This window comes from Lentzea sp. NPDC003310, from assembly GCF_040610935.1.
Lineage (GTDB): Bacteria > Actinomycetota > Actinomycetes > Mycobacteriales > Pseudonocardiaceae > Lentzea.
Genome location: NZ_JBEXNC010000023.1, coordinates 1 through 57671 on the forward strand (window position 1 = coordinate 1; position 57671 = coordinate 57671).

The following is a 57671-nucleotide window of genomic DNA, read 5'->3' on the forward strand; positions in this document are numbered from 1 at the left end:
GCGCCCGGCGGCAGGCGCCCGGCGGCACGCGGGCGCCGCGGGGAAGGGTGCGCGGGGGTCGAGTGCTGCCGAGGGGGTGACAGCCCGCAGACGGGGTCGTGGCGGCGACAGGGGGCCTCGCAGGCGGGGCCACCCGTCGGCTCGCCAGGAGTCCTCACCACCGCCGACGTCGACCCCACGAACTCGTGCCCCAGCGCGCCGGACCACCACCAACAGGTGCGTGCCCGTCGCGCGACACGCACCTCTCCCCCGGCGGCGTCTACCGGGGCGGCGGCGCCACGCTCTCGCGGCGCACCAAAGTCGGCGCCACCGTGCGGCGTGGTCGCGCTGTCTCACCGTCGCTGATCTGCTCCAGCAGCAGGCCGAGGGTCTCGTGTGCCACGGCGGCGAAGTCCGGGCGCACGGTCGTGAGCGGCGGGATGAAGTACGCGGCCTCGGGCACGTCGTCGAAGCCCACCACGCTCACCTCGTGCGGGACCTTCCTGCCACGCTCGCTCATCGCGCGCAGCACGCCGAGGGCCAGGTGGTCGTTCGAGCAGAACACGGCCGTGACCTCGGGCATCCTCGCCAGCATCTGGCCCGCCCGGTAGCCGGAGGCGGCGCTCCAGTCCGCCGACACGAGTGGCGGGACCTCGGCGCTGACCGAGTCCAGGGCCGCCCGCCAGCCCTGCACGCGGCCTGCCGCGTCGAACCAGTCTGCGGGGCCCGCCACGTGCCAGACCGTCTCGTGGCCCGCGTCGATCAGGAGTTTCGTGGCCTCGAACGCGCCCGCGGCCTGGTCCACGGTGACGAGCGGGGTCGCGCGGTCCGGGTCGCCGTCGACCGTGACCAGGGGGACGCCCGCCGGGACGTCGGCCAGGGCGTCGGCCGCCGAGGAGTTGGGGGCTATCACCACGATGCCCGCCACTCGCTGGTCGCGGTGGCGTTCCACGGCGGCGGCGATCGAGTCGCGGTCGAGGACCTTGACCCTGCCAACGCTGACCGCGAAGCCGGCCTCGCCCGCCGCCTCCTCGAAGGCGGACAGCAGCGAGGCCGGGCCGTACAGGGTCGAGTTCTGCGCCACTACGCCGATGAGCTGCGTCTTGCCGGTGACCAGGGCCCTGGCGGCGCGGTTGGGGCGGTAGTCGAGCTCCTTGATGGCCGCCTGGACGCGCAGCCTGGTCTGCTCGCGGACGTTCGGGTGGTTGTTGAGCACACGCGAGACCGTCTGGTGCGACACCCCGGCGAGTCGAGCGACATCGGTCATCGCGGGGTCACGCGAGGTCTTCTCCACTGGCGGTCTCCGATCCTTGATCTGCGCCGGTGATGTTAGCGATAACACCAGGCCGGCATCGATGCAGTGCTCATTGTCCACTCAATCCAGCCGGAATGTGGCACGTCGGCGCGCGTCGCGGTCGCCACCTGGTCTGGACAACTCCACGCGGCCGTCCCGGTGGGCGAGGTACGTGTCCGTTCCGGCGCGCAACGACACCGCGCCGCCGTCCGCCAGTCCCGGCACGCGGGCGAAACTCGCCGCGCGGCCGTAGGAATCCGTGTCCTCGAACGGGTCCACGCGGACCACGTCACCGTCCACCCGGACGTAGCGGTCCGGGAAGTTCACCGACTGCAGCGCGACCGTGCCCGCGCCCAGGAAGCCCGGCACGAAGCGGAACTGGCTGTCCGCCACGTCGCGGACGTTGCCGTCGACCCGCAGCCGGTACTCGTAGTGCCGGACGACGAGCGACGGAGCGTCCAAAGGCGACAAACGCACCACCGGCCCGCCCCGGCCCACCGGGACGCCGAACGACGGCGTGCCGTCCGCGTTCCAGTACACCTGCTGCACGCGCGTGTGCCGGTTCGGGTCGAACAACGGGTCGCCGGTGATGTCGCGGTAGTCCCGCGCGTGGTAGACGAGCACGTCCGTCGAGCCGGCCGTGGTGAACGAGTTGTGCCCCGGCCCGTACTGCGAGGTCGCCGCGGACGTCGCGAACACCGGCGAGGGCGACTTCGTCCACGACCGCGCGTCGAGCAGGTTCGCGTTCTCGTCGGCCGTCAGCAGGCCCATGCAGTACCGGGCGTCGGTCGCGCTCGCGGAGTACGTCACGAACACGCGCCCGTTGCGGATCAGCACGGCCGGGCCCTCGTTCACCTTGAACCCCTGCACCTCCCACGACAGCGTCGGCGTCGCGATGCGCACCGGCGCGGTCTTCAGCGCGAGCGGCGAGGCCATCTCGGCGATGTAGAGGTTCGAGTTCGTCGCGATGCCCGGTTCGCTCTGCGCCCACAGGAAGTAGCGCTTGCCGCGGTGCGCGAACGTGGTCGCGTCGAGTGTGAACGTGTCCCACGCCGTCGTCATCTGCCCGCGCAGCACCCAGCCGCCCTCGCGCGGGTCGGCGTTCGGCGACTCGAGCACGTAGGTGCGGATGCGGAACGGTTCGTCGGAGTCCCCGGCGGCGAAGTACACGTACCACTTGCCGTCGATGCGGTGCAGTTCCGGCGCCCAGATGTAGCCGCCCATCCTCCCGGACGACGGACGCCGCCAGATGGTGCGCTCGCGGGCGGCCGCCAGACCGTCCAGAGTGGACGCCCCGCGGATCACGACGCGGTCGTACTCGGGCACGGACCCGGTCAGGTAGTACATGCCGTCGGTCGGCGGCGTGACGAACGGGTCGGCGCGCTGCTCGACGAGAGGGTTGCGCGTCGGCAACCCCGGATCGTCCGAAGGGGCGGCGGCGACGGGAGCGGCGGAGGTGAGCGCCCCGGTCGCGGCGAGCACGCCGCCCGTGGCCAGCAGGGAACGTCGGGTGATCACGAGCGGCTCCTGATCCGGAGGAACGTGACGGAGTGGGGCGGGAACGTGTGGGTGAAGCTGCTCGCCACCCTGACCTGCTCGGCACGCGAGCGGATCGGCTGGGCGAACTCGGTGTTCACGTCGTCGGGACGGCCCTGCAGCACGGTCGCGCGCGCCGTCGACGACACGGGGACGCCGAGGTCGATGCGCGTGCGGGCGGCGTCGGCCTGCGCGTTGACCACCTTGACGATCAGCTCACCGGTCCTGAGGTCGCGGGTGACGACCTGGCGGAACGGCTCGGCGACCTTGTCGTCGGTGAACTCGCCCCACTTCTGGCCGTCGAGGTAGAGCGCGACGTGGCGTCCGCGCACCTCCACCCGGACGTCGTAGGTGCGGCCGGTGTCGATGCGGGTGCCGTTGGTGATCAGCGTGTTCTTCCCGCCGCCCACGGCCTTCTCCACCGCGGACTGGGTGTTGTTCCAGCCGCCGAGGTTCCACCAGTAGTAGTTGCCGGTGTCCTGCACGCCGAACGCGACCAGGAAGCCTTCACGTCCGGACTGCTTCGTCGCCTTGACGTTCAGCGTGTAGTCGCGCCAGCTCTTGTCCCCCGCCGTGACGAGCGTGTCCTCGGCGGCGGCATCGGACTGCACGTACGCGCCGTTGACGACGTTCCACGCGCCACGCCCGGACTTGGTCCACCGCGCGTCACCACCGGAGAAGTCGTCGCTGAACAGCGTCTGACCGGCCGCGCTGGTCACGTTCACATCGTCGTAGGTCGCGGCGGTGGCCCAGGTCGAGAGCCCGATCGCACCGGTGATCGGGGCCTGCGTGGACGGCGTGGCGGACGCGGTGCTCGGCACGACGTGGTCGCCCACGTTGTTCATGAAGAGCTTCTGCACCTCGTAGCTGGCCGAGCCCCACGACGCGTGGTTGTTGAACCAGATCATGTCCGGCCGCCACTGGACGTAGTCCTCGTTGGCCAGCAACGGCGCGTACGAGGCGAGCTTCACGACGTCGGCGTTGCGTTCGAGTCCGGTCATGAACGCCGCTTCGCTCAACGCGTTGAAGTACTTGTTGTCCTGCGAGGCGTACTCACCGAGGAACACCTTGGGACCGTTGCGGTCGTAGGAGTCGTAGCGGTTGTTGTTCTCCAGGAACCAGCTCGGGCTGTTGTAGTAGTGCTCGTCGACCATCTTCACGCCGGCCTGCCTGTTCAGCTGCCACAGGCGGTCGAACGTGCCCCCGGTGTCGTCGGGACCGGAGTTGCTCACGACTGTGATGTCCGGGTACTTCGCGGCGATGGCGTCGCGGAACCGCACGAACCGCGCCATGAACTCGTCGGGCAGGTTCTCCTCGTTGCCGACCGCGAGGTGGGTGAGCCCGAACGGCGCGGGGTGCCCCATCTCGGCGCGCTTGCGGCCCCAGACCGAGTCGGCGGGCCCGTTCGCGAACTCGATCAGGTCGAGCGTGTCCTGGACGTGCCGCTGCAGCAGCGCGGGGTCGTCGGTGGCGCGGTTCTGCCCGCACCCGGTGACCAGCGCGGGCACGACGGGCAGCGGCATGGCGCCGATGTCCTCGGAGAACTGGAAGTACTCGTAGTAGCCGAGGCCGTAGGACTGGTTGTAGCCCCAGAAGTTCCAGTTCGTGGCGCGCTGCTCGACCGGCCCGATCGTGTCCTTCCACTGGAACGAGCGGCGCCGCTCGTAGTTCGGCGCCTCGTAGCCGTAGTGGCTGCCGGTGTTGACCAGGCACCCGCCGGGGAACCGGACGAAGCCCGGCTTCAGCGCGGCGACCTTCTCGGCGAGGTCGCGGCGCAGGCCGTGGCCCTTGTAGGTGTCCTGCGGCAGCAACGAGATCATGTCCAGGCGCAGCGTTCCCGTGCCGGCGCCGGTCACCAGGAGCCGGCCCGTGGTGGTGGACTTCTGCGCGCGGATCGTCCCGGTGTAGCGCGCCCAGCCGTCGCCGCGGACCTGGACCCGCACGGGGTCGCCCAGCGCCGTTCCGGCGGGGTCGGTGACCGCGGCGGTGAGCTGCGCACCCTGGTCGGCGCGTGCCCAGACGGAGAAGTCGTAGCGCTGACCGGCCTGGACGGCGATCCCGCTGTTGTAGCCGGAGTTGATGACCCCGGCGGGCAGGCCAAGCCGCAGGTAGCGGCGGTTGCGCTCGTTCAGCCGGCCGGCGTCGTCGACGACGTCCACGCTGCCGCTGTGCGGCGCCCACGAGGTCAGGCCGTGGTAGCTCGCGTTGTCCGCCGGGTCGTACTCGAACGAGCGGTTCTGCACCAGCTCGGCGTACAGGCCTCCGTCGGCCGCGCGGTTGATGTCCTCGAAGAAGACGCCGTACATCGAGTCGTCGATCGACGCGCCCTTCTTCGTCGCGTCGATCTTGAGCGTGTAATCGGTTTCGGCGGCCGCCCCGGACCCGGGAACGGCGACCAGGAGGCTTGCCGCGAGAGCGGCGCTCACCATGACGTGCTTGCGGACCACAGGGCTCCTCCAAGCTCGGAAGTGAGCGTTAACATAGGGCTGCCAACTCGTTACGGGCAACCCCTTGACGCCAAAGTTGTGAGCGTTCACTCTTGTCCACCTGACAACCGCGGACACGCGGTCGAGCTCCGCGACACCGTCGTCACACCGGAGGAATCCCAGTGCTGAAGAAGATCACGACAGTCGCCAGCGTGGTCCTGCTGAGCGCGCTCACCGCGTGCGGGTCGGGAGGCGGTGGCGGGAACACCGGCTCGTCCGGTGGTGACACCATCACGATGGGCTTCGCCCAGGTGGGTGCGGAAAGCGGCTGGCGCACCGCCAACACCAAGTCGATCCAGGACGAGGCCAAGGCCGCCGGGATCGACCTGAAGTTCTCCGACGCGCAGCAGAAGCAGGAGAACCAGATCAAGGCGATCCGCTCCTACATCCAGCAGAAGGTCTCGGTGATCGCGTTCAGCCCCGTCGTCGAGACGGGCTGGGACACGGTGCTGCTGGAGGCCAAGCGCGCCAACATCCCGGTGATCCTCACCGACCGCTCCATCGACTCCGACGACACGTCGCTCTACAAGACGTTCCTCGGCTCGGACTTCGTCGAGGAGGGCCGCAGGGCGGGCGACTGGCTGGTGGCCAACGCCTCCGGCGCGACGAACGTGGTGGAACTGCAGGGCACCACGGGCGCGGCGCCCGCGATCGACCGCAAGAAGGGCTTCGAGGAGAAGATCGCCGCCAAGCCCGACATCAAGGTCGTCGCGTCGCAGACGGGTGACTTCACCCGGTCCGGCGGCAAGCAGGTCATGGAGGCGTTCCTCAAGTCGCAGCCGAAGATCGACGTGGTCTACGCGCACAACGACGACATGGGCCTGGGCGCCATCGAGGCGATCAAGGCGGCGGGCAAGGTGCCCGGCAAGGACATCAAGATCATCACCGTGGACGCGGTGAAGGACGGCATGCAGGCGCTGGCCAACGGCGAGATCAACTTCATCGTCGAGTGCAACCCGTTGCTGGGCAAGCAGCTGATGGACCTCGCGAAGAAGGTCGTGGCCGGTGAGCAGGTGCCGGAGCGGGTCGTGACCGAGGAGGGCACGTTCACGCAGGAGCAGGCGAAGGCCGCGCTCCCGCAGCGCCAGTACTGATCCACCGCCCCAAGAACCCGCGGGACCCGTTATGGACGCGCATCCGGGTAACGGGTCCCGCGGCCCCAGCGACGAAGGCGCAGAGCCCATGACCGAATCGCCGCCACCTGTCGTCGAGATGCGGGGCATCAGCCTCGCGTTTCCCGGCGTGAAGGCGTTGCAGGACGTCGACTTCCGGCTGTTCCCCGGCGAGGTGCACGCTCTCATGGGCGAGAACGGCGCCGGGAAGTCCACGCTGATCAAGACGCTGACCGGCGTGCACCGCCCCGACGGGGGCCAGGTCGTGCTGGCGGGCGACGAGGTGGCGTTCTCCTCCCCCGGCGAGGCGCAGCACGCCGGGATCAGCACGGTGTACCAGGAGGTCAACCTCTGCGCGAACCTCACGGTCGCGGAGAACATCATGCTGGGCCGCGAACCGCGCAGGTTCGGCGGCATCGACTTCCCGGCGACGCGGCGCCGTGCCGCCGAGGTGCTCGCGCGCATCGGCGTGCACGTCGACCCGGCGTCGAGCCTCGGTGAGCACCCGATCGCGGTGCAGCAGCTCGTCGCCATCGCACGGGCGATCGCCGTCGACTGCCGGGTGCTCGTGCTCGACGAACCGACGTCCAGCCTGGACGCGGGCGAGGTCGCGGAGCTGTTCCGGATCATGCGGGTGCTGCGCGACGAGGGCGTGGCGATCCTGTTCGTGTCGCACTTCCTCGACCAGGTCTACGAGATCTCGGACCGGATGACGGTGCTGCGCAACGGAACTCTCGTCGGCGAGCACCTCACCGCGGACGTCGACCGGCGCACGCTCATCGCGCAGATGATCGGCCGCGACCTCGGCGCGCTGGAGGCCATCGAGGACGCCGCCGAGAAGCGCAGCGCGCAGGGTCCCGTGCTGGTCGAGGCCGACGGACTGGGGCGGCGCGGCGCGATCGAGCCGTTCGACCTGGAGATCCGCGCGGGCCAGGTGATCGGGCTCGCCGGCCTGCTCGGGTCGGGCCGCACGGAACTCGCCCGGCTGCTCTTCGGCGCCGACAAGGCGGACAGCGGCAGACTGCTCGTCGACGGCGCACCGGTGAAGCTGCGCGGTCCCCGCTCCGCCATCGCGGCGGGCATCGCGTTCAGCTCCGAGGACCGCAAGGGCGAGGGCCTAGTCGCGGACCTCTCCATCCGCGACAACCTCGTGCTCGCGATGCAGGCCGCGCGCGGCTGGACGCGTCCGCTGCCGCGCCGCACCAAGGACCAGCTGGTCGACAAGTACCTGAATGCGCTGGACATCCGTCCCGCCAACCCCGACGCGCTGGTGCGCACGCTGTCCGGCGGCAACCAGCAGAAGGTCCTGCTGGCGCGGTGGCTCGTCACCGAGCCGCGGCTGCTGATCCTGGACGAGCCGACCAGGGGCATCGACATCGGCGCGAAGGCGCAGATCCAGCAGCTCGTCACCACCCTCGCCGCCGAGGGCACCGCGGTCCTGTTCATCTCCGCGGAACTGGAGGAGGTCGTGCGCATCTCGGACCGCATCGTCGTGCTGCGGGACCGGCGCAAGATCGCCGAGCTGGACGGCTCGGCGACCGGGGTGGACGAGGTCGTGGAACTGATCGCGGGCGGCGCGGCGCCGGAGAAGGTGGTCTCATGAAGAACCGGCTGCTGTGGCCGTTGCTCGCACTGGCCGCGCTCCTGCTGCTCAACCTCGCCGTGACGCCGTCGTTCTTCGCGCTGCGGTTCCAGGACGGGCACCTCTACGGCGGTCTGGTCGACGTGCTGAAGAACGGCGCGCCGACGTTGCTGATCGCCCTGGGCATGACGCTCGTGATCGCGACCCGCGGCATCGACCTCTCCGTCGGTGCGGTGGCGGCCATCGCGGGCGCGGTGACGTGTGTCCACATCGGAACGTCCGGCGACGCCGGCACCGCGATCGCGGGCATGGCCATCGCGCTGGTGCTGTGCGCGGTACTGGGGCTGTGGAACGGGTTCCTGGTGGCGGGCCTGGGCATCCAGCCGATCATCGCGACGCTGGTGCTGATGACGGCGGGCCGCGGTGTCGCGATGCTCGTGACCGAGGGCCAGATCGTCACCGTCAACAACACGGCCTACAAGCAGGTCGGCGCCGGGTTCCTGGTGCTGCCGATCTCGATCCTGATCGCCCTGCTGGTGCTGGGACTGGTGGCGTTCGTGACGCGGAAGACCGCGCTCGGCATGCTCATCGAGGCCGTCGGCGTGAACCCGGAGGCGTCCCGGCTCGCGGGGGTGCGGGCCCGCACGATCATCTGGACCGTCTACGTGTTCGCCGCCGTCTGCGCGGGCATCGCCGGGCTGATGATCAGCTCCAACGTGAGTGCGGCCGACGCCAACAACGCCGGGCTGTGGATCGAGATGGACGCGATCCTCGCCGTCGTCATCGGTGGCACCTCGCTCGCCGGCGGGCGCTACTCGCTCACCGGCACGCTGCTCGGCGCGCTGATCATCCAGACCCTCACCACCACCGTCTACACGATCGGCGTCGCACCCGAGGTGACGCTGGTGTTCAAGGCCGTCGTCGTCATCGCCGTGTGCCTGGTCCAGGCGCCGAAGGCCCGCGCCGCACTGAGCTTCCGGAAGGTGGCCGTCTCATCATGACCACTCTCGCCCCTCGGGTGCCGTCGCGGTTCCTGCCCGCGTTCGCGACCGTCGCGCTGTTCGTGCTCGCGTTCGGCATCGGCTCGGCGCGCTACGACGGCTTCGCGTCCGGCCAGGTCGTCGCGAACCTGTTCATCGACAACGCCTTCCTGATCGTGCTGGCCGTCGGGATGACGTTCGTGATCCTCAGCGGCGGCATCGACCTGTCCGTCGGCTCGGTCGTCGCGCTCTCCACCATGGTCACGGCCTCGGGGCTGCGCGCGGGGTGGCCCGTGCCGCTCGTGATCGTCGCCGTGCTGCTGATCGGCGCGACGCTCGGCCTGCTGATGGGCCTCGTGATCCACAAGTTCGACATCCAGCCGTTCATCGTCACGCTCGCCGGCATGTTCCTCGCGCGCGGCCTGTGCTTCCTGATCAGCGTGGAGTCGGTGTCCATCAAGGACAGGACGTTCCGCGACGTGGCCACCGCCGCGATCGAGCTTCCCGGCGGCGTCACCATCACCTACAACGTGGTGATCGCGCTCGTCGTCGTCGCCGCGGCCATGTACGTGCTGCACCGCACGCGTTTCGGCCGCACGGTCTACGCGGTCGGCGGCAACGAGTCGTCCGCGCTGCTGATGGGCCTGCCGACGACCCGCGTCAAGGTCGGCGTCTACGTGATCAGCGGTCTCTGCTCGGCGCTCGCGGGCCTGCTGTTCAGCCTCTACATGCTGTCGGGCTACGGCCTGCACGCGGTCGGCATGGAGCTCGACGCCATCGCGGCGGTCGTGATCGGCGGAACGCTGCTGGCGGGCGGCGTCGGGTACGTGCTCGGCGGGCTCGCCGGGGTGCTGGTGCTCGGCACGATCCAGACGCTGATCTCGTTCCAGGGCACGCTCAGCTCCTGGTGGACGAAGATCGTGATCGGCGTGCTGCTGCTGGTGTTCATCGCCGTGCAGCGGTCTATTGTGCGGCGGTGAGCCGACGCCTGCTGCTGTCCGTCCTGGTGGCCGTGCTGGTCGCGGCCACCGGCGTGGTCCTGCTGCGCGACCGGGAGGGCGTGGCGGGAACGCCGGTGGCCGGTACGACCAGCGCGGCCGCGACGACCACGACGACGGTCGCGCCGCCACCCCCGACGACGACCACGACGACCACCACCGTCACGTCCGCGCCCGCGGCCACGCCGTTGGCGGGCCGGATCAAGCCCGGGGTGCCGCGGACCGGCGTCGCGACGTTCTACGACTCCGACGGCGGCGGCGCCTGCTCGTACGACCCCGGTCCCGACCCGCTGACCACCGCGATGAACCGGACCGACTACGAGGACTCGGCCGCGTGCGGCGCGTTCCTGCTGGTCCAGTCGGGCGGCAAGAGCCTGACGGTGAAGGTCACGAACCTCTGCCCGGAGTGCCCGCCGGGCAACCTGGACCTGAGCGCGGAGGCCTTCGCCCAGCTCGCGCCGCCGGTCAAGGGCCAGATCCCGATCACCTGGACGCTCGTCAGCCCGGACACGTCCAAAACCGTCGCGCTCCGCTACAAGTCCGGTTCCAGCCAGTACTGGTGCGGCATCCAGGTGCTCGACCACCGCAACCCCGTGGCGCGCCTCGAAGTGCAGGCGGGCGGCAAGTGGCGGGCGCTGAAACGCGCCGAGTACAACTACTTCCTCGCCGAGGACGGCGCCGGCTGCGGCGGAGCGGTCGCGGTCACCGACGTGCACGGCGAACGCCTGGTCACCGCCGCGCTCCCGGTCCGGCCGGACGTCGTGCAGGCCACCGGCCTGCAGTTCCGTCGTGCGGGGGAATGAGCGGCCGACCAGAATCGTTGATCGTGGACATGGCGAACGCGGAACTCAGCCCGACCGAGTGGGTGCAGAACCAGACCAAGACGATCCTGGAGACCGGGACGACCGAGGGCGTCAAGGTCCTGGGCAGGCCGATCGTGCTCCTCACGGTGCGCGGCGCGAAGAGCGGCAAGCTGCGCTACACCCCGGTCATGCGCGTCGAGCACGACGGCAGCTACGCCGTCGTGGCCTCCAAGTGCGGCGCGCCGGAACACCCGACCTGGTACCACAACATCAAGGCGTACCCGGAGATCGTGCTGCAGGACGGCGCGGAGGCGAAGGACTTCACCGCCCGCGAGGTCGGCGGCGAGGAACGGGCGCGGTGGTGGGAGCGGGCCGTCGCGGCCTTCCCGAACTACGCCGAGTACCAGGAGAAGACCGACCGGGAGATCCCGGTGTTCGTGCTCGACCCCCGCTGACCGGTGGAGGTGGCTCGGCCCCAGGGCCACCGCCGCTGACCGGGGAAGGGTGGCCCGCACCCGAGACGCCGCCCGCCGACGGGTGGGGTGGCCCGCACTCAGGCCCCCGGCGACCGGCGGAGAAGGCACTCACCCGAAGTGTCCCCGCTGACCGGAAAAGGTGGCCCGCTCCCAGGGCCACCCCCGCTGACCGGTGGAGGTGGCCCCGCGCCCGAGGCCACCTCCCGTCAGGTGGTCAGCTCCCGGTAGGTGAAGCCACCGAAGTCGGCCCACGACGTGCTCGGGGCGCCATCACTGGTCGCGTACAGTCCGATGTGGACACCCGTGAAGCCGCCCGCGGCCTGGGTGCTGAGCATCCGCCCGTCGAACGGCTCGCCCAGCGGCTGCCACTCCCCCGCGCCGGCCGCGACCAGCGCGCGGTGCTCCTGGCCGCGCGCCTCGAAGCACAGGCGCACCACACCGTCCTCCACCTCGGCGGAGGCCAGCACCTCCTCCCGTCCGGCGGCCCGGGACACGAGCGTCACCACCCGGCCGGCGCCGAGCAGCAGGCGCACGTGGTGCTGGTCGTTCTGCAGCAGCACCAGGCCCGCCGCCTCCGCCGGTCCCGCCGGGGTGAAGTCGAGCTCGCAGGAGGCGTGGAAGTCCCGGTGCTGCTGCCGGCGCAGCACCAGGCTCGGCGTGACCGGTCCGGTGATCGACTCCGGCCGCACCCGCAGCCTCAGGTGACCGGGTCGGTCCGTCACCGACCAGAACACCTCGTCCGGCGTGCGCAGGAACATCCAGGCCGGGTCGAACGAGGCGAAGTCGTCGGTCGGCCCTGCCTGCGGCCACGGGTACGGGGCCAGGTCGGGCAGGTCGTAGGCGGCCTCGACGCGCCCGGTGCCGGGGCTGAAGACCGGACCGCCCGCCTCCCACGTCACCGGCACGAGGAACGTCTCGCGGCCGAGGTTGTAGACGTAGCCGCCGTAGGGCCGGGTCGCGAGCAGCACGGCGTACCACTGGCCGTGCTGCGTGCGCACGAGGTCCGCGTGCCCGGCCGCCGCGATCGGGTGGTCGCGGCCCAGGTGCCGGTGGGTCAGCACCGGGTTGAGCGGCGACCCGCGGTACGGGCCGGTGACGGTGTCCGCGGTCGCCACGACCACCGAGTGCTCGAAGTCGGTGCCGCCCTCGGCGCACACCAGCACGAAGCGACCGTCCACTTCGTACAGGTGTGGCGCCTCGAGCCACGTGGAGTCGCGCATCGCCCCGGTCCACAGCACGTGCTCGTCGCCGACGAGCTCGAGGTCCACCGGGTCGAACTCGCGCATCCAGATCTCGGTCTGGCCCGGAGTGCCGCCCGCGACCTCGCGGGTCGCCGTCCACCAGGCGCGGCCGGTGCCGTCGAAGAAGAGCGACGGGTCGAACCCGTCCGCCTCGGGCAGCCAGATCGGCTCCGACCAGTCGCCGGCCGGGTCCGTCGTGATCACGAGGAAGTTGCCGCTCTTCTCCTTGCCGTCCACCAGCGTGCACACCACGAAGAAGATGCCGTCGTGGTGGCGGATCGTGGGCGCGTAGAGGCCTCCGGACGCCCGCACGCCCCGCAGCGGCAGCTGCGACGGCCGGTCCAGCACGTGACCGAGCAGCCGCCAGTGCACGAGGTCTCGGCTGTGGTAGACCGGCAGTCCGGGGAAGTACTCGAACGTCGAGGTCACCAGGTAGTAGTCCGATCCCACCCGGCACACCGACGGATCGGGGTGCGAGCCGGGCAGGATCGGGTTCTCGAACTGTCCCAAGTGGACTCCCGGGTTACGGGTTGAGCCGGGTGTACGCGGGTTTGCGCACGAGGTTCTCGTCGAACAGGCACGCCGCGCCCTCGCCGGGGAAGACGTCCGGCACCCACGAGTGCCGGTCGGTGAAGCCCCAGGTGGTGAACTCGACGCACCTCTTCACGGCGTGGCACGCGTCCCAGACCTGCTCGAAGTAGTCCGCCTGGACCTCGAGCTTCTCCGGCGTGACCGGCAACGGGATCCGCACGTCCGCCTCGGTGATCGCGACGTCCAGGCCGAGGGCCGCGAACCGCGCGATGTTCTCCCGCATGCCGGCCGGGAAGCCGTACAGGGTCGAGAGGTGTGCCTGGATGCCGACGCCGTGGATCGGCACGCCCTGCCTCTTCAGCGAGCGCACCAGCTCGTAGGTGGCGTCGCTCTTGGGGTTGAGACCCTCGATGTTGTAGTCGTTGATGTAGAGCTTGGCCTTCGGGTCGGCCTTGTGCGCCCAGCGGAACGCGTCGGCGATGTAGCCGTCGCCGAGCTTCTCCTGGAACACGGTCGGCCGGCGCGTGCCGTCCTCGTTGAACGCCTCGTTGACGACGTCCCACGCGCGGATCTTGCCGCGGTACCGGCCCGCCTCCACGGCGATGTGGTCCTTCACCACACCGCGCAGCTCGGCCGCCTCCAGCCCGCCGACCCAGTCGGGCAGCTGGCTGTGCCACACCAGGGTGTGACCGCGCACGGACTTGCCGGTCCTGCGGGCGTAGTCGACGATCGCGTCCGCGCCGGACCAGTCGTACTGGCCGCGCACCGCCTCGACGGTGCCCCACTTCATCTCGTTCTCGGGCGTCACGCTGTCGAACTCGCGCGTGAGCACCTTCTTGTAGTCCGCCTCCGCACTCAGGTGCTGGGCGGCCACCGCACTGCCGACGTACCTCTTCGTGACACTCTTCAGCGGTCCGGAGGCGGACGCGGGGGCCACCTGGACGAGCAACAGCAAGGCGGCGATGCCCGCCGTCAATCGAGTTCGCACGATCATCCCTTCACGGAGCCGGTCAGGCCGCCGACCATGCGGCGTTCGGCGAGGACGAAGAACGCGAGAGCCGGGATCATGGACAGCGCGGTGAAGGCGAGCACCTTCGCGGTGTCCTGGGTGTGCTCGGACTGGAACATCGCCACGCCGAGCGGGAGCGTGAAATTGGTGGAGTCGTTGAACACCAGCAACGGCAACAGGTAGAAGTTCCAGCTGGTGACGAACGCGAGCACGGACACGGTGATCAGCGCCGGCCGCGAGAGCGGCAGCAGGATGCGCCAGAAGAACCCGAGCTTCGCCGCGCCGTCGAGCAGCGCGGCGTCCTCGAGCTCGCCGGGGATCGCGTTCATGAACGGCCGCAGGATCACGACCGTCACCGGCAGCGAGAACGCCGCCTCCGGGATCGCGACGCCGAGCGGGTTCTCCAGCATCCCCAGCTGACGCAGCCACAGGTACAGCGGCAGCGTCGCCACGCCGAGCGGGAACAGCAGGCCGAGCGTGAACAACGTGTAGAAGCCCTCGCGGCCGCGGAACCGGTAGCGGGACAACGCGAACGCCGCCATCGCCCCCAGCCCGACCGCGAGCGTCGTCGCGATCACCGCGATCAGCGCGCTGTTGCCGAGCAGGCGCCAGAACACCGGCGAGGTCGCCACCTCCGCGTAGTTGTCCCACACGAACGGACCGGGCAGGCCGGCCGGTGCCGAGTTGATCTGCGCCGTGGTGCGGAAACCGCCCAGCACCACGAACAGCAGCGGCACCACCGTCATGCCGATGACGGCGAACGCGGCGAGGTAGCCGATCGTGTTGCGTCGTGCCATGTCAGCGCACCCCCGTCAAAGCGCCTTCGGTGTCCCGGCGCAGGGCGAAGCGCTGGTAGAACAACGCGAACACGAAGCAGATGATGAACAGGATCACCGCGACGGCACTGCCGAAGCCGAACTCGTAGCGCTTGAAACCGTGGTCGACGAGGTAGGTCGCCATGGTCGTGGACGCGTTGGCGGGACCGCCGAGCGTCATGATCCAGACCAGGTCGAACAGCTGCAGCGACCCGATCACCGAGAGGAAGATCCACACCCGGATCGTCGGTCCCAGCAACGGGAGCACGACGTGCCGCGTGGTCTGCCAGGCGCTCGCGCCGTCGAGCGCGGCGGCCTCCCGCAGTTCGGCCGGCACACCCTGCAGACCGGCCAGGAGCAGGATCACGCCGAACCCGATGTACTTCCACGTGATCACCACGAAGAGCGTGTAGAGCACGATCGACTGGTCCGCGAGCCACAGCTGCACGAGCCCGCCGAGGCCCACCGAACGCAGGATCTCGTCGATGAAGCCGCCCGGCTGCAACATGAGCAGCCAGATCACCGCGGTGACGGCTTCGGACAGCACGTACGGCGCGAAGACCACCATGCGCAGGAACGTCCTGCCGCGCAGCTTGCGGTTGAGCAGCATGGCCAGGCCGATGCTGAGCGGCAGCTGCACGACGATCGACAGCACCGCGATGATCATGTTGTGCCCGATGGCGCTCTGGAAGACGTCACCGGAGAAGGCGTCGACGTAGTTGTCCAGCCCCACGAAGTCCGTGAGCGGGCCGAAGCCGTTCCACGAGTAGAGGCTGTAGTAGCCGGCGACGCCGATAGGGATCAGGACGAACCCGATGAACAGCACCAGTGCCGGGGTCAGCAGCAGGGCGAGCTCGAGACGGGTGCGGAGTCGGGACCGCCGCCGGGTGCCCCCGGCCGCTGGCGCGTGCGGCACGGGGGCGGTCGGCGGCCGCGTGGTGATCGCGGCACTCATCACTTGTTCCCGGCAGCTGCTTCACTCACCGATTTCACGATGGTGTCCGGTGTTCCCTGCCCCGCGAAGAAGTTCGCGATGGCGTCGTTCAGCGCCTGACCGACCTTGGTCGGGAACGCGGTGTCGAAGTAGAACTGCAGGTACGAAGCCTTGTTCATGGCCTCGGCGATCGTCTTGTGCGGCTCGCTCTTCAGCGCGGCCACACCGGCCGGGGTCACCGGCAGACCGGAGTTCGTCTCGGCGAGGATCTTCTGCACGTCGTCGCCGACGAGGTGCCCGAGGAACTCCGAGCAGGCCTTGGCCGCACGGGTGGTGCAGGAGAACCCGTCACCGCCGCCGAGCAGCACGCTCGGGTCGCCCTGACCACCGGGGACGCTCGGGAACGGGAACCAGCCGATCTTCGAGCTGAGCTCCTTGTCCTCCGTGAGCGCCTGCATCACGTCCGGGTTCCAGTCACCCTGCAGCTCCATGGCGGCCTTGCCGTTGGCCACCAGGCCCGCCGAGCTGCCCGCCCCCTGCTGAGCGGGCGTCCCGACGAACCCGTCCTGGAACGGTTTCGTGTCCAGGAAGCTCTTCAGGTTCTCGCCCGCCTTGGTGAAGCACGGGTCGGCGAGCTCGGTCTTCTCGACCGCCTTCTTCAGCGTGTCGACCGAGCACTGGCGCACCGCGAAGTACGCCCAGTAGAACGCGTCGGGCCAGCGGTCCTTGCCGCCCAGCGCGATCGGCACGACGCCCGCGGTCTTCAGCTTCGCGACGGCCGCGTTCAGCTCGTCCATCGTGGTCGGGGTCGAGGTGACGCCGGCACTCGCGAAGACGTCCTTGCGGTACCAGAACCCGACCGCGTGCATCAGGTACGGCGTGCCGAACTGCTTGCCGTTGTTCTTCCAGCCGTCGGCGTACTTGCCCAGCGGGCCGATCCAGCTCTTCGACGACTCGGTGATGTCGGCGAGCTTGCCGGACTTGATCTGGTCGACGAGCTGGCCCGCTCCCCACTGCTGGAAGATGTCCGGCGGGGTGTTGCCCTGCAACGCGAGCGGCACCTTCGTCTGGAACTGCTCGTTCTGCAGCGGTTCGATCGTGAACGAAGTGTTCGGGTGGGTCTTGTGGAAGTCGTCGGCGATCTGCTGCCACTTCGACTTCATCGGTTCGGTGGTCCTGTTGTGCCACCAGGTGAGCGTGACGGGTCCTTCGGTGGAGGCGTCTCCGCCACCACCACCGCACCCGGCCAGCACGAACGCCGCGGCGGCGAAAAGCGCAAGGGGCTTCTTGGAACGCATTGGGGGTCCACTCCTGACGACGTCGGCCGGTTGGACTGCCTGTGTTGGGGCCAGAGACTCTCGGATGAACCGGTCTCGTGTCAATCGTTGTCGATAACGTTTTACACCGCTAGCCTGACGCCGTGCCTCCTCGCTCTCGCGTCACGATCCGGGATGTCGCCGCTCAGGCCGGCGTCTCGGTCGCCACCGTGTCCAAGGTCCTCAACAACCGCTACGGCGTCTCCGCCGACACGTTCGCGCGGGTCACGGCGGTGATCAAGGAACTGGGGTACGAGGCGAGCCTCGTCGCGCAGAGCCTGCGCAACCACCGCACCAACGTCATCGGGATCCTGGTCGCCGACATAGAGCCGTTCAGCACCGAACTGCTCAAGGGCGCGGCGGACGCCATCCGCGGCACCGGGTTCGAACTGGTCGTGTACTCGGCGGGTGGTCGCGTCGGCGACCCGCAGGGCTGGGAGCAGCGCTACCTCACCCGGCTGAGCGGCACGCTCGTCGACGGCGCCGTGCTGGTCACGCCCGCCGTCGACCTCGAGGGCATCCCCGGTACGCCGGTCGTCGCGGTCGACCCGCACACCGGCCGCGCCGCGCTGCCGACCATCGACTCCGACAACCTGCACGGCGGCCGGCTCGCGACCGAGCACCTGCTCTCGCTGGGCCACCGCCGCATCGCGATGCTCACCGGCCGCGAGGACCTGAAGTCCGCCCAGCAGCGCGAGACCGGCTACCGCGGAGCGCTCGCCAGCGCGGGCGTCGGGGTGGACGAGTCCCTGGTCCGCCGCGGTGACTACGACGCGGACGTGGCCGCGGCCTCCGCGCGAGAGCTGCTCGCCGGGCCGGACCGGCCCACCGCGATCTTCGCCGCCAACGACATCACCGCCATCGCGGCGATCGAGGCGGCGATCGGCCTCGGGCTGCGCGTGCCGGAGGACCTCTCGGTGGTCGGCTTCGACAACCTCCCCGAGTCCGCGCTGTGCTCACCGCCGCTCACGACGGTGCAGCAGCCGATCCGCGAGATGGGCCACCGCGCCCTCGAACTGCTGGTGCGGCTCATCAACGGCGACGAGCCCGCCGACACCCACATCACCCTGGGCACCGACCTGGTCGTCCGGCAGTCGACCCGTCCACTGACCTCGTGAGGTTGTTCTAGTGACGACAGAAGCCACCGCGCCGGGGGAACTCTGGCGCGACCCGCACGCTCCCGCGGCCGACCGCGTCCGCGACCTCGTCGCGCGCATGACGCCGCAGGAGAAGATCGCGCAGCTGCAGGGAATCTGGGCGGGCATCGACGCCGGTGGCGAGATGGCGCCGCACCAGCACGAGTTCGCCGTGGCACCGCAGGACTTCGACGAGCTGACCCGCCACGGCATCGGCCAGCTCACCCGCGTGTTCGGCACCCGCCCGATCGCGCCGGAGGTCGGCGCCCGCACGCTCGCGCGCACCCAGCGGCAGATCATCGAGGCGAGCCGGTTCGGGATTCCCGCGCTGGCGCACGAGGAGTGCCTCACCGGGCTCGCGGCCTGGCAGGCGACGGTGTTCCCGTCGCCGCTGTGCTGGGGCGCGACGTTCGAGCCGGACCTGGTGCGCCGCATGGCCGCGAAGATCGGCGAGTCGATGCGGCGCCTCGGCATCCACCAGGGCCTCGCACCGGTCCTCGACGTCACGCGCGACCTGCGCTGGGGCCGGGTCGAGGAGACCATCGGCGAGGACCCGCACCTCGTGGGCACCATCGGCGCCGCCTACGTCGCGGGTCTCGAGTCGGCGGGGATCGTGTCGACGCTGAAGCACTTCGCCGGGTACTCGGCCTCCCGCGCGGGACGCAACCACGCTCCGGTGTCGATCGGGCCGCGCGAGATGGCGGACGTGGTGCTGCCGCCGTTCGAGATGGCCCTGCGCGCCGGTGCCCGCTCGGTGATGAACTCCTACGCGGACAACGACGGCGTCCCCGCCGCGGCGGACGGCACGCTGCTCACCGACCTGCTCCGCGACGTCTACGGCTTCACCGGCACGCTGGTCTCCGACTACTTCTCGGTGGCGTTCCTGCACAAGCTGCACGGCATCGCCTCCGGACGCGAGGACGCGGCCGCGCAGGCCCTGGCCGCGGGCATCGACGTCGAACTGCCCACTGTGGACTGCTTCGGCGAGCCGCTGCTGGAAGGCCTTCACTTCGACCGCGTCGACATGGGTCTCATCGACCGGGCGCTGACCCGCGTGCTGACGCAGAAGGTCGAGCTGGGACTGCTCGACCCGGACTACTCCCCCGCGCCCGGCACGAACTTCGACGTGGACGACGCGGAGTCCCGCGCGCTGGCCCGCGAGGTGGCGGAGCGGTCGGTCGTGCTGCTGCAGAACGACGGCGTCCTGCCGTTGAGCGGCAAGCGCCTGGCGGTCGTGGGCCCGCGCGCCGACGAGCCGGGCGCGATGATGGGCTGCTACTCGTTCCCGCTGCACGTCGGCGTGCACCACCCCGACGCGGAGATGGGCATCGAGGTCGCGACCGTGCTGGAGGCGTTGCGCGAGGACCACGACGTGGTGTTCGCGCGCGGCTGCCCGGTGCTCGGCGGCACCGACGAGGAGATCGCCGAGGCCGTCGAGGCCGCGCGGCAGGCGGAGGTCTGCGTCGTCGTCCTCGGCGACCAGGCGGGGCTGTTCGGCAACGGCACGTCCGGCGAGGGCTGCGACGCCGCCGACCTGACCCTGCCCGGCCGGCAGGAGGAACTGCTGGAGGCGGTGCTCGGCACCGGCATGCCCGTCGTGCTCGTGCTGCTCTCGGGCAGGCCCTACGACCTGTCCCGGCAGGCCGACCGCCTCGCCGCCGTGGTCTGCGGCTTCTACCCCGGCGAGGAGGGCGCGGCGGCGCTCGCGGATGTCCTCAGTGGACGGATCAACCCGTCCGGGCGGCTCCCGGTCAGCTTCCCCGGCGCGGGGTCGAGCCAGCCGTCCACCTACCTGAGCGCGCAGCTCGGCGCCCGCAGCGAGGTCAGCAACGTCGACCCGACGCCGCTGTACCCGTTCGGGCACGGGCTCTCCTACGCGCCGGTGACCTGGCTGACCGCGGGCTGCGAGGAACGGGAGTGGCCCACGGACGGCGTCTGCCGGGTGCACGTGGTGCTGCGCAACGACCTGGAGGTCCCCGCCACCGACGTCGTCCAGATCTACCTGCACGACCCGGTCGCGGAGGTGGCCCGGCCCGTCCGGCAGCTGGTCGGCGCGCTGAAGGTGGACCTCGCGCCCGGCGAGACCCGCACGGTCACCGCCGAGCTGCACGCGGACCTCACCTCCTACACCGGCCGCGCGGGACACCGCCAGGTCGACGCGGGTGACGTCGAGCTGCACGTCGGCACGTCGAGCGCGGACGTCCACGCCGCGCTCAAGCTCACGATGACCGGGCCCGCGCGCCGGGTCGGTTTCGACCGCGTCGCGACACCCGAGTTCACGACGAGTCCCTGATCGGCCGTCCCCCCGGCCGCCCGGTAACGTCCACTGCGGACGGGCGGGGCGGCCGGAGGGATGTTGTGGTGCTGGAGATCAGCGGACTGACGTGGGCGGCGACGATCGGTCTGATCGTCGTGCTGCTGGCGGTCGACCTCGTGCTCGCCGCCTGGCGGCCGCACCGGATCGGCTTCCGCGAGGCCAGCCTGTGGTCGGTGTTCTACATCCTCGTCGCCGTCGGCTTCGGCGTGTGGTTCGCGACCGCGCACGGAGGCGGGTTCGGCGCCGAGTACTTCGCGGGCTACATCGTCGAGAAGAGCCTGTCGGTCGACAACCTCTTCGTGTTCGTGATCATCATGACCACGTTCCTCGTGCCGGAGGAGCACCAGCACAAGGTGCTGACGTTCGGCATCGTGCTCGCGCTGATCATGCGCGGCATCTTCATCGCGGTCGGCGCGACGCTGCTGTCGTTGTTCTCGTTCATGTTCCTGCTGTTCGGGCTGCTGCTGATCTTCACGGCCGTGCAGCTGTTCCGGCACCGCGACGAGGACCCGGACGTCGAGAACAACGTCGTGGTGAAGACCGCGCGCAAGCTGCTGCCCGTCACGGACGACTACGTCGGCGGCAAGATCTTCACCCGCGTCGGGGACAAGCGGTTCGCCACGCCCCTGTTCGTCGTGCTGGTCGCGATCGGCGGCGTCGACCTGCTGTTCGCGCTCGACTCGATCCCCGCGGTGTTCGGCGTGACCGAGGAGCCCTACATCGTCTTCACCGCCAACGCGTTCGCGCTGCTCGGCCTGCGCGCGTTGTTCTTCCTGGTGAAGGGCCTGCTCGACCGGCTCGTGTACCTGTCGGCCGGTCTCGCGATCATCCTCGCGTTCATCGGCGTCAAGCTGATCCTGCACTGGGCGCACGTGGACATCTCCGCGAGCGTGCCTGAGGTGCCGACCCCGCTGTCCCTCGGCGTGATCATCGCGATCCTGGTGGTCGTCACCGTCGCGAGCCTCATCAAGACGCGCAACGACCCGTCGGCCAAGGCCCACCCCGGTTCCCTACGCGGTCACCGCGAGGAGGAGCGCTGATCAGGGGCCGGGCTTTCCCTTGCCGGGCTTGGACTTCTCCCCGGCGGGCGGCTTGGGCGCCTTCGGGGCAGGTCCCTTCCCACCTGCGGGCGTGCCCTGGTCCACGACCTGGACCGGTGCCTGCGTGGTGGTGACCGGGGCGTTCTGCAGCACGGCCGGGACGACGTCCGCCGTGCCCGCGGTGCCCACCGACGTGGTCGCGGGGACGTTCGCGGCCGGGGGTTCGGAACTCGTCGAGGTGACGCTGTTCCACGTGCTGATCCCGGTGCCGATGGCCGAGAGCAGCACCACGGCGGACGCGGCCGTCATCAGCACGCGGGACCGGCGCGCTGGTGCCACGACCAGCGTCGGGGCGTCCGCCGCCGGGGTGCGCAGGGCTTCGGCGCACTCGCGGGCGGTGGGACGGCGGGCCGCGCTCAGCGACGTCATCCGGGACAGCAGCCGCACGAGGTCGAACGGCAGGTCGTCGGGCACCACCGGGGGCCGGTGCAGCCGGGCCACCGCCGCCTCGACCTCCGCGCCTTCGTACTCGCGCCGCCCGCTCAGGCACTCCAGCAGCACCAGACCCAGCGCGTAGACGTCGGCGGCGCTGGTGATCTCCTCACCGCGGACCTGCTCCGGCGCCAGGTAGGCCGCCGTGCCGACGACCTGGCCGGTCCTGGTGAGACCGGCGCTGCCGACCATGCTGACCAGGCCGAAGTCGGCCAGGCGCGGGATCTCGTCGTCGTCGAGCAGCACGTTGGAGGGCTTCACGTCGCGGTGGACGAACCCCCGTTCGTGCACGTGCGCCAGCGCGTCGGCCAGCGCCGCGCCCACCTTGCGCACCTTCTCCACGTCCAACGGCCCGTCCGCGACGCGCTCGCGCAACGTCCGGCCCTCGATGAGCTCCAGCACGACGTAGGGCGTCTCGCCGCCGGGGTCCGCGTCGTAGACCGTGACCAGGCCGGGGTGCGACAGTCCCGCGAGCGCGCAGATCTCGTTGTCGATCCGGCGCGCGTCCGCGAGGTCGTCACCCAGCCGGAACAGCTTGATCGCGACGTCCCGCGCCAGGAGCGTGTCCGTGGCACGGCGCACCTCGGCGACCCCGCCCGTGCCGAGCACCTCGCCCAATCGGTACCGGTCAGCGAGAAGACTCGTGTGCGGTGCCATGGGCCAGACCTTTCCGTTCGGGCGGGACGGATCAGGGGTGCCCACCCCGCCGGTGATCCAATCGTGGAGCAGGCTCCACCCCGGAAACTCCAGCAGCCCGCATCGATTCCCGCGCGCCGCGCGACCAGTCTGAGCAGGACAGTTTCCGGTGACCGAAAGAAGATCATGCTCAGACTGCAGCTCGCCGTCCTGACCGGAGTCCTGTGCGCGGCGGCCGCGACCGGGACCGCCGGCGCCGTCGTGAACGGCAGCGACTCCACGGAGCGCTACGAGTTCATAGCGTCCATCCCGGAGACCGTGCCGGCCGCGGGTGGCCTGAAGGGCGTGTGCGGCGCCTCGCTGATCCACCCCCGGTGGGTCGTGACGGCCGCGCACTGCGTCGATCCCGAGGGGACGGGCGCGGTGCCCGACGGAACGGTCCGCGTCGGCAGCGACCGCCGCACGTCCGGTGGCACCGTGCGCGCCATCGACCGCGTCGTGCGGCATCCCGGCTACCGGCTCGGCGCGCCCAACCAGCACGACATCGCGCTGGTCCGGCTCGACCGCCCGGTGCGCGAACGGCCCGTCCGCATCGCCGCGCGGCCCGGCCCCGCCGGCACGCCTACGCGCCTGCTCGGCTTCGGCACCACCGTGGACACTTCCGACATCACCCAGATCGCGTTCCCCGAGCGGTTGCAGCAACTCGACACCCGCCGTGGCGCGGTGTCCGAGTGCTCGCCCGGTTTCGCCGACGAGAACCGGCTGTGCACGATCAGCCGCAAGCCGGGCGCCATGGCGTGCATCGGCGACTCCGGCGGACCTCAGGTCCAGCGCGGCAGGCACGGCCGGTGGGAGCTGATCGGCACGACGTCGGGACCGGGTGACACGGGTCCGCTGTGCGCTGATGGTCCAGGCCTTTACGCGAACGTGCCCGCTTACGCGAAATGGATCCGCGCGACGATCAATGGCCCCTCGCACCGCTGAACGCGCCCTCGTTAATGTCGTGGTGCGGCCGCATTCCGCTCATTCCACGAGAACGAGGTGAAAAATCGTGCGTGCAATTTCGGCGTTCGTGCTGGCGGCGGCCGCGACAATGGCGGTGGCGGTGCCGGCCTCGGCGGCGACCGTGGACGCGTCGATGGCGCTCCAGTCGCACGCCAGGCTGGGGGCGAAGGGTGTCGCCGTCGTCGTCCCGGTGCGGGTGATGTGCGCGAACGGCGCCACCGGGTCGTTGTGGGTGCAGGTCACGCAGAACGTGCGCGGCGAGCTCGCGACCGGTGACAAGTACACGCCGAGCGTGCCGTGCACCGGCGCGGACCACAAGGTGGACGTGACCGTGGTGGCCCGCACGAAGGCATTCCGGCCGGGGGTCGCATTCACGTCCGCGACGTTGAACGTCTTCCTCGCGCCGGACGCGTCGAACGTCGTCGAAAGCGAGCGGGAAATGACGCTCGTGCGATAGTCACGAACGTCGTCTGACCGCCGTCGAGGCGCGGACCACGAGCTCCGGCTGGAACTTCACGTGCCGGTGCTCGTGGTCCGGTTCGTTCTCCGCGAGCAGCAGCTGGGCGGCGGTGCGGCCCAGCTGCTCGCGCGGCTGGCGCACCGACGTCAGCGGCACGGCGGCCGCCGCGGCGAACTCGATGTCGTCGTAGCCGACCACCGCCAGGTCGTCCGGCACGCTCAGGCCCTGCTGGGTCATCGACTGCAGCAGGCCGAGCGCGAGCAGGTCGTTCGCGCAGAACGCGGCCGTGGGGCGCCGGGAGGCGGGCAGGCCGACCAGCCGCTCCCCCGCCTCGCGGCCCTCGGCCACCTGCAGGCTCCTCGTCTCGAGGAACGTGAGCGCGTCGGCGGGCAGGCCCGCGTTCGCCAGCGCCCGCGCCGCGCCCTCGCGCCGGTCGCGGACCTGCTGGATGGACAGCGGGCCGCCGACCATCGCGATGCGGGTGTGGCCGGTCTCGATCAGGTGGGTGACCGCGAGCTCGCCGCCGAGCACGTCGTCGACGGCGACCGAGCAGCGCGAGCCGTCCGCCGCCTCGCGGTCGACCAGCACGACGGGCGTGCCGCGTTCGGCGAACCGCGCGCTCTCCGCGTCGACCGGGGTGATCAGGATGCCCTCGACGCGCTGCTCGTGCAGCAGTTCCAGGTACTCGCGCTCCCGGCCGCCGTCCGAGGCGCTGTTGCAGAGGAACAGGGCGAGGCCCGCCTCCCGTGCCGCGTCCTCCACGCCGCGCGCCACGTCCGTGAAGAACGGGTTCGCGGCGTCGAGCACGACGTAGGCGAGGACGCGGCTGCGTCCGGCGCGGAGTTGCCGCGCGGACTCGTTGCGCACGAAGCCGAGCTCCTCGATGGCGGCGAGCACCCGCTGCCGGGTGGCCGGTGCGACGACGTCGGGCCGGTTCAGCACGTTCGAGACGGTCGCGTTGGACACGCCGGCGTGCTGCGCGACGTCGCGGATGCCCACTGACGGCTTCACCGGCGGCTCCTTTGTTGAAACGTGACAACGAATCGTACAGCTTGCGTCTTGACATGGTGACGTAACGCACCCAGAGTTCTCGTAACTCAGTCGTTAAAACGTTTCAACATCGAGGAGACGGACGTGGACCGACCTCCGGTGGTGGCACTGGACGAGGTGAGCAAGTCCTTCGGCGCCGTCCGCGCGCTGTCCGGGGTGTCGCTGCGCCTGCTCCCCGGCGAGGCCCACGCGTTGCTCGGCGAGAACGGCGCCGGCAAGTCGACGCTGATCAAGACGCTGGCCGGGGTGCACCGCCCGGACTCCGGTCAGGTGCTGGTGGACGGTTCGCCACAACGCTTCTCCGGTCCGGCCGACGCGCTGGCCGCGGGCATCGCGATCATCTACCAGGAACCGACGCTGTTCGGTGACCTGTCGGTGGCCGAGAACGTGTTCATGGGCCGCCAGCCGCTCGGCTTCGGCCGCCGCATCGACGTCGCGCGGATGCACGCCCGCACCGCGGAGCTGTTCTCCCGCCTGGGGGTCCGGCTCGACCCGGCCCGCCCGGCGCGCGGACTGTCCATTGCGGACCAGCAGCTGGTCGAGATCGCGAAGGCGCTGTCGTTCGACGCCCGCGTGATCGTGATGGACGAACCGACCGCCGCCCTGTCCGACCACGAGGTCCAGCGGCTCTTCGGTGTGGTGCGGGCGTTGCGCGAGCAGGACGCCGCCGTGCTGTTCGTCTCGCACCGGCTCGGCGAGGTCTTCGACCTGTGCCAGCGCGCCACCGTGCTGCGCGACGGCGAGTTCGTCTGGTCCGGCGAGCTGACCGGCGAGACGCCGGACTCCCTGGTGCGCCGCATGGTCGGCCGCGAGCTCTCGCAGCTCTTCCCCAAGGAGGACACGACCGCGGGCGAGGTGCTGCTCTCGGTGCGGCGCCTGACCCGCGAAGGGGTGTTCACCGACGTGTCGTTCGACGTGCGGGCCGGCGAGATCGTGGCCCTGTCCGGACTGGTCGGCGCCGGCCGCAGCGAGGTGGCCCGCGCGGTCTTCGGCATCGACCGCCCCGACGCGGGGTCCGTCCACGTGCGCGGCCGCAAGCTGAAGTACGGCTCCCCCACCGCCGCGATGGCGGCGGGCATCGGATTCGTGCCCGAGGACCGCCGCCAGCAGGGGCTCGTGATGGACGCGTCCATCGAACGCAACACCGCGCTCGCCTCGCTGGGCCGCCTGTCGACGTTCGGGCTGCTGCGCCGGCGTTCGGAAAGCGCGCTGGCGCAGGACTGGGCGGTCAAGCTGCAACTCAAGTTCGCGAGGCTGAGCGACCCCGTCGGCGTGCTGTCCGGCGGCAACCAGCAGAAGGTCGTGCTCGCGAAGTGGCTGGCGCGCAAGCCTTCCGTGCTGATCGTCGACGAACCGACGCGCGGCATCGACGTCGGCACCAAGGCCGAGGTGCACCGGAAGCTGTCGGAGCTGGCCGGGCAGGGGGTCGCGGTGCTGATGATCTCGTCGGAGCTGCCGGAGGTGCTCGGCATGGCCGACCGCGTGCTCGTGATGCACGAGGGACGGCTGGTCGAGGAGCTCGACCGGGCCGAGGCGACCGAGGAACGCGTGGCGCTGGCCGCGGCGGGGCAGGTGGGCCCGTGACGACGCAGCTCGACGCTCCTCCGGCCCCCGCCGAGCGCACCGCCGCCCGCCGCCTCACCACCCGCGTCGGCCGCTTCCGCGAACTCGGCATCGTCGTCGCCCTCGCACTCGTCATCGTCCCCACGGCGATCGTGAACCCGAGGTTCGTCCAGCCGCAGAGCCTGCGCGACCTCGCGTTGAACGCCTCGATCGTCGCGCTGCTCGCGGTGGGCCAGACGCTCGTCGTGATCACCCGCAACGTCGACCTGTCCGTCGGCTCGGTCCTCGGCCTGTCCGCGTTCCTGACCGCGCAGCACTTCGCCGACAACCCCGGCACCCCGCTGGTCGCGGGCATCGGCTTCGGCATCGCGGTCGGCCTCGCGTGCGGACTGCTCAACGGCCTGCTGGTCGCCCTGGGCAACGTGCCGAGCCTCGTCGTCACCCTCGGCACGCTGTACGTGTTCCGCGGCGTCGACTACGCGCTGGCGCAAGGCGAACAGGTCAACGCCGCCAACCTCCCCGACGCGCTGCTGAACCTCGGCAGCAGCCGGATCGCGGGCGTCCCGGTCCTCGTGCTGATCACCCTCGTGGTGATCGTCGTGGCGGCCGTGTACCTGCGCTCCTACCGCTCCGGCCGCGAGCTCTACGCGATCGGCTCGAACCCGGAGGCCGCGACGCTCGCGGGCATCCCCGTCGCGAAGCGCACGCTGACGACGTTCGTCCTCTCCGGACTCGTCGCGGGCCTCGCCGGAGCGTTGTGGGTGGCCCGCTACGGCACCGTGGACGCCGCCGCGGGCACGGGACTGGAGCTCCAGGTCGTCGCGGCCGTCGTAGTCGGCGGCGTCGCGATCTTCGGCGGCTCCGGCACGGTCGCCGGCGCCGCGCTCGGCGCCCTGCTGCTCGGCACGATCACCAGCTGCCTGGTGGTGCTGCAGATCCCGGCGTTCTGGCAGCAGGCGATCTCCGGCGCGTTGTTGCTCAGCGCCATCACCGTCGACCGCCTCCTGGCGCTGCGGCTCGCGAAGGCCTTGCGCCGCACGGAAGGGACCAGCCATGCGTAACCTCCTGCGGTGGGAGACCGCGCTGGTGTTCCTGCTCGTCGTCGTCGCCCTGACCGGCCAGGTCGGCACGGACGGGTCGTTCCTGTCCGGCGGCAACCTCTTCTACCTCGGCCTGGACATCGGCGAGATCGCGCTCATCGCGCTCCCGCTCACGCTGGTGATCGTCGCGGGCGAGATCGACCTGTCCGTCGCGTCGGTGCTGGGCCTGTCCAGCGCGTTGATCGGCTGGTTGTGGAACGCGGGCTGGCCGCTCGAGACCATCCTGCCGACCGTGGTCGTCGCCGGCGCGCTGTGCGGGGCGTTCAACGGGCTGCTCGTCACGCGGCTCGGCCTGCCGTCTCTCGCGGTCACCATCGGCACGCTGGCGCTCTACCGCGGGCTCGCGCTCGTGGTCCTGGGCGACACGGCGGTCGCGGACTTCCCGGCGAGCTACACGGCGTTCGGCACCACCCCGGTGCCCGGCACGAACATCCCGTACCCGATCCTGCTGGCGGCGGTCCTCGCCGTGCTGTTCGGCATCGCGTTGCACGCCAGCTCGTTCGGCCGGTCCGTCTTCGCGATCGGCGCCAACGAGGAGGGCGCGCGCTTCTCCGGCATCCGGGTCAAGCGCGTGAAGCTGTCGCTGTTCGTGCTCGCCGGAGCGGTCGCGGCGATCGCGGGCATCGTCTACACGTTCCGCTTCTCCAGCGCCCGCGCGGACAACGGGCTCGGGCTCGAACTGGCCGTCGTCGCCGCCGTGCTGCTCGGCGGGGTGTCCATCTTCGGCGGCAGGGGCACGCTCTTCGGCGTGCTCGCGGGCGTGCTGCTGCTGGGCGGGCTGCGCAACCTGCTGATCCTGCAGGACACCTCCACCGAGGTCCTCACCATCGTCACCGGGCTGCTGCTCCTGGTGAGCGTTCTCGCCCCCTCGATCACCCGACGCGTCGGAAACCTAAGGAAGGCCACGCCATGAACACACGCCTAGTGCTCGCCCTGGTGATGTCCGGGGCCGTCGCGCTCACCGCCTGCGGTGGCACCACGAAGGACAGCTCCGGCGGTGACACCGGCGGCGCCACCAACGCCGCGAAGGGCGACCCGAACGCGGCCCTCAAGGAGGGCCTGAAGATCACGTTCCTGCCCAAGCAGGTCAACAACCCCTACTTCACCGTGGCGCAGAAGGGCGCGGAGAGCACCGGCACCGCGATCAAGGCCGAGGTCAAGGCGACCGGTCCGTCCGACGCCGCGGCGAGCTCCCAGGTCACCTACATCAACACCGCCGCGCAGCAGAAGCAGGACGCGCTGGTGATCTCCGCGAACGACGCCAACGCCGTCGCGCCCGCGCTGAAGACCGCGCGCTCGCAGGGTCTGAAGGTCGTCACGTTCGACTCGGACGCCGCGCCGGACGCCCGCGACATCTTCGTCAACCAGGCGCGGTCCAACGAGATCGCCGCCGTGCAGGTGAAGATGATGGCCGAGGCGATCGGCGCCAGCGGTGAGATCGCGATCCTGTCGGCGACCCCCAACGCCACCAACCAGAACGCGTGGATCGAGGTCATGAAGACCGAGCTCGCGAAGCCCGAGTACGCGGGCATGAAGCTGGTGGAGACCGCGTACGGCAACGACGACGACCAGACGTCGTTCCAGAAGACCCAGGGTCTGCTGCAGGCGCACCCGAATCTCAAGGGCATCATCTCGCCGACCACCGTCGGTGTCGCGGCGGCCGCCCGCTACCTCAGCTCGTCGGAGTACAAGGGCAAGGTCAAGGTGACCGGTCTCGGCACGCCGAACCAGATGCGCAAGTTCGTGCAGGACGGCACCGCCGGCTCGTTCGCGCTGTGGGACCCGAGCAAGCTGGGCCAGCTCGCGACCTACGCCGCCGCGGCGCTCGCGTCCGGCCAGATCACCGGTGCCGAAGGCGAGAAGTTCAAGGCGGGCGACCTGGGCGAGTACACCGTGGGCGCCAAGGGCGAGGTCGTGCTCGGCCCGCCGACGGTCTTCGACAAGGACAACATCGACAAGTTCGACTTCTGACATGCGCGTCTGCTTCACGTTGCGGGTGCGCCCGGACCGTCTCGACGAGTACCGGGCGCGCCACCGCGACGTGTGGCCGCGGATGCGGGCAGCCCTCACCGAGGCGGGTTGGCACAACTACTCACTCTTCCTCGCCGAGGACGGCCTGCTGGTCGGCTACCTCGAGTGCGACGACTTCGACGCGGCCCTCGCGGAGATGGCGCGCACCGAGGTCAACGCGCGCTGGCAGGCCGAGATGGCGGAGTTCTTCGTCGGCGGCGGCAACGCCGACGAACGGATGCGGCCCCTCGACGAGGTCTTCCACCTCGACTGAGTTTTGGGGAGAACGAACATGAGTGTGAAAGACGCGTTGCGGCAGCAGCGGATCGAGACGCCGTCGTGGGCGTACGGCAACTCCGGCACGCGGTTCAAGGTGTTCGCGCAGCAGGGAGTCCCGCGCACACCGTTCGAGAAGATCGACGACGCCGCGGTGGTGCACAAGCTCACCGGTGTGGCGCCGACCGTCGCGCTGCACATCCCGTGGGACCGGGTCGACGACTACGGCAAGCTCGCGGAGTACGCGGCGGAGCGCGGCGTCGCGCTGGGTGCCATCAACTCCAACGTGTTCCAGGACGACGACTACAAGCTCGGCAGCGTCTGCCACCCGGACGCGGCGGTGCGGCGCAAGGCCCTGGGGCACCTGCTGGAGTGCGTCGACATCATGGACGCCACGGGCTCGCGCGACCTCAAGCTGTGGTTCGCCGACGGCCTGAACTACCCGGGCCAGGACAACATCCGCGCCCGGCAGGACCGGCTCGCCGAGGCGTTGCGGGAGACGTACGACCGGCTCGGCGCCGAGCAGCGGATGTTGCTGGAGTACAAGCTCTTCGAGCCCGCGTTCTACGTCACGGACGTGCCGGACTGGGGCACCGCGTACGCGCACTGCCTGACGCTGGGCGACCGGGCGCAGGTGGTGATCGACACCGGGCACCACGCGCCGGGCACGAACATCGAGTTCATCGTGTCGTTCCTGCTGCGGGCCGGGAAGCTCGGCGCGTTCGACTTCAACTCGCGCTTCTACGCCGACGACGACCTGATGGTCGGGGCGGCGGACCCGTTCCAGCTCTTCCGGATCATGCACGAGATCGTGCTGGCGGACGCGCTGGCGCCCGCCGCCGGGATCGCGTTCATGCTCGACCAGTGCCACAACCTGGAGCCGAAGATCCCGGCGATCATCCGGTCGGTGCTCAACGTGCAGGAGGCCGCGGCGAAGGCGCTGCTGGTCGACCACGCGGCGCTGGCGGAGGCGCAGCAGGCAGGTGACGTGCTCGGTGCCAACGCCGTGCTGATGGACGCCTACAACACCGACGTGCGTCCGCTGCTGCGGGAGCTGCGCGAGGACATGGGCCTGGACCCCGATCCGATGGCCGCGTACCGGCGGTCCGGGTACGCGGAGCGGATCGTCGCGGAACGAGTCGGTGGCGAGGCCGCCGGGTGGGGTGCGTGATGGGCGAGGTCGAAGCACTGCTGGGGCGGAGCAACCGGCTCGGCGCCGATCCGCGCAACACCAACTACGCGGGCGGGAACACCTCGGCCAAGGGCGCCGAGACCGACCCGGTCACCGGGCAGCCCGTGGAGCTGTTGTGGGTCAAGGGGTCCGGCGGGGACCTCGGCACGTTGCGGGAGTCCGGGCTCGCGGTGCTGCGGCTCGACCGGCTGCGGGCGCTGACCGAGGTCTACCCCGGCGTCGAGCGCGAGGACGAGATGGTCGCCGCGTTCGACTTCTGCCTGCACGGCAAGGGAGGCGCGGCGCCGTCGATCGACACGGCCATGCACGGGCTCGTGGACGCGGCGCACGTCGACCACCTGCACCCGGACGCGGGCATCGCGTTCGCCACGGCCGCGGACGGCGAGGCGCTCGTCAAGGCGTGCTTCGGCGACCGGGTGGCGTGGGTGCCGTGGCGGCGGCCGGGTTTCCAGCTGGGACTGGACATCGCGGCGATCCGGCGGGAGCGTCCGCAGGCGATCGGTGTGGTCCTCGGCGGGCACGGCATCACGGCGTGGGGCGCGACCAGCGAGGAGTGCGAGGCGCACTCGCTGGAGATCATCGAGACCGCGCAGCGCTACCTCGCCGAACACGGCCGCGCGGAGCCGTTCGGACCGGTGGTGCACGCACCTCTGTCCACTGAGGACCGCCGCGCCAGGGCCGCCGCGCTGGCACCGGTGGTCCGCGGCCTGGCCTCGACCGACAGCCCGCAGGTCGGGCACTTCACCGACTCCGAGGTGGTGCTCGACTTCCTGGCGCGGGAACGGCACGCGGAGCTGGCCGCCCTCGGCACGTCGTGCCCGGACCACTTCCTGCGCACGAAGGTCCGGCCGCTGGTGCTCGACCTGCCGCCGACGGCGGAGATCGCAGACGTCGTGGCACGCCTGAAGGAGCTGCACCAGGCGTACCGGGAGGACTACCGCGCCTACTACGACCGGCACGCCGAGCCGGACAGCCCGCCGATGCGCGGCGCGGACCCGGCGATCGTGCTCGTGCCGGGCGTCGGGATGTTCAGCTTCGGCCGCGACAAGCAGACCGCGCGCGTGGCCGGGGAGTTCTACGTGAACGCCGTCAACGTCATGCGCGGCGCCGAGTCGGTCTCCCGGTACGCGCCGATCGACGAGCGCGAGAAGTTCCGCATCGAGTACTGGTCGCTCGAGGAGGCGAAGCTGCGGCGCATGCCGAAGCCGAAGCCCCTCGCCACCCGCGTCGCGCTCGTCACCGGCGGCGGGTCGGGCATCGGGCGCGCGGTCGCCGAACGGCTGGCGGCCGAGGGCGCGTGCGTCGTCGTGGCCGACCGCAACGGTGACGCGGCAAGGGAAGTGGCCGAGGGCATCGGTTCGCCGGACGTGGCGGTGGCGGTGACCGTGGACGTCACGTCCGCGGCGGGCATCGCCGAGGCGTTCCGGGAGGCGGTCCTGGCGTTCGGCGGCGTGGACCTCGTGGTCAACAACGCCGGACTGTCGATCTCCAAGCCGCTCGCGGAGACCACCGAGGCCGACTGGGACCTGCAGCACGACGTGATGGCCAAGGGCTCGTTCCTGGTGTCGCAGCAGGCCGCCGAGGTCATGCGCGCGCAGGGCATGGGCGGCGACATCGTCTATATCTCCAGCAAGAACGCGGTCTTCGCGGGCCCGAACAACGTCGCGTACGGGGCGGCGAAGGCGAACCAGGCGCACCAGGTCCGGTTGCTCGCCGCGGAACTGGGCGAGGCGGGCATCCGCGTCAACGGCGTCAACCCGGACGGCGTCGTCCGCGGCTCCGGGATCTTCGCCGGGGGCTGGGGCGCCCAGCGCGCGGCCGTCTACGGGGTGCCGGAGGAGGAGCTCGGCGCGTTCTACGCGCAGCGCACCCTGCTCAAGCGCGAGGTGCTGCCCGAACACGTGGCGGCGGCGGTGTTCGCGCTGACGGCGGGCGACCTCTCGCTGACGACCGGCCTGCACGTGCCGGTCGACGCCGGTGTCGCCGCGGCGTTCCTGCGATGACGGCGGTGGCGGCGGTCGACCTCGGCGCGTCCAGCGGCCGGGTGGTGCGCGGCGTCGTCACCGGCGGCGGCGTGCACGTCGAGGAGGTGCACCGGTTCCCCAACGGGCCGGTGCGCCGGGGCGACCGCCTGCACTGGGACCTGCCCGCCCTCTACCACGAGGTGCTGGGCGGGCTCCGACGCGCGGGCAGCGTCGCCAGCATCGGCGTCGACAGCTGGGCCGTCGACTACGGCCTGCTCGACGCGTCCGGCGAGCTGCTGGGCAACCCCGTGCACTACCGCGACTCCCGCACCGACGGCATCACCCCGCCGGACGGGCTGTACGAGCTCAACGGGCTGCAGTTCCAGCCGTTCAACACGATGTTCCAGCTCATGGCCGAACCACTGCTCCCCCGCGCGTCCCGGCTCCTGCTCATCCCCGACCTGCTCTCCTACTGGCTGACCGGGATCTGCGGCACCGAGTACACCAACGCCACCACGACCGGCCTGATCGACGTCCGGACGGGACGGTGGTCGGCCGAGCTGACCCGCGACCTCCCACCCGGTCTGCTCCCGGACCTGCGCCGCCCCGGCGACCCCGCGGGCACCTTCAAGGGAACGCCCGTCACCGCGGTCGGCTCGCACGACACCGCGTCCGCCGTCGTCGCCGTGCCCGCCGAGAGCGACCGGTTCGCCTACATCTCCTGCGGCACGTGGTCACTGGTCGGCGTGGAGCTCGACTTCCCCGTGCTCACCCCCGAGAGCCGGGCCGCCAACTTCACCAACGAGGGCGGCGTCGACGGCACGATCCGCTACCTGCGCAACGTGATGGGCCTGTGGCTGCTGCAGGAGTGCCTGCGGGAGTGGGACGCCGAGCTGGCACCGCTGCTGGCGGAGGCCGCCACGGCGCGCGGCGCGGTGTTCGACGCCAACGACCCGGCGTTCCTGCCGCCCGGCGACATGCCTGCCCGGATCGAGCGGTTCTGCGGGCGGTCCCTGACGCGCCCGGAGGTCGTCCGGTCCATCCTGGACAGTCTCGCGCTCGCGCACCGCGACGCCGTGCTGGACGCGCAACGGTTGTCCGGCAAGGAGGTCGAGGTCGTGCACGTCGTCGGGGGCGGGTCGCGCAACGAGCTGCTCTGCCAGCTCACCGCCGACGCGTGCGGCCTGCCCGTCGTGGCGGGACCGGCCGAGGCGACGGCGCTGGGCAACGTGCTGGTGCAGGCGCGTGCCGTGGGCGCGGTCCACGGCACGCTCGCCGATCTGCGGGAGTTGGTGCGGCGGTCGCAGCCGCTGAGGCGCTACCTGCCGCGCTGACGCGCCAGAACCCGGCCGGTGCCGCGATTCGTCCAGCCGGCACGAGAACCGGCCGCGACGTCGAAGCGCTGTCCGGTCCGACGGCACGAGAACCGGGCGCGACGTCGGCGTGGGCGGGGTTCCCGCCTGACCCGGCGCCAGTGGCCGCCCTAACGCCCTGGACAGCCGTGCGCAGCGAGTGTTTGGATCGAAGCGCACCGTGTTTACAACGTTGTAATCCCTGCAGATTGGACGAGACGTGACGTCGAAGATCGTCTTGGCGGCCCTGGCCGTCTCCCTGCTCGGCAGCGTGCCCGCCGTGGCGTCCTCCGCGGCGGTCCCCGACTTCGCGACCTCCGAGGCCGGCAACCCCTTCGTCGACGGGTGGTACGCCGACCCGGACGTCGCGGTCTACGGCGACCGCTACTGGGTCTTCCCCACGGCATCGCGGCCGTACGACCAGCAGACCTACCTCGACGCGTTCTCCTCGACCGACCTCGTGCACTGGACCAAGCACGCCGACGTCCTCACCACCGCGAACGTCTCGTGGGCGCGCCGGGCGGTCTGGGCACCGGCCCCCGTCGAGCGGAACGGCAGGTACTACCTCTACTTCGGCGCCAACGACATCCAGAGCAACTCGGAACTCGGCGGCATCGGCGTCGCGGTCGCCGATCGGCCCGAGGGGCCGTACCGCGACGCCATCGGCAAGCCGTTGATCAGCCAGTTCGTCAACGGCGCGCAGCCGATCGACCAGGACGTCTTCATCGACGACGACGGCCAGGCGTACATGTACTACGGCGGCTGGGGCCACGCGAACGTGGTGAAGCTCAACGAGGACATGACGAGCCTCGGCCGGTTCGCCGACGGCAGCATCTACAAGGAGATCACGCCGGCGAACTTCACCGAGGGCTCGCAGATGTTCAAGCGCGGCGGCAAGTACTACTTCATGTGGTCCGAGGACGGCTGGACCGGCCCGAACTACGCGGTGTCGTACGCGATCTCCGACTCGCCCACCGGCCCGTTCACCAAGATCAGCCGCGTGCTGGCCCAGGACCCCTCCGTGGCACGGGGTTCGGGGCACAACTCGGTGATCAACGTGCCGGGCACCGACATCTGGTACATCGTCTACCACCGCCGCCCGCTCAGCCGCACCGGCGCCAACGACCGGCAACTGGCCTACGACCGGATGACCTTCAACGCCGACGGCACGATCCAGCCGGTGACCATGCGCGTCCAGGACGACTTCGACGACGACAACGCCGTCGGCTGGACCACGCACGGCGGCAGCTGGTCCGCGAGCGGCGGCCGGTACGAGACCGGCAGCTCGTTCGGCGGCAAGGCGTTGCTGGACACGAACTTCACCGACTTCGTGCAGGACGCGACCGTCGTCCCGAGGTCCGCGTCCGGCGACAGCGGCGTGGTGTTCCGCGCGACGGCCGCGACCACCGGCACGGACGCCTACCGCGGTTACTACGCGGGCGTCACCGGCAGCGGGCGCGTCGTGCTCGGCAAGGCCGACAACAACTGGACGCAGCTCGCGTCGGCCCCGGTGACCGTCCGGCCGAACGCCCGGCACCACCTGCGGGTGGAGGCGATCGGGTCGGCGATCAAGGTGTACGTCGGCGACATGACCACGCCGAATATCTCGGTGACCGACACCAGCTTCTCCAGCGGCGCCAACGGTGTGCGAGTGTTCAACACCGGCGCGGCGTTCGACGACTTCGCCGTCGCGCACCGCTGACCCGCTAACGCCGTGAGGGTCGCGCGTTGACGATGCGAGTCTGTTCGCGCAGCACCTCGATCGTGCGCGCGACCCAGTCGGCGATCACCGCCCGCTCCTCGGGCGAGTAGCGCTCCCCCAGCTCGGCCATGGCCTTGCCGAGCCCCGCGAACGCGTCCCCGAACGCGCCGGGGACGGCGGTGATCACCAGGCGCCGCCGGTCGGCGGGATCCGGTTCGCGCCGGGCGAGCCCCGCCCTCTCGAGCCGGTCGACCACCCCGGTGACCGCGCCCGGGGTCAGGCCGATCTCCTTGGCCAGCTGGCCCGCGGACACCGACCCCGCCCCCGCGATCACGGCGAGCGCGCGCTGGTCGACGGCGGTCACGCCGAGGCTGGCGCCCACCGCCTCGTGGAACGCCACCACGGCGGTGCTCAGGGCGCGTCCGGCGTCTCGCTCTTCCACGACCGCCACTTTACCGGACCAAATATTTCAGTATGCTGAACTAAATCATTCAGTCGACTGAAGCATTTGGGGGAACCGTGAGCGAGTTCGGACTGGCCCTGGAAGTACCGAGGTGGACCTGGCGCCTCTACACCCGCCACCTGGTCATGGTGGTGGGACTGTCGGCGGTGGCGTCGGTTCAGCGGCTGATCGTCGTGAACTGGACCGACGAGATCCCCTCCGCCCTCGCGACGGCGTCCGAGGTCGTGGTGCTGGCGACACGACTCGCCCTCGTGGTCCTCGTGTGGCGGATCGCGATGCGGGGGCTGACGTTGCGCTGGAGCGCGGCCCGGGACTTCACGCGGCGGCACTGGCGCAGCCTGGTGTGGCAGGCCGGCTTCCTCGGCGCGGCGTTCGCCGTGTTCGAGGTCCTCGCCGAGCACGTGGTGTCCGGCCTGCTGCCGGAGTCGGCCCGGCAGACCTACCTGGCGGTGCTGCTGTTCCTGAAGAACCCGACCGTCATCGCACTGACCTTCATCTGGTGGATCGGCGTGGTGCGGCAGGTCTTCCAGGTCCGCGCCCACCAGGACGACCTCGCCGCGACAGCGGGGGCGACCTACTAGGCCAGGAGCTTGCGGATGATCTCGGTGGCCGTGTCGATGTCCGCCGGCGCCCCGGCGATGACGTCGGAGTAGCAGAACGACTCGGCGAGCCGCACCACGGCGTAGGCCAGCTTGGTCACCGGGATCTCCGACGGCCTGTCCCGCTCCGCGCCGATCAGCTCGGCCAGCCCGCTCACCAGCCGGTGCTGCACCACCCCGCGCTGGGAGGTCAGCACCCGCAACGCCGTCTCCGGGTCGCGTTCGAGCAGCGACCGCAGCGCGGGCATGGCGACGGTGTCGCGCATCGCCTGGTCCAGCACGGCGACCACGCGTGCCATCCCCCGCCGCGGACTGGCCTGCCACAGCCTCACCCACGCCCGGTGCGTGATCGCCCACAGCACCTCGCCCAGGACGCGGTCGCGGTCGCCGAAGCGGCGGTAGAGCGTGGCGCGGCCGATGCCCGCCGAGGTGGCGAGCTCCCCCATGTCGATGCGGCCGTCGCGGAGGAACTGCCGCAGCGCGAGGGCGATGACCGGGTCCACCTCGGGCTCGGTGGCCAGGTTCACGTTGGTCGCGGCGTGAGACAGCATGTATAAAGTGTCTCACCTGAGACAATCAGACGGAATGTCTCACCAGGCCGAGGAGGACCGCCATGCGGCGAGTCTGGGCGGTGCTGCCGTTCGTGCTGGTCGCGGTCGCGTTGCTGCTGGACCCGGCCACCGCGGGGGCCGCGCGGTGGAACCTCGTGGTGCAGGTCGTGCTGTTCACGGTCCTGGCGGCCGTGCCGGGGCACCTCACGCGGCACGTGTCGTACGTCGACGTGGCGTGGCCGTGGGGGCTGGTGGGCATCGGCGTGGTCACCCTCGTCACCGCACCTGAGTTGAACGCCGTCACCGTCGCGATCGCGGTCGCCTACCTCGTCATGGGCGCGCGGATGGGGTTGTGGAGCCTGGTCATGACGATCAGGCACGGGTGGTGGAAGCCCGGCGCGCCCAAGGCCGAGCTGCCCCGCTACCGGTACCAGCGGCGGCGCTGGGAGCGGCAGGGGTTCCGCAGCGAGGCGGTGTCCGTCCAGTACGAGATCTGGTTGCAGGGCCTCGCGAACGCGTCGGTGCTCGCCGTGCCCACCTTCCTCGTCGCGGCCGATTCCCGGCCGTCCTCGTGGTCCTGGGTCGCGCTGGGCCTGTGGGCCGTGTCGTACGTGCTCGAGTCGGTGGCGGACCGGCAGAAGCAGCGGTTCGCGGCGTCCGGCGAGCGGGGCACCTGCGACCGCGGGTTGTGGCGGTACAGCAGGCACCCCAACTACTTCTTCCAGTGGATGCAGTGGAACGCCCTCGTGCTGGCAGCGCTCCCGTCGCTGCCGGGCCGGATCACCGCGACCTCGCTCGTGCTGGTCGCGGGCCTGTTCCTGGTGTCGTGGACGCTGTTCGTCACGCTCACCAAGCACACCGGCGCCCGGCCCGCCGAGTACTACAGCGTGCGCAAGCGGCCCGACTACGCGCGGTACCAGGCCACCACGAACATGTTCTTCCCCGGCCCGGTCAAGGTGCCGAGCGGGTCAGCCGGGCGCACGACTGGCTGACGCCCTCAGAACGTCCACCTCCCGTGCGGCACCTTCACCACGGTGCCGCCGGGCACGTGCACCTCGGCCGTCGACCCCACCGGCACCTCCACGGTCAGCCGCACCACCCCGTCGACCTTGGTCCACGCCACCACAATGCGCCCGCGCACGCTCTCGAACTCCATCCGCGCCCAGGACAGCGCGGCCGTGGCCGGCCGGACGACGAACGTGCGGTAGCCCGCGTCCCCCGGCCGCAACCCCGCCACGTTCTCGTACAGCCACTGCACGACCGTGCCCTTGAAGTAGTGGTTGCGCGACCGGGTGCCGGTGTCCCACATCTCCCACATGGTGTCGGCACCGTTCGCGAACCAGTGGCCCCAGCTCGGGTACGACCGCTCGGTGGCCACCGCGTGGGCCACGTCGGCGTGTCCGTTGTCCCCCAACGCCTGCAGCAGCACGCTGGCGCCGAGGCAGCCGACGTCGACGTGGTTGCCGTTGGCCCGGATCTCGCTCGCCAGCCGGTCCGCGACGGCCTGGACGGACCCGGCGGGCACCATGCCGAACGCGAGCGGGACGGCGTTGGACGTCTGCCGGTAGCCGGGGTCGCGAGCGGTCCGGTAGTAGCCGTCGAGGAACGCGTCGTTGAACGCTGTCAGCAACTGTGCGGCGACCGCGCGGTAGTGCGGCACGGGTTTCCCGATCACGTCACCGAGTTCGGCGGTGTGCAGCAGGGCGCGGTAGAGGTACGCGGTCGCGGTCAGCCGCGTGTCCTCGGGCGGGATGCCCCCGGAGTCCGGTGGCAGGAAGTCGCCCAGCGCGGTGACGGCGAGGCCGTCGCGCAGCCTGCCGATCTCCCAGTCCAGGTACCGGGTGAGCACCGGCCAGTGCCGCAGCGGCAGGCGGTCGTCGCCGTAGATCCGGTACATCTCCCGCAGCACGAACGGGTACACGGTCGTCCACTCCGGAGCGGGCGCCAGCTCGCGGTAGCCCCAGCCGCCGCTCGGCACGATCACCGGGAGCTGGCCCGCGGCGTCCTGGCTGTCCGCGAGGTCGCCGAGCCACTTGGTGAAGAACCGCGCCATCCCGAACTCGGCGAGCATCGACGGAGCTCCGACCTGGGCGTCACCGGTCCAGCCGTTCTTCTCGTAGGTCGGGGTGTCGGTGGGGATGCCGTGCAGGTTGTTCGCGACGGTGCGGCGCATCGCCGCGTCGTACTGCTCGAACAGCGGCTCGGAGCAGCGGAACGTGCTGACGCGCGGCACGTCCGAGTGCACGACCCTGCCGACGAGCCGCGGCGCGGTCGTCAGGCCGGTCACCTCGACGTAGCGGAAGCCCTTGTAGGAGAACTTCGGTTCCCACGTGGCCGCGCCGCCCGCGCAGACGTACTCGTCGAGCTGGATCCGGCCGCCGCTGACGTGCCCGTTCTCCATGCGGACGCTGCCGTCGGAGTTCAGCGTCTCGCCGTGCTTGAGCCGCACCACGGTGCCCGCGGGCGCGTCGACGGTGAGCTGGGTCCAGCCCGACATCGTGCGTCCCATGTCCGCCACGAACACGCCGGGCCGGAGTGTGCTCACCGTCGGCGTCACCGACTCCACCACGCGGATCGGTTCGTGCTCCTGGGCTTTCAGCGTGCCCTTCGGAGCCGGGCGGACGGACGCGCGTGACCACGTGCTGTCGTCGAACCCCGGTTTCGTCCAGTCGCGCGGTGCCAGCCGGGCGTCGTAGGTCTCGCCGGTGTAGAGCGAGTTCGACACCGTCGGACCGTCGGTCAGGCGCCACCGGTCGTCGGAGGCGATGGTCGTGCGGGTGCCGTCGGGGTGGTCGATCTCCAGCTGCGCCAGCAGTTTCGGCTCGTCGTGCCACGGCGGGCGCTCCCACCGCCAGACGTTCGGGGTCTTCATGCCGTAGAAACCGCGGCCGAGCGTCACGCCGATCGCGTTGCGGCCGCGCCGCACCAGGTCGGTGACGTCGTGCGTCGCGTAGAGGACGGTGTGGTCGTAGTCGGTGAAGCCGGGGTCCAGCACGCGGTCGCCGACGCGGCGGCCGTTGATCTCCGTCTCGTGGTAGGCGAGCCCGCTGACGTGCAGGCGGGCCCGGCGCACCGGCTTGTCCAGGCCGAACTCCGTGCGCAGCAACGGCGCGGGCTGCTCCTTCACCGTGACGTTCGCGCCCCACGGGCCCTGGCCGTACGGGTCGAGCACGGTCGCCGGGCTCCACGCCGAGTCGTCGAAGTCCGGTGCCTGCCAGCCGGGCTGCTCGGTCTCGGCGACCTTCCAGCCGGGGCCGGTGACGACCTCGCGCTGACCGTCCGGCAGGTCGACCAGCAGGCGCAGCAGGAACCCGGCCGGTCCGGCCGACCTGTTGGTGGCACGGGCGGACAGCACGATCCGCCGGCCCGCGAGGCGGGTCACGTCCGCGCGTTGCCCGACCTTCCACACGTCGACCTGCTCCGGCACGTGCAGCACCTCGGACCCGTTGACGTGCAACGTGAAGTCGTCGTCGGCGGTCGCGACGAGCCGGGCGCGCACGGCGTCCGCCGGGAGGTCGACCGCCGTGCGGAACCAGCGGCTCTCGGCCGGGGTGGTGGCGGACCAGATCCAGCGCGCGCCGGTGAAGGCGATCGCCGTGTCCTCGGCGCCGATCCACTTCGCCTGCCACGGCGTGCCGAGCAGCGCGGTCTCCCACCAGTTGGTGGTGCTCCACGCCGACGGACGGTTCGCGCCGTCCCACACCCGCACGCGCCAGTGGTAGCGGGTGCGCGGCCGCAGCTCCTTGCCCGCGAACGGGATCCCGGTCGTGCGGTCCGAGCCGACCTTGCCGCTCTGCCAGACGTCGGCCCGGCCGGGCGCGGTGCCGACCTCGACCTGGTAGGCGGTCTGCCGGGCGCCCGTGCCGCCGGCCTCGAGCACCCAGGCGAGGCGGGGCGCGGTGACGTCCGTGCCGAGCAGCGTCTCCGCGTACTCCACGGTCGTGCGCACCACGCGCATCCCACCTGCCCGTTCCTCCGGTCCGGCGTGCGCCACGCCGACCGGCAGTGCGGTGGCGGTCAGCCCGACCGCCGACGTCCTGAGGAACACCCGTCTGCGCACGTCGTCTCCACCTTCGTCGCTGGATGAAACGTTTCAATCACGGCGGCGGGCCCAGCGTGGTGGGAGGTGGCGAGATGTGTCAAGCAAGACGACAACAGGCTGTCCGCAATCGGACAGCCTGTTGAATCGTTTAAAGCAGAGGTCACGCGGTCGTGCAGGTGCTCCCGTTGAGCGTGAACGACGACGGCGCCGGGTTGGTCCCGTTGAACGTGCCGTTGAACCCGATCGTCGTCGAGGCGTTCGGCGCGAGAGCGCCGTTCCAGCTCAGGTTGGTCGCGGTGACGGCCGCGCCGGACTGGGCGAACGTCGCTCCCCACCCCGGCAGGGTCACGCCCTGGCCGTTCGCGAAGCTGAAGGCCAGTGTCCAGCCGTTGAGCGCGGTGGTGCCGGTGTTCGTGATGGCGATGCTCGCGGTGAAACCGTTGCCACCGCCCCAGTTCTGCGCGGAGTAGCCGACCCTGCACGCCCCCGTGCCGCCGCCGGCCCCGGTCGTCGCCGACGCGGTGCCCGAGGTGGCCGAGACGTTGCCGGCGGCGTCCTTCGCCCGCACCTGGTATCGGTACGTGGTGGACGGGCTGAGGCCGCTGTCGGTGAACGAGGTCGTCGCGGAGGACCCGGCCTGGGCGAACGACCCGCTGCCGACCGCGCGGAACACGTCGTACCCGGTGACGCCGACGTTGTCGGTCGACGCCGCCCAGCTCAGCGTGAGGCCGGAGGACGTCACGCCCGACGCCGCCGGGGTGCCCGGCGTGGACGGCGGCTGGGTGTCGGCGGGACCGCCCCCGCCGTAGATCGTGGCCTCCTTCGACGTCTGCCGGATCCCGTTGGCGCCGTTGAGGATCCGCTCGCCCCACGAGGTGAGGCTCGCCGGGTTGAACGAGTTGACCATGTCGAGGTAGCCGACGTCGCTGCTGTTGCCGCTCCACGACCAGCCGAGGTACCCGAGCCCGCGGGCCTGCGCCTGGGCGAGGATCGTGTCCTCGTCGGGGTCGCCGTCGCTGTGGTTGTGCCCGAACTCGCCGACCACCAGCGGCAGACCGGCCGTCCGGAACGCGTCGAAGTAGGCGTTGACCTTGTCCGCCGTGTTGTAGACGCCGTACATGTGGACGGAGAACACCGTGTTGCGCTGCGGGTCGGCGTTGAGCACCGACGCCGCGTTGTCGCGCATGATGTTGCCCCAGTCCTGGCCCCACATCGGGGCGTCCGCCATCAGCAGGTGCTGCAACCCGGCCCCGCGCAACCGGCTGATCGCGCTGCTCGTCGCGCTCGCCCAGGTGGCACTGGTCTGGGCGTTGTTGCCGAACGGCTCGTTGCCCAGGTTGATGACCACGTAGTTCTCCTGGCCCTGCAACGCGCTGGCGACGCTGATCCAGTAGCTCGCGGCCTGGTCGAGGGTCGCCGCGCCGCTCTGCTCGCCGTACCCGGTGGTGTCGTGGACCTCCAGCACGCAGATCAGCTTGTTCTGCTTGCACAGCCCGATGACGGTCGACACCTCCGAAGCCGGGGTCGGTCCCCACCGCTGGCCGCTGCCGAGCACGACGCGGACCGTGTTGGCGCCGAAGGACTTGATGTCCGCGAACGCCCTGGTCTGCGACTGGTACCAGACGTGCGCGTGGTTGACGCCGCGCATCACGAACGGCGTGCCGTTCGCCTCGACGACCCGCGTGCCGTCGACGCGCAGGCCCGTCGCGGCCGGCTGGTTCCCGAGCGCGGCCACGACCGCCGGGTACCAGCGGCTCTCCATCTTCTGGATGCCCGTGCCCCCGTTGGGGTGCACGCCGTCGGTGGTGTCGGTCGCGGTGTCGAAGCCGGTCCACTGGTCGACCACGGTGATCGGCGAGGCCGTGGTGCTGTTGGCCCGCGCCCAGCCGGGGATCGCGCTGTTCAGGTCGACGACCCGCTGCCCGCACGCGGAGCAGTTCGCCGGGGTCATCGGGATGATCTGCGCGACCACGAGCTTCACGGCTGGGTTGCTCGCCCGCATCTGGCCGAGCAACGTCGTGTAGGCGTTGAGGATCGTGCTCGCGGGGATGTTGCTCCACACGTCGTTGGTGCCGAGGTGCATGAGCACGACGTCCGGCCGCGCCGAGGCGAGCCAGCCGGGCAGCTGGTTGTCCCGCGCGATGTTCGTCGCGAGGTACCCGCCGTGGCCGTCGTGCTCGCCGTCGTAGGTGAAGCCGCAGCCGTCGCCGGGCAGCGTGCCGACGAAGTCGACGTCGGTGTGCCCGGTGTCCCGCAGGTGTTTCCAGAGCAACGCCCGCCAGCACCCCGGCGAGCCGGTGATCGAGTCACCGAGCGCCATGATCCGGGTGGGTGCGGCGGCGGCCGCGGGTGTGGCGACCACGCAGGCCACCAGCACCAGGGCGGCCACCACCGCGCGGAGGAATCTCGACAGCACAACGACCTCCTGGGAAGGTTCGGACGGGCTCACGGTGTGGCGAAGCTGGGGTGCGGCGGCTGGTTGTAGGCGGTGTTCTGGAACGCCACGGCCACCCGGTACTGCCGGTCCTGCAACAGCGACACGCGCCGGATCGAGGTCGGCTCGGTGGTCGAGTAGACGCGCAGCGCCCGGTTGTCGGTGGTCCGCCAGATCACCTCCTCGCGCCAGTCGCCGAGGATGTCCGCGGCGAGCGCGGGCGTGGACTTCGTGCCGTTGTTGGACGCCACCCCGGACCCGGTGAGCAGCCGCGTGTCGCCGTCGGGGCCGTACTTGTCGATCGTGGTGCCGTTGAGCAGCTCGCGTTGCGCGTCGCCGTCCCACCAGATCACGAAGTTGGTCGAGCCGGGCTTGCGCGCGGCCACCTGGCCGCCGGTGGTGGCGCTGCGCAGACCGCCGACCGACGACGACCACGCCTCGGCGCCGGGGTTACCCGCCCAGATGTCGGCGGCCACTCCCCTGCCGTTGTCGCAGCCGCACGACGGCGCGCTCCACAGGATCTGGCCGGTGCGCGCGTCGCCCATCCAGTGGGTGACGTCGGTGGTCGACTCCGACGGCTTGAACACCTCGAGACCCGGCCTCGACGGGACGAAGTCGCCGACGTGCAGCGCGTCGCCGTGCCGGGTGCCGTTCTGCCACAGGCCCCGGCCGTTGTCGTCGATCGCCATCGAGCCGTAGACGATCTCGTCCCGACCGTCGGCGTCGACGTCCGCGACGGACAGCTGGTGGTTGCCCTTGCCCTCCCACGCGGAGCGGTTCGACTGCGTCGCCGAGTCGAACGTCCAGCGCTGGGTGAGCTGCCCGCCGCGGAAGTCCCACGCGGAGATCACGCTGCGCGTGTAGTAGCCGCGCGCCATGACGATGCTGGGCCGCGAGCCGTCCAGGTAGGCCGTTCCGGCGAGGAACCGGTCGACGCGGTTGCCGTAGCTGTCGCCCCACGACGACACGGTTCCCCGTGGTGGCACGTAGTTCTCGGTGTCGAGCACGGCGCCGTCCGTGCCGCGGAACACCGAGAGGTACTCCGGTCCGGCCAGCACGTACCCGCTGCTGTTGCGGTGGTCGGCACTCGCGTTGCCGATCACCTGACCGGTGCCCGACCGCGTGCCGTCGGCGGTCTTGACCGCGACCTCGGCCCGGCCGTCGCCGTCGTAGTCGAAGACCTGGAACTGGGTGTAGTGCGCGCCGGCGCGGATGTTGCGGCCCAGGTCGATCCGCCACAACCTGGTGCCGTTCAACCGGTAGGCGTCGAGGTAGACGTTGCCGGTGTAGCCGGACTGCGAGTTGTCCTTGGCGTTGGTGGGATCCCACTTCAGCACCAAGTCCTGCTCGCCGTCGCCGTCGAGGTCGCCGACCGACACGTCGTTCGCGACGTACGTGTACGACTCGCCGGAGGGGGTCGTGCCACCGGAGGGGATCTGCAGGGGGACGTCCCTGCTCGTCGCGAGCGTGCCGACGGAGCGCGTGGCCGCCGCCGGTTCCACGCCTCCGATCACCGCCCGCACCGAGTAGGACGCCGTGGCGGGCGCGCCTTCGTCCAGGTAGCTCGTCGCCGTCGTCAGGGGCGCACCGGTGACCCGCACGCCGTCGCGGTAGACGTGGAACGCCACGTCCGCGGCGTCGGACCCGAGCAGCCGCCACGACACGAAGTTGCCCTGGGCCGAGCGGACGCTGATCAGACCTCGTTCCGGTGGCTCGTCCGCGAGCGCCGGCACGCCACCCGCGAGCAGCGCCACGGCGAGCAGCGCGCAATTAAAACGTTTCATGCGAAAAACGCTAGCGTCGAACAAGTCGAATGCGGTGCCGCGATTTCTTTCGAATCGAATTCGATCGGACGATCAGAACGCGTCGAGCCGGCCGCACATGCCGAACCGCTGCGGGGTGCGCGCCCGCGTCACGTGCACGTCCGCCTCGCCGAGGTGCCCGACGTCCCCGTCCCGCAACCGGCCCAGCTGCTCCCCGGTGCGTTCCGCCGAGGCCAGCGCCCCGGCCCGCCAGCGCTTCTCCCAAGCGTCCAGGTCGGGCTGCTTCAGACGGGTGGCGGCGCGGTAGAAGTCCGTCAGCGCGTCCTCGCCCGCCTCGACGCGGCGACGCAACTCCAGAAATCCTTCCAGGGCGAGGTCCCGGCGCCGCCGCGTCGATTCCTCGTCACCCGCCCGCGCCCGTTCCGAATAGTCCGCGGAATCGGCCAGCACCTCCGCGGGAAAGGTGAACACCGCGTCCCCCGCCTCGGGCAGGCCGCTGTTCTGCATCAGCACGACGATCCGCAGATCGCCGTCGTTCACGAGGCGGTGGATCGTGCCGGGCGTGAACCAGGCGACCACGCCCTCGCTCAGCGGGGTCTCGGCGAACCCGCGCCGCGTCAGGGTCTGGACGCTGCCCCGCCCGCCGACCACGTAGTAGCACTCGGAGCAGGCCAGGTGGACGTGCGGCGACCCGCCGCACACCCCGTCCACCGCGGGCCAGTCGTAGACCCGGAGCCCGGAGATGCCTATGCCGCCGGGAAAGGGCGCTACCACGGGTGGTCCTCCACGTGCGCTTCGAGGCGGTCGCGCGACCACTCGCCGGTGCCGACGACGAGCCGGTACCGCAGGCTCAGCGCGCCGCCGGGCGCGAGCTCCAGCGTCTCGTGGAACGCGAACGAGGGGTTGACCGCCGCGAACGGCGTGCTGCGCACGAACCAGTGCGTGCAGTTGTCCGGGTGGTCCACGAACAGCAGCGTCGACGACCGGTCGACCTCGTCGTGGTGGCCGGTGAACGCGAGCCAGCGCGCCGCCTCGCCCATCAGCTCCTGCCCCGCGCCGCCGTCCGCCGCGAGCACGGTGCCGCCGGTGAACGACCGCGGGCCGCGCCAGAAGAACCCGGTGTAGCCGGCGAGCTCCCGCCCGTTGGTGGTCGGGCTGCCGAAGACCAGCGGCCACGCGCACAGGTTCGTCATGGTGGTGACGAACTCCAGCGTCCACGAGTCGTCCTCGACGTCGAGCACGGCGAGCGACCGCGACTCCTCGATCCAGCGCTCCCCGGCCTCGGTGTACCAGGACAGCCGCTCGCCGACCCGTGCGCCGTCGAGCTCGAACTCCTCGTGCCGCATGGTGCCGACGTTGGGCAGCGCCACGTAGCCCTGGTCGCGCACGTACGTGACGCCGCCCCAGAAGTTCTCGCCCGAGACGTCGGTCGCGGTCATCTGCACGCCCTTGTGCCAGCGGTGGTCGTGCGGCCGGAACGCCGTCACCACGTCGCCCGCGAGCGTGCGCACCGGGTGCAGGTACGGTTTCGGCCCCTCGAACGCGGGTGTCGCCGGGCTGTGCACGTACCGGAACAGCTCGACGTCGTCCACGACCGCGGTCACCGCGTCGTCGTCCTGCCGCACGGTCACCGGGCGTCCCACGGGGCACCGCTCCCTTCCATGGTCGCGTAGAACGGGCTGTCCGGCCCCAGCTCGCCCGCCTTCACGACGCCGCCGGTGAACGCCGACGCGTACAGCGCCGCGATGAACTCCATGGTGTTCCTGGCGTCCGCGAGGGTCACCGGTGGTGTCTCGCCCGCGTCCAGGGCGTCCAGGAACGCCGCCAGCTGGCACCGGTGGCTGCTCACGACACCCGACGGCTCCGCGCGCCACCGCGTGACGACCTCGTCGTGGCCGGGCGCCGGGGTCACGGTCCAGTGCGCGTCGGTGTAGCCGTAGAGGTGCTCCACCTCGACGGTGGCGTGGTCGAAGTCGAACCGCAGCTGCGAGGTCTCCCTGGGCGACAGCAGCGAGTTGACCACGGACGCGACCGTGCCGTCGGCGAAGGTCACCAGCGCCATCGAGACGTCCTCGGTCGCCACGGCCCTGGCCTGCCGGACCGCCACCGCCCGGATCTCCCGCCACGGCCCCAGCACGGACAGCAGCAGGTCGAACTGGTGGATGCCGTGCCCCATCGTCGGGCCGCCGCCCTCGCTGTCCCAGCTCCCCCGCCAGGGCACCTCGAAGTAGGCGTCGCCGCGGTACCAGAGCGTGTCGCACCGGGCCACGAACGACCGCCCGAACACGCCCTCGGCGACCAGGCGCCGCAACCGCAGCGCGGCGGGCCCGAACCGGTGCTGGAACACCGTCGCGACGCGGCCCGCCGACGCCTGCTCGGCCGCGATCAGCGCGTCGATCTCGCCCAGCGACAAGGCGGGTGGCTTCTCGACGAGCACGTGCACGTCCGCGGCCAGGCACTCCAGCGCGAGCGGCGCGTGGTGACGCGGCGGGGTGCAGACGTGCACCACGTCCAGGTCCTCGGCCTCCAGCAGGGCGGCCGGAGTGGGGTGCACCGCCGGCACACCCCACTCCCTGGCGAACGCCGAGGCGCGATCGGCGTCCACGTCCACCACCGCCACCAGCTCGACCCGGTCCCCCAGCGAGCGCAGCGCCTCGGCGTGCGCCGCCGCGATCGCCCCCGTGCCGACGACGGCCGCCCGCCTCACCTGGCAGCGTCCACTTCGGACTGGACTTCCTTGATGAACGACGCCGCGGCGGCGTCCGGGGTGGTGCGGCCGAACAGCACGTCCTCGGTGTGCCGCTTGAGGATCGTGTCGAGGGTGCTGGCACCGTTCGGCGTGATCCTGGGCGGGTCGCTGACCGGCACGGTGTCGAGGTACTCCTTGGCCGCCTTGTCGGTGTCCTTGAGCTGCCCCGCGATCGCCTCGCGGATCTTCTGGTTGGCGGGCACGCCGCGTTCGGTCAGCAGGATCTTGGCCGCCTCCTCGTCGTTGGCGAGGAAGCTGACGAACGCCGCCGCCTCGGCCGGGTGCTCCGACCGCGCGGACACCGACCAGAACATCGACGGCTTGTAGTAGGCGCCGGGTGCCGGTCCCTGCGTCTCACCGGGCAGCCGCAGCAGCTTCAGCTTCGCGCCGCTGGCGGCGGTCAGCGCGGTCAGCTGGGTGTTCCACCACAGCCCGAACGCCGCCGTGCCGGTCGCCGTGGCGGACTGGTTCAGCCCGGCGGAGGCCTTCTCGATCGTGACCGACGGCGGTGCCGCGACGCCGGACTTCGACAGGTCCAGGATGTACTGCCAGTAGTCCCGCGCGATCTCCTGCGGCAGCACGACCTTCGCCTCGGCGTCGAACATCGCCTTGCCCTGCTGGCGCGCCCGGATGCTCAGTCCCGCCGCGTCGTTGATGCCGGGCGACTGCACGCCGAACACCGCGCCACCACTGGCTTTCGACACCTGGTCGCCGATGGACCTCAGGTCGTTCCACGACCACTTGGTGTCGTCCGGGACGGGGATGTCGTACTTGGCCAGCAGGTCGAGGTTGGCCATGATCGAGTACATGCCGAGGCCGACGGGCAGCCCGTACTGCTTGCCGGCGATGGCACCGGTGGCGAGCGCCTTCTGGTCGAAGTTCGCGGTGTCGAGGTGCTTCTTCGCCTCGTTCAGGTCGAGCAGCGCGCCGCGTTCGGCGTAGGACGCGATGTAGAGCTCGTCCATCTGCATGATGTCCGGCGCGTCGTTGGCCGCCATGGTGGTGGCGAGGCTGTCCCAGTAGCCGTTCCACTCCTTGAACTCGCCCTTGATGGTGATGTTCGGGTGCTTGCGCTGGAACATCTCGATGACCTGCTGGGTCCGCTTGTGCCGGTCGTCCGCGCCCCACCAGGTGAAGCGCAGCGTGACCTGCTCCGTCGTCAGGTCGCCGCCCGCGTCCGAACCGGACCCGCAGGCGGCCAGGGACGCGGTCAGCGACAGCAGGACCGCCCACAGGGCCCCGCGGCGAACACCTCTGCGCATGAGCTGTCCTTTCGGCTACTTGCCCCCGGTCGTGGCGATCCCCTTGACGAGGTACCGCTGACCGACGAGGAAGGCGAGGAAGATGGGGACGAGCGAGACGACGCTCATCGCGAACTGCGAGCCCCACGACGTGGCGACCGTCGAGTCGACGAACGAGCGCAGGGCGACGGGGACCGTGTACATGTCCGGGTCCGTCAAATAGATCAGCTGGCTGAAGAAGTCGTTCCACGTCCAGATGAACGTGAAGATCGTGGTGGTGGCGAGTGCCGGCGTCATGAGCGGCAGGATGATCTGCAGGAAGATCCGCGGGTGACCGCAGCCGTCGATGCGCGCGGCCTCGTCGAGCTCGCGCGGCAGGCCGCGGATGAACTGCACCATCAGGAACACGAAGAACGCGTCGGTGGCGAGGATCTTCGGCACGATCAGCGGCAGGAACGTGTTGACCCAGCCGATGTTCGAGAACAGCACGTACTGCGGCACGATGATCACGTGGATCGGCAGCATGATCGTGCCGAGCATGATCCCGAACCACCACCGCTTGCCGCGGAACTGCAGGCGCGCGAAGGCGTACGCGGCCATGGAGCACGACACGAGGTTGCCGACGATGCAGCCGAGCACCAGGACCGCCGAGTTCGCGAGGTAGGTGCCGAACGACGGCGTGAGCGCGTTCCAGCCCTCGGTGTAGTTCTCGCCGCGCAGGCCGTCGAGGACGAGCCCGGGGCTGCGGAAGATCTCGTCGTCGGGCCGCAGCGAGCTCGCGACCATCCACAGCACCGGGTACAGCATCACGAACCCGATCAGGACCAGGCCGAGGTGCTTGACGGGGGCGGCCAGCCTGCTAGTCGTCATAGAAGACCCAGTACTTCGCCGCCCAGAAGTTGACCGCCGTGAACGCCGCGATGATCAGCAGCAGGAACCACGCGAGCGCGGAGGCGTAGCCCATGTCGAACCGGCTGAAACCCTGCTGGTACAGGTAGAGCGTGTAGAACATGGTCGAGTCGGACGGCCCGCCGGTGCCGCCGGAGACCACGAACGCCTGCGTGAACGACTGGAACGCGTGGATGATCTGCAGCACCAGGTTGAAGAACAGGATCGGCGAGAGCAGCGGCAGGGTGATCCGGCGGAACCGCGACCACCGGCTCGCGCCGTCGATCGCGGCGGCCTCGTAGTAGACCTCGGGGATCTGCCGGAGCCCGGCCAGGAAGATGATCATCGGTGAGCCGAACGTCCACACGTTCAGCACGATCAGCGTCGACAGCGCGGTGTCCGGGTCGGAGATCCAGCCCCTGCCCTGCACGCCGAAGAAGCCGAGCACGCGGTTCACCAGGCCGTCGGTGCCGAAGACCTGCGTCCACAGCACCGCGATCGCGACGCTCGACCCCAGCAGCGAGGGCAGGTAGAAGGCCGAGCGGTAGAACGCGAGCCCGCGCAGCCCCCGGTTGAGCAGCAGCGCGACGCCCAGGGCGCACGCCAGCTGCAGCGGCACGGACACGAGCACGTAGGTGAACGTGACGCCCAGCGCGTTGTGCAGCCGGGAGTCGGTGAGGATGCGCGCGAAGTTGTCGAGGCCGATCAGCCTCGGCGGCTGGATCAGGTTGTACTTCGTGAAGCCGAGCGCGAAGGACGCGAGCACCGGCCCGATCGTGATGAGGAGCAGCCCGGCGAACCAGGGTGCCAGGAACCAGAACGCGGCCCTGTTGTCGCCCTTCCGGACCCCGACGCCGCCCCGGCGCAGCTGACGCAGTTCGTCTAGAGCGCTCATCGACCTCCGACCCCGTCGTCCGGAAAACGCTTTCCGGAGTCTGCATCGGGGCCTGGTGAGCGTCAAGCGATCTGTCGAATGCCGTCGAACGGGACTGTCGAACCGTTCGACACCGTCCCTTGTGGAGGCCGCGACGGTCACGCATCCCTGGTTGGCGTGACCGCCGCGACCGGCTCTGTTCGGCCCAGCGGACCGGTGCGCGGGCTACGCGTACGGGTTGCGCCCGGAGAGCCCGCCGACCTTGCACGGGCCGTTCGCCGCGTCACGGCAGACGACCACGCCCATGTAGGTGATCGAGTCGCCGCTGATCGACCAGGTCAGGTCGTTGTAGGAGGAGTAGTCCTCCTTGTCGCAGCCGGAGTGGTCGTACCGGCGCGTCGGCGTCGTGTCGGGGTGCAGGGAACCGTTGTAGAACAGGAAGTACGCGTACACCGGCTTGGCGTCGCAGCCCCAGTCGGACACCAGGAGGTCGATGTTGCGCACCGAGCTGCGTCCCGCCCAGTCGAACGTCGCCCCGGCGTAGCCGTAGTCCTGACCCGAGTAGATGAACTCCTGCGCGGCGGCACTCGCCGGCGGCGCGTGCACGACGACAGCGGAGAGCGCGACCACGGCGGCGGCCGCGACCCGGCCGGCGATCTTGCTGAGGGTTCTCGAGAGCATGACGGCAGTCAACAACGCTTTCGCGGGTCACCAGTAGCTATTGCGCCGGGGTGCAATGGCTACTCCACCGCGCACTTCACCCCGTTGAGCACGAAGGCGGTGGGAGCGCGGTGGCTGGAGCGCGCGCTGCCGTTGAAACCGAACTGCAGCGAGGCGTCCGGGGCGATCTGCCGGTTGTAGCTCGTGTTCGACGCGGTGACGATCCGCCCGTACTGGCGTCCCGAGGCGTCCCACATCTCGCGGATGCCCTCCCCCTCCGCCAGCGACCACATCAACGACCAGCCGGCGACCGCCGCGGTCCCGGTGTTGCGCACGGTCACACTCGCCTGGAACCCGCCCTGCCACTGCCCGGTGACCCGGTAGGAGACCGCGCAGGCCTTCGCGGGCCGCGGCGGGGTCGTGGTCGTGGGCGGCGGGGGTGGTGGGGTCGTGGTCGTGGTGGTGGGCGCGGGCGGGGACGTGTCGGAGCCTTTGCACGGCGGCCCCCACAGCCCTCGCCCGGCCGCGGCCGCCTCGTCCCTGGCGTTGATCAGCGGGCCGGTCTCGACGCCCTCCGGCCGCAGGGCACCCTGCCGCACGGCGAGCACCGCGTAGTCGGTGCCGTCCTCGAGTTCCAGGTCGACCAGCCCGATGGAGAGCCCGGTGTACCGCACCGACCGCGCCACCAGCGTCGACCGGGCGAAGTCGAGCGCGGCCCGCGCGAAGCACTCCTTGGGCTCGGCGAGCGAGGCGATGCGCACCTGGGTGCCGTCGACGAACTCGACGGTCCGCCCGTCGACAACGTCCCGCACGACGGTGAGCACGTCCTGGGGCGGCACCACCTCGTTGACCAGCGTCGGAGCCTGCAGCGAGGTCCGCGACGACGGCGGCGGCGGAGTGTCCACCGGCGCGGCGGAGCACGCGGTGAGCAGCAACAACGTCACCAGCAGGTGCCTGCGCGCCACCATCACTCCCCCGAAGTCCGAGCGCTGTCCGTTGTGGACGTCGGTCGAGGTGATCGGCGCGTTACCGCGTCCGGCCCGGAGGGGCCGCGCAGAAGACCCGCGGCGTGCCCCACGCGTTGACCGCGTCCCGGCCCGCCCGCACGTCGAGCAGCGTGAGCCGGTCGACGTCGGAGATGTCGACCTCGACGTGCTGGGGAGCGTCGTCGATGCCCGCCTGCCGGGTCGCGGCCTCGGTCTCGTCGGCCTTGATCACGAACTGCCCGACCCCGTCCCGCTGGGACGAGGCGGCGTCCTTGCCGACCCACACCGACAACCGGGTGCACCGGCTCGCGGTCTGCCAGGTGCCGAAGTTGACCGGCTGCGCCGCGGACGACCCGGCCGTCCCGCGCAGGCCGCCCGACAGCGGTTCCCTGCCCACGCCGATGCTGACCGACGGCACGAACTCGAGCCCGGTGCCGGCCTCGACGGGCGCGTACGTCGTGAGGTCGTACCAGTCCTCGGAGGACGGAGGAGGTGCCGCCTCGACGGCCGACGTGGTGAGGACGGTGGCCGGCGCCTCGTCCGGGTTCAGCGCCCCGCCGACGACGAGGGAGACGCCGACGACCAGCACGATGGCCAGGGCGGCCGCGACGATCCACTTCCCGGGTTTGTGACCTGCGCCACCACTCGTCATGACCGGCTTTGTCTGAACCGGGTGCTTCTTCGTTACAGGTCGTGCCCCTCGAACTCCACGACGGCCCGGTACCGGGCACTGCCCCGGCGAACCCGGTCGAGCGCCCGGTCGAACTCCGCGACCGGGAAGGTCTCGACCTCGGGCCGGATGTCGTGCCGCGCCGCGAAACCGAGCATCCGCCGCGTGTGCGCGGCGGACCCCACGATGCCTCCGACGACCCGTTTCGCGGTCGGCAGCAGGCTCATCGGCCCGAGCGCGATGGGCTGGTCCGGCACCCCGACGACGCACAACGTCCCCTCGGGCCGCAGCAGACCGACGTAGTCGTCCCACGGCAGGTTCGCCGAGACCGTGCACAGGACGAAGTCGAACGAGCCGGCGGCTCGGTCGAGCGCACCGCGCTCGCCCGACGCGATGAACCCGGTGGCACCGAACCGTTCCGCGTCGGCGCGCTTGGCGGGCGTGGTCGAGATGGCGGTGACCTCGCACCCCCACGCGGCGAGGAACTGGATCGCCAGGTGCCCGAGCCCGCCGATGCCGACGACCGCCACGCGGTGGGTGGGCAGCACACCGTTGACGAGCAGAGGCGAGAACACCGTGGTCCCCGCGCACAGCAGCGGCGCGGCCTGGGCCGACGGGATCGCGTCCGGGATCGGGTGGACGTGCCGCCAGTCGCTCGCCCGCACGTGACCGGCGAACGCGCCGCGATCACCGCGCACGACGGTGTCGTCCCGGGCCGGGCACAGGTTCGTCCGGCCGTCGAGGCACCACTCGCAGGTGAAGCAAGACCCGGCGATGGCCCCGACGCCGACGCGTTGCCCGATCCGGAGCGACCCGCCGACCGCCTCGCCGACGGCGTGGACGACGCCGATCGCCTCGTGACCGGCGACCACCGGGTACCGCGACAGCCCGAACTCGTCGTCGATCACCCCGACGTCGGTGTGGCAGACGCCGCCGTGCGTGACCCGCACGTCGACCTCGGTCGGGCCGAGCGGCCCGCTCTCGTACTCGTACGGCCGCAGTGGCGCACCGGCCTCGTGTGCCGCGAAGGCCTGAACCCGCATGTCACACCCCTCCACACCCAAAAAGAAACTAGTTAGTTACTTCTCCAGGTAAGCACGGTGTCACGCTTCGCGCAAACCAACTCGTTGGTTATGCTGGTCGGGTGACCAAGGGCAACGCCACCCGGCAACGTCTGCTGGACGCGGCCACCGAGGAGTTCGCGGCGCACGGCATCGCGGGCGCGCGGGTCGACCGCGTCTCCGCCACCGCCAAGGCGAACAAGGCCCAGCTCTACGCCTACTTCGGCGACAAGGAGCGGCTCTTCGACGCGGTCTTCCAGCACCACGCCGACGACCTCGTCAACGCCGTGCCGTTCACCGCCGACGACCTGCCGGGCTACGCGGTGGGCCTCTACGACTCGTGCCTGACGAGACCGATCCTGGTGCGACTGGCCACGTGGGCGCGCCTGGAGCGCGTGCCGGCCGGACCCCTGGTCACGTCGATGCCCGAGCAGACAGCGCACAAGCTCGGCGCCATCGCCGAGCAGCAGAGGGCCGGGACCATCGATCCGTCGCTCGATCCCGGCGACGTGCTCGCGATGGTGTCCACGCTGGCGCTGACGTGGTCGCCGGCGAGCCTGTTCTTCACGGCCACCCCGGGGGACGCGGAGGCGGACCACGAGCGCCGGCGGCGGGCGTTGGCGGAGACGGTGCGGCGCGCGTTCAGGCCGTGAGCCGCGAGCGGCTCGTCAGGCCGGTGCGGGGAGACCGGCGCTGTCGCGCACGACGTCGTCGTGCGGAAACGACACGAACGCGGCGGCCCGGTCGCGGCGGTTTCACCCTCCCGCCGCTGGCCGACCACTCCCCCGACCGGACCCGCTCGCGTCCAGACCCGTGGTCAGCCGCCGTTCAGCCACAACCCCAGCCACGCGACGACGAGCAGGAACGCCAGCAGCCCGGCGAGGTGCCACGGCGCGAGGTCGAGCCCCCGCCGCACCCCGCCCTCGTCTGCGGGCGCGGGGTGCGGCCGGTGTTCCTCGATCGCCTCTCGGATCCGCGCCTGCACCCGGCTCCCCCGCAGCGAACTGGCCGCGGAGAACGCTCCGACCACGGCGTTGATCCGTTCGCCGGACCGGGTGACGAGGGTGACCTCCTTGGTCGCCTCGACCGAGGCGAGGTCCACCCACGGCACCCAGTAGCGGCGGAACCAGTTCACGACCAGCACGCCCGACCCGTGCACCTCGACCACCGCGTGCGCGCCGACCATCCACATGAACCACGTGAGCGGTGCCATGATTGCGATGAGCTCGAACTGGTTGCCGAAGTCGTTGCCGGGCAGCGGGTTGAGCAGCAGGTAGGCGGTGGTGCCGGCCGCGGCCAGCGACACCGCCCAGCCGAAGGTGCTGTCGAACTTCCTGCGCAGCACCACTGCCGCCCTGCCCCGCGTCATGCCACCACGATAGGCGGACCCGTCAGCGGGTGAGCGACACGCGGGTGAAGTCGACCGGCACGTCCAGGGCGACGTTGATGTAGTTGGTGAACACGTTGAGCGCGACGTGGGCCACCGTCTCGACGATCTCCTCCTGGCTCAGGCCCGCCTCGCGCGCGGCCGTGATGTCGGCGTCGGAGACCTGGCCGCGCTTCTCGACCAGGGCGGTGGCGAGCGTGAGCACCGCGGCGGTGTGCGGGTCGTCGGACCGGCCGCTCTGCGCGCTGCTCATCTCCTCGGCGGTGGCGCCGGCCTTCTTGCCGAGCATGGTGTGCGCGGAGAGGCAGTAGTCGCAGCGGTTCCGGTCGGCCACGGCGACGGCGATCATCTCGCCGGTCTTCGCGCCGAGCGTGCCGCCGCCCAGCGCGCCGAACTGCGCCCACATGCTGCGCAGCGCGGCGGGCGAGTTCGCCACGGCCTTGAACATGTTCGGCACCACGCCGAACGCGCCCTTGATCTGCGCCAGGGTCTCGGCGCGCTCGTCGGTGATCTGGTCGGGGTTGGTGAGGTCGACTCGGGACATGGTGGTTCTCCTTGGTGTGGAACGGGATTTCAGGTGCAGGTGCCGTCGATCGCGCAGACCGCGGGTGGGACGGCTCCGTCGAGCAGCCGGGTGACGGCGGCGGCGAGCGCCATGTCGTCGACCGGGCCGAGCTTCTGGCCGCGCAGCATGCCGTCGCGGTCGATGAGGACCGTGGTGGGCGTGCCCTGCATGCGGTAGCGGCTGAACGTGACCGGCGCCGGGTGCGCGCTGCGCAGGGCGTCGACGCCGACCGGGAACGGGATGCGGTACTCGTGCAGGAACGCCTTGAGGCTCGTCGGCGTCATTGCCCGGTGGTGCTCGAACACGGTGTGCAGGCCGATCACGGCGAGGTCGTCGCCGAACGCCCTGGAC

The 57671-nt window shown here is 70.8% G+C and carries 51 protein-coding genes (1 of these 51 running past the window's edge); 23 read left to right on the plus strand and 28 right to left on the minus strand.

The genetic code is table 11. From position 1 onward, the window contains the following. Positions 1–259: 259 nt before the first annotated feature. The 3 genes from ABZX02_RS37350 to ABZX02_RS37360 form a co-directional block, all read right to left on the minus strand. Positions 260–1273 (minus strand): LacI family DNA-binding transcriptional regulator, encoded by a 1014-nt coding sequence (locus ABZX02_RS37350; RefSeq protein ID WP_355305707.1) that lies wholly within the window; start codon positions 1271–1273, stop codon positions 260–262. An 81-nt stretch (positions 1274–1354) separates the two neighbouring features. After that, positions 1355–2791 carry a family 43 glycosylhydrolase gene (locus tag ABZX02_RS37355; protein WP_355305709.1) on the minus strand — a complete coding sequence of 479 codons (1437 nt, stop codon included), beginning with the start codon at positions 2789–2791 and terminating at the stop codon, positions 1355–1357. Next, on the minus strand, positions 2788–5256 hold the full coding sequence (locus tag ABZX02_RS37360; RefSeq protein ID WP_355305710.1) for an alpha-L-arabinofuranosidase C-terminal domain-containing protein: 2469 nt from the start codon (positions 5254–5256) through the stop codon (positions 2788–2790). Before ABZX02_RS37360 ends, ABZX02_RS37355 begins: the two co-directional genes overlap by 4 nt. A gap of 161 nt (positions 5257–5417) precedes the next feature. Here ABZX02_RS37360 and ABZX02_RS37365 point away from each other — a divergent pair, with 161 nt between their 5' ends. From ABZX02_RS37365 to ABZX02_RS37390, 6 genes are all read left to right on the plus strand, one after another. Next, entirely contained in the window at positions 5418–6389 is a 972-nt protein-coding gene (locus ABZX02_RS37365; RefSeq protein WP_355305712.1) for an ABC transporter substrate-binding protein, read from the plus strand. A gap of 88 nt (positions 6390–6477) precedes the next feature. Further along, positions 6478–8010, plus strand: a complete 1533-nt coding sequence (locus ABZX02_RS37370) for a sugar ABC transporter ATP-binding protein (RefSeq protein WP_355305714.1) — start codon at positions 6478–6480, stop codon at positions 8008–8010. Then, the gene (locus ABZX02_RS37375; RefSeq protein ID WP_355305716.1) at positions 8007–8990 is read left to right on the plus strand and encodes an ABC transporter permease; all 984 of its coding nucleotides are present in this window, start codon (positions 8007–8009) and stop codon (positions 8988–8990) included. The genes ABZX02_RS37370 and ABZX02_RS37375 overlap by 4 nt, the downstream gene beginning before the upstream one ends. Then, positions 8987–9949, plus strand: coding sequence for a galactofuranose ABC transporter, permease protein YjfF (gene yjfF / locus ABZX02_RS37380; RefSeq protein ID WP_355305718.1), 963 nt, complete (start codon positions 8987–8989; stop codon positions 9947–9949). Before ABZX02_RS37375 ends, yjfF begins: the two co-directional genes overlap by 4 nt. After that, complete coding sequence (locus ABZX02_RS37385) at positions 9946–10770, plus strand: expansin EXLX1 family cellulose-binding protein (RefSeq protein WP_355305720.1); 825 nt, start codon at positions 9946–9948, stop codon at positions 10768–10770. The genes yjfF and ABZX02_RS37385 overlap by 4 nt, the downstream gene beginning before the upstream one ends. Before the next feature lie 29 nt (positions 10771–10799). Continuing rightward, positions 10800–11225, plus strand: coding sequence for a nitroreductase family deazaflavin-dependent oxidoreductase (locus tag ABZX02_RS37390; protein WP_355305958.1), 426 nt, complete (start codon positions 10800–10802; stop codon positions 11223–11225). Positions 11226–11452: 227 nt separating this feature from the next. On the opposite strand, the gene ABZX02_RS37395 is transcribed toward ABZX02_RS37390, so the two are convergent. Genes ABZX02_RS37395 through ABZX02_RS37415 form a run of 5 tightly spaced genes read right to left on the minus strand, consistent with a single transcriptional unit; the run spans position 11453 to position 17074 of the window. Continuing rightward, complete coding sequence (locus ABZX02_RS37395) at positions 11453–12997, minus strand: glycoside hydrolase family 43 protein (RefSeq protein WP_355305722.1); 1545 nt, start codon at positions 12995–12997, stop codon at positions 11453–11455. A gap of 13 nt (positions 12998–13010) precedes the next feature. Further along, positions 13011–14006, minus strand: a complete 996-nt coding sequence (locus tag ABZX02_RS37400) for an endo-1,4-beta-xylanase (RefSeq protein ID WP_355305724.1) — start codon at positions 14004–14006, stop codon at positions 13011–13013. Between the two features lie 2 nt (positions 14007–14008). Next, positions 14009–14824 carry a carbohydrate ABC transporter permease gene (locus ABZX02_RS37405; protein ID WP_355305726.1) on the minus strand — a complete coding sequence of 272 codons (816 nt, stop codon included), beginning with the start codon at positions 14822–14824 and terminating at the stop codon, positions 14009–14011. A 1-nt stretch (position 14825) separates the two neighbouring features. Continuing rightward, positions 14826–15797 carry a sugar ABC transporter permease gene (locus tag ABZX02_RS37410; RefSeq protein ID WP_355305728.1) on the minus strand — a complete coding sequence of 324 codons (972 nt, stop codon included), beginning with the start codon at positions 15795–15797 and terminating at the stop codon, positions 14826–14828. Continuing rightward, the gene (locus tag ABZX02_RS37415) at positions 15797–17074 is read right to left on the minus strand and encodes an extracellular solute-binding protein (protein WP_355305730.1); all 1278 of its coding nucleotides are present in this window, start codon (positions 17072–17074) and stop codon (positions 15797–15799) included. Before ABZX02_RS37415 ends, ABZX02_RS37410 begins: the two co-directional genes overlap by 1 nt. A 122-nt stretch (positions 17075–17196) precedes the next feature. Between ABZX02_RS37415 and ABZX02_RS37420 the strand changes: the two genes are divergently transcribed. From ABZX02_RS37420 to ABZX02_RS37430, 3 genes are all read left to right on the plus strand, one after another. Continuing rightward, on the plus strand, positions 17197–18210 hold the full coding sequence (locus tag ABZX02_RS37420) for a LacI family DNA-binding transcriptional regulator (protein ID WP_355305731.1): 1014 nt from the start codon (positions 17197–17199) through the stop codon (positions 18208–18210). A gap of 10 nt (positions 18211–18220) precedes the next feature. Then, positions 18221–20521 (plus strand): glycoside hydrolase family 3 N-terminal domain-containing protein, encoded by a 2301-nt coding sequence (locus tag ABZX02_RS37425; RefSeq protein WP_355305733.1) that lies wholly within the window; start codon positions 18221–18223, stop codon positions 20519–20521. A 68-nt stretch (positions 20522–20589) separates the two neighbouring features. Continuing rightward, positions 20590–21585, plus strand: coding sequence for a TerC/Alx family metal homeostasis membrane protein (locus tag ABZX02_RS37430; RefSeq protein WP_355305735.1), 996 nt, complete (start codon positions 20590–20592; stop codon positions 21583–21585). Here the strand turns inward: ABZX02_RS37430 and ABZX02_RS37435 are convergent, their stop codons facing one another. After that, positions 21586–22734 (minus strand): serine/threonine-protein kinase, encoded by a 1149-nt coding sequence (locus ABZX02_RS37435; RefSeq protein WP_355305737.1) that lies wholly within the window; start codon positions 22732–22734, stop codon positions 21586–21588. A gap of 165 nt (positions 22735–22899) precedes the next feature. Here ABZX02_RS37435 and ABZX02_RS37440 point away from each other — a divergent pair, with 165 nt between their 5' ends. After that, the gene (locus ABZX02_RS37440; protein ID WP_355305739.1) at positions 22900–23697 is read left to right on the plus strand and encodes a serine protease; all 798 of its coding nucleotides are present in this window, start codon (positions 22900–22902) and stop codon (positions 23695–23697) included. 67 nt (positions 23698–23764) lie between these two features. Beyond that, entirely contained in the window at positions 23765–24175 is a 411-nt protein-coding gene (locus ABZX02_RS37445) for a hypothetical protein (protein WP_355305741.1), read from the plus strand. Here the strand turns inward: ABZX02_RS37445 and ABZX02_RS37450 are convergent, their stop codons facing one another. Then, positions 24176–25189 carry a LacI family DNA-binding transcriptional regulator gene (locus ABZX02_RS37450; protein ID WP_355305743.1) on the minus strand — a complete coding sequence of 338 codons (1014 nt, stop codon included), beginning with the start codon at positions 25187–25189 and terminating at the stop codon, positions 24176–24178. A 123-nt stretch (positions 25190–25312) separates the two neighbouring features. Here ABZX02_RS37450 and ABZX02_RS37455 point away from each other — a divergent pair, with 123 nt between their 5' ends. The 9 genes from ABZX02_RS37455 to ABZX02_RS37495 all read left to right on the plus strand — a co-directional run bounded on the left by ABZX02_RS37455 (position 25313) and on the right by ABZX02_RS37495 (position 36387). After that, complete coding sequence (locus ABZX02_RS37455; RefSeq protein WP_355305744.1) at positions 25313–26812, plus strand: sugar ABC transporter ATP-binding protein; 1500 nt, start codon at positions 25313–25315, stop codon at positions 26810–26812. Then, positions 26809–27852, plus strand: a complete 1044-nt coding sequence (locus ABZX02_RS37460) for an ABC transporter permease (protein WP_355305746.1) — start codon at positions 26809–26811, stop codon at positions 27850–27852. The genes ABZX02_RS37455 and ABZX02_RS37460 overlap by 4 nt, the downstream gene beginning before the upstream one ends. After that, on the plus strand, positions 27845–28804 hold the full coding sequence (locus ABZX02_RS37465; protein ID WP_355305748.1) for an ABC transporter permease: 960 nt from the start codon (positions 27845–27847) through the stop codon (positions 28802–28804). The genes ABZX02_RS37460 and ABZX02_RS37465 overlap by 8 nt, the downstream gene beginning before the upstream one ends. Then, complete coding sequence (rhaS, locus tag ABZX02_RS37470) at positions 28801–29862, plus strand: rhamnose ABC transporter substrate-binding protein (RefSeq protein ID WP_355305750.1); 1062 nt, start codon at positions 28801–28803, stop codon at positions 29860–29862. Before ABZX02_RS37465 ends, rhaS begins: the two co-directional genes overlap by 4 nt. 1 nt (position 29863) lies before the next feature. Then, the gene (locus ABZX02_RS37475; protein ID WP_355305752.1) at positions 29864–30175 is read left to right on the plus strand and encodes an L-rhamnose mutarotase; all 312 of its coding nucleotides are present in this window, start codon (positions 29864–29866) and stop codon (positions 30173–30175) included. A gap of 18 nt (positions 30176–30193) precedes the next feature. After that, positions 30194–31348: an L-rhamnose isomerase gene (rhaI, locus tag ABZX02_RS37480; RefSeq protein WP_355305754.1), complete on the plus strand. Its 1155-nt coding sequence runs from the start codon at positions 30194–30196 to the stop codon at positions 31346–31348. Next, positions 31348–33372, plus strand: a complete 2025-nt coding sequence (locus ABZX02_RS37485; protein WP_355305756.1) for a bifunctional aldolase/short-chain dehydrogenase — start codon at positions 31348–31350, stop codon at positions 33370–33372. The genes rhaI and ABZX02_RS37485 overlap by 1 nt, the downstream gene beginning before the upstream one ends. Beyond that, entirely contained in the window at positions 33369–34667 is a 1299-nt protein-coding gene (locus ABZX02_RS37490; protein WP_355305758.1) for a rhamnulokinase family protein, read from the plus strand. Before ABZX02_RS37485 ends, ABZX02_RS37490 begins: the two co-directional genes overlap by 4 nt. A 238-nt stretch (positions 34668–34905) precedes the next feature. Continuing rightward, positions 34906–36387 carry a glycoside hydrolase family 43 protein gene (locus ABZX02_RS37495; protein ID WP_355305760.1) on the plus strand — a complete coding sequence of 494 codons (1482 nt, stop codon included), beginning with the start codon at positions 34906–34908 and terminating at the stop codon, positions 36385–36387. A 4-nt stretch (positions 36388–36391) separates the two neighbouring features. Here ABZX02_RS37495 and ABZX02_RS37500 read toward each other — a convergent pair whose 3' ends face one another. Continuing rightward, complete coding sequence (locus ABZX02_RS37500; protein WP_355305762.1) at positions 36392–36829, minus strand: MarR family transcriptional regulator; 438 nt, start codon at positions 36827–36829, stop codon at positions 36392–36394. Positions 36830–36906: 77 nt separating this feature from the next. Between ABZX02_RS37500 and ABZX02_RS37505 the strand changes: the two genes are divergently transcribed. Then, complete coding sequence (locus ABZX02_RS37505) at positions 36907–37431, plus strand: hypothetical protein (protein ID WP_355305764.1); 525 nt, start codon at positions 36907–36909, stop codon at positions 37429–37431. On the opposite strand, the gene ABZX02_RS37510 is transcribed toward ABZX02_RS37505, so the two are convergent. Beyond that, positions 37428–38000, minus strand: coding sequence for a QsdR family transcriptional regulator (locus ABZX02_RS37510; RefSeq protein WP_355305766.1), 573 nt, complete (start codon positions 37998–38000; stop codon positions 37428–37430). The genes ABZX02_RS37505 and ABZX02_RS37510 overlap by 4 nt on opposite strands. A 62-nt stretch (positions 38001–38062) precedes the next feature. Here ABZX02_RS37510 and ABZX02_RS37515 point away from each other — a divergent pair, with 62 nt between their 5' ends. Further along, complete coding sequence (locus tag ABZX02_RS37515; RefSeq protein WP_355305768.1) at positions 38063–38992, plus strand: DUF1295 domain-containing protein; 930 nt, start codon at positions 38063–38065, stop codon at positions 38990–38992. Between the two features lie 5 nt (positions 38993–38997). Here the strand turns inward: ABZX02_RS37515 and ABZX02_RS37520 are convergent, their stop codons facing one another. From ABZX02_RS37520 to ABZX02_RS37580, 13 genes are all read right to left on the minus strand, one after another. Next, positions 38998–42060, minus strand: coding sequence for a family 78 glycoside hydrolase catalytic domain (locus ABZX02_RS37520; protein WP_355305770.1), 3063 nt, complete (start codon positions 42058–42060; stop codon positions 38998–39000). A 142-nt stretch (positions 42061–42202) separates the two neighbouring features. Then, positions 42203–44458 carry a cellulase family glycosylhydrolase gene (locus tag ABZX02_RS37525; protein ID WP_355305772.1) on the minus strand — a complete coding sequence of 752 codons (2256 nt, stop codon included), beginning with the start codon at positions 44456–44458 and terminating at the stop codon, positions 42203–42205. Positions 44459–44487: 29 nt separating this feature from the next. Continuing rightward, positions 44488–46260 carry a rhamnogalacturonan lyase gene (locus ABZX02_RS37530; RefSeq protein WP_355305774.1) on the minus strand — a complete coding sequence of 591 codons (1773 nt, stop codon included), beginning with the start codon at positions 46258–46260 and terminating at the stop codon, positions 44488–44490. A 72-nt stretch (positions 46261–46332) separates the two neighbouring features. Continuing rightward, positions 46333–47013, minus strand: coding sequence for a cupin domain-containing protein (locus ABZX02_RS37535; protein WP_355305776.1), 681 nt, complete (start codon positions 47011–47013; stop codon positions 46333–46335). Next, positions 47007–47882, minus strand: a complete 876-nt coding sequence (locus tag ABZX02_RS37540) for a PmoA family protein (RefSeq protein WP_355305778.1) — start codon at positions 47880–47882, stop codon at positions 47007–47009. The genes ABZX02_RS37535 and ABZX02_RS37540 overlap by 7 nt, the downstream gene beginning before the upstream one ends. Beyond that, positions 47867–48946 carry a Gfo/Idh/MocA family oxidoreductase gene (locus ABZX02_RS37545; protein ID WP_355305780.1) on the minus strand — a complete coding sequence of 360 codons (1080 nt, stop codon included), beginning with the start codon at positions 48944–48946 and terminating at the stop codon, positions 47867–47869. Before ABZX02_RS37545 ends, ABZX02_RS37540 begins: the two co-directional genes overlap by 16 nt. Next, the gene (locus tag ABZX02_RS37550) at positions 48943–50250 is read right to left on the minus strand and encodes an ABC transporter substrate-binding protein (protein WP_355305782.1); all 1308 of its coding nucleotides are present in this window, start codon (positions 50248–50250) and stop codon (positions 48943–48945) included. Before ABZX02_RS37550 ends, ABZX02_RS37545 begins: the two co-directional genes overlap by 4 nt. A gap of 15 nt (positions 50251–50265) precedes the next feature. Continuing rightward, positions 50266–51099: a carbohydrate ABC transporter permease gene (locus tag ABZX02_RS37555; RefSeq protein WP_355305784.1), complete on the minus strand. Its 834-nt coding sequence runs from the start codon at positions 51097–51099 to the stop codon at positions 50266–50268. Beyond that, a complete protein-coding gene (locus tag ABZX02_RS37560) occupies positions 51089–52012 on the minus strand; it encodes a sugar ABC transporter permease (RefSeq protein WP_355305786.1) in 924 nt (307 codons plus the stop codon). Before ABZX02_RS37560 ends, ABZX02_RS37555 begins: the two co-directional genes overlap by 11 nt. A 204-nt stretch (positions 52013–52216) precedes the next feature. Beyond that, positions 52217–52672, minus strand: a complete 456-nt coding sequence (locus ABZX02_RS37565; RefSeq protein ID WP_355305788.1) for a hypothetical protein — start codon at positions 52670–52672, stop codon at positions 52217–52219. Between the two features lie 59 nt (positions 52673–52731). Next, positions 52732–53616 (minus strand): cellulose-binding domain-containing protein, encoded by an 885-nt coding sequence (locus ABZX02_RS37570; protein ID WP_355305790.1) that lies wholly within the window; start codon positions 53614–53616, stop codon positions 52732–52734. Positions 53617–53677: 61 nt separating this feature from the next. Then, positions 53678–54289 carry an NPCBM/NEW2 domain-containing protein gene (locus ABZX02_RS37575; RefSeq protein WP_355305792.1) on the minus strand — a complete coding sequence of 204 codons (612 nt, stop codon included), beginning with the start codon at positions 54287–54289 and terminating at the stop codon, positions 53678–53680. Positions 54290–54321: 32 nt separating this feature from the next. Next, complete coding sequence (locus ABZX02_RS37580) at positions 54322–55350, minus strand: NAD(P)-dependent alcohol dehydrogenase (protein ID WP_355305794.1); 1029 nt, start codon at positions 55348–55350, stop codon at positions 54322–54324. Between the two features lie 101 nt (positions 55351–55451). On the opposite strand from ABZX02_RS37580, the gene ABZX02_RS37585 reads away from it, so the two are divergent. Further along, the gene (locus ABZX02_RS37585) at positions 55452–56021 is read left to right on the plus strand and encodes a TetR family transcriptional regulator (protein ID WP_355305796.1); all 570 of its coding nucleotides are present in this window, start codon (positions 55452–55454) and stop codon (positions 56019–56021) included. Positions 56022–56185: 164 nt separating this feature from the next. On the opposite strand, the gene ABZX02_RS37590 is transcribed toward ABZX02_RS37585, so the two are convergent. The 3 genes in view from ABZX02_RS37590 to ABZX02_RS37600 are tightly spaced (at most 29 nt apart) and all read right to left on the minus strand, a layout consistent with a single transcriptional unit that may run on beyond the window. Further along, positions 56186–56737 (minus strand): PH domain-containing protein, encoded by a 552-nt coding sequence (locus ABZX02_RS37590; protein ID WP_355305798.1) that lies wholly within the window; start codon positions 56735–56737, stop codon positions 56186–56188. 22 nt (positions 56738–56759) lie between these two features. Continuing rightward, positions 56760–57299, minus strand: coding sequence for a peroxidase-related enzyme (locus tag ABZX02_RS37595; RefSeq protein ID WP_355305800.1), 540 nt, complete (start codon positions 57297–57299; stop codon positions 56760–56762). A gap of 29 nt (positions 57300–57328) precedes the next feature. Then, positions 57329–57671, minus strand: partial view of a redoxin domain-containing protein gene (locus ABZX02_RS37600; protein ID WP_355305801.1) — the 3' portion only. Its footprint extends 185 nt past the window's final position; the window shows 343 of its 528 coding nt (coding positions 186–528); the start codon falls outside the window, past its right edge; it ends in the stop codon at positions 57329–57331.

What these genes read in the sequence shown, in the direction of transcription:
- ABZX02_RS37370 (WP_355305714.1), top strand. Translation starts at nt 6,478, where the DNA reads ATGACCGAATCGCCGCCACCTGTCGTCGAGATGCGGGGCATCAGCCTC.
- ABZX02_RS37375 (WP_355305716.1), top strand. Translation starts at nt 8,007, where the DNA reads ATGAAGAACCGGCTGCTGTGGCCGTTGCTCGCACTGGCCGCGCTCCTG.
- yjfF (WP_355305718.1), top strand. Translation starts at nt 8,987, where the DNA reads ATGACCACTCTCGCCCCTCGGGTGCCGTCGCGGTTCCTGCCCGCGTTC.
- ABZX02_RS37390 (WP_355305958.1), top strand. Translation starts at nt 10,800, where the DNA reads ATGGCGAACGCGGAACTCAGCCCGACCGAGTGGGTGCAGAACCAGACC.
- ABZX02_RS37405 (WP_355305726.1), bottom strand. Translation starts at nt 14,824, where the DNA reads ATGGCACGACGCAACACGATCGGCTACCTCGCCGCGTTCGCCGTCATC.
- ABZX02_RS37410 (WP_355305728.1), bottom strand. Translation starts at nt 15,797, where the DNA reads ATGAGTGCCGCGATCACCACGCGGCCGCCGACCGCCCCCGTGCCGCAC.
- ABZX02_RS37415 (WP_355305730.1), bottom strand. Translation starts at nt 17,074, where the DNA reads ATGCGTTCCAAGAAGCCCCTTGCGCTTTTCGCCGCCGCGGCGTTCGTG.
- ABZX02_RS37435 (WP_355305737.1), bottom strand. Translation starts at nt 22,734, where the DNA reads ATGGCACCGCACACGAGTCTTCTCGCTGACCGGTACCGATTGGGCGAG.
- ABZX02_RS37440 (WP_355305739.1), top strand. Translation starts at nt 22,900, where the DNA reads ATGCTCAGACTGCAGCTCGCCGTCCTGACCGGAGTCCTGTGCGCGGCG.
- ABZX02_RS37465 (WP_355305748.1), top strand. Translation starts at nt 27,845, where the DNA reads ATGCGTAACCTCCTGCGGTGGGAGACCGCGCTGGTGTTCCTGCTCGTC.
- rhaS (WP_355305750.1), top strand. Translation starts at nt 28,801, where the DNA reads ATGAACACACGCCTAGTGCTCGCCCTGGTGATGTCCGGGGCCGTCGCG.
- ABZX02_RS37475 (WP_355305752.1), top strand. Translation starts at nt 29,864, where the DNA reads ATGCGCGTCTGCTTCACGTTGCGGGTGCGCCCGGACCGTCTCGACGAG.
- rhaI (WP_355305754.1), top strand. Translation starts at nt 30,194, where the DNA reads ATGAGTGTGAAAGACGCGTTGCGGCAGCAGCGGATCGAGACGCCGTCG.
- ABZX02_RS37485 (WP_355305756.1), top strand. Translation starts at nt 31,348, where the DNA reads ATGGGCGAGGTCGAAGCACTGCTGGGGCGGAGCAACCGGCTCGGCGCC.
- ABZX02_RS37490 (WP_355305758.1), top strand. Translation starts at nt 33,369, where the DNA reads ATGACGGCGGTGGCGGCGGTCGACCTCGGCGCGTCCAGCGGCCGGGTG.
- ABZX02_RS37510 (WP_355305766.1), bottom strand. Translation starts at nt 38,000, where the DNA reads ATGCTGTCTCACGCCGCGACCAACGTGAACCTGGCCACCGAGCCCGAG.
- ABZX02_RS37515 (WP_355305768.1), top strand. Translation starts at nt 38,063, where the DNA reads ATGCGGCGAGTCTGGGCGGTGCTGCCGTTCGTGCTGGTCGCGGTCGCG.
- ABZX02_RS37530 (WP_355305774.1), bottom strand. Translation starts at nt 46,260, where the DNA reads ATGAAACGTTTTAATTGCGCGCTGCTCGCCGTGGCGCTGCTCGCGGGT.
- ABZX02_RS37550 (WP_355305782.1), bottom strand. Translation starts at nt 50,250, where the DNA reads ATGCGCAGAGGTGTTCGCCGCGGGGCCCTGTGGGCGGTCCTGCTGTCG.
- ABZX02_RS37555 (WP_355305784.1), bottom strand. Translation starts at nt 51,099, where the DNA reads ATGACGACTAGCAGGCTGGCCGCCCCCGTCAAGCACCTCGGCCTGGTC.
- ABZX02_RS37560 (WP_355305786.1), bottom strand. Translation starts at nt 52,012, where the DNA reads ATGAGCGCTCTAGACGAACTGCGTCAGCTGCGCCGGGGCGGCGTCGGG.
- ABZX02_RS37565 (WP_355305788.1), bottom strand. Translation starts at nt 52,672, where the DNA reads ATGCTCTCGAGAACCCTCAGCAAGATCGCCGGCCGGGTCGCGGCCGCC.
- ABZX02_RS37575 (WP_355305792.1), bottom strand. Translation starts at nt 54,289, where the DNA reads ATGACGAGTGGTGGCGCAGGTCACAAACCCGGGAAGTGGATCGTCGCG.
- ABZX02_RS37580 (WP_355305794.1), bottom strand. Translation starts at nt 55,350, where the DNA reads ATGCGGGTTCAGGCCTTCGCGGCACACGAGGCCGGTGCGCCACTGCGG.
- ABZX02_RS37590 (WP_355305798.1), bottom strand. Translation starts at nt 56,737, where the DNA reads ATGACGCGGGGCAGGGCGGCAGTGGTGCTGCGCAGGAAGTTCGACAGC.
- ABZX02_RS37595 (WP_355305800.1), bottom strand. Translation starts at nt 57,299, where the DNA reads ATGTCCCGAGTCGACCTCACCAACCCCGACCAGATCACCGACGAGCGC.